We start from the raw sequence: 55,831 nt of genomic DNA, 5'->3' as shown, positions 1-55,831 counted from the left end.
GCGGCCAGTGAAGAGGTCCACCGGGCGGCCGAGGGCGCGCAGCCGGGGAGCCATCCGCTCCACGAGGGCGAGCGTGGCCGGTGAGCGGTCGCTGGTCGAGGAGCCGTGCTTGCGGTGCAGCGCCCAACGGCTGAGCCAGTCCGCCGGATCGGCGCCGTCCGCGGTGTCCTCGCCGGTCAGCAGCCGGTCGGCGCCGGTCTCCGCGAGCAGCGCCAGCCAGAACTCGTCGTCCTGCGCCGAACGGCCGAGCCCGGCGGGCATGATCTCCAGGAGCCTGACCCGTACGGCGGGGTCCCGCTCCGCCAGGACGACGAGCGTCGCCCGGTAGGTGTTCCAGAACGACGCCGGGGCCCGCACCGCGGCGGGCGAGGCGAGCAGCTCCGCGACCAGGGAGCACTCCTCGGTGACCCGGTCAAGGCCCGCCGCCTTGATCAGGGCGCGGGCGTCCTGGGGCATCGCCGCGTACGGCGCCATGCCCGCCGCGCAGCGCTCCACGGTGAGCTGCCGGTACTGCTGCCACGCCCGCGCCGGGGCGAGCCGGGCCGCGAGGGCCTTCGTGTGCTCCTTGAGCGCCTTGACCGTCAGCGCACCGGCGAAGGCGAACTCCAGGAACACGGCCCGCTGCCGCTCCTCGTCGACGGCCAGCGCGTGCACCCGCTCCGCGTCGCGGGCCTTGCCGAAGAAGGCCGCCGCGTACGTGGTGTTCTCCTGCTGGAGATAGATGCGGGCCGCCTGCTCGTAGAAGGTGGGCAGGAAGTGCGGCACGGCACGGCCGAGGCGTTCACCGAGCGCCTCGAAGCCCTCCTTGGCGGCGCCGGGCCGGGACTTGGCCTGCCGGGCGAGCCGCTCGACGTCCTGGACCAGCGCCAGCGCGTGGTGCCCGTTGGCCGGGTCGTTGACCAGCGCCCACGCCGGGAAGCCGAGGGTCTCCCGGCGCACCTGCCCGACCTCGCGGACCTCGGGTTCGCGGGCCAGCCCGAGGAAGTCCAGCGCGAGGTCCTCGGCCTCACCGAGCGTCCCCGGCACCAGCCGCACGATCCGCCGCCCGTCCAGCGCGGGGTGCGTGTACGTGCGGACGGTGAGGGCGTCGGCGTCCTCCCGCGCGGTGCTGCCCGGCGGCAGCACGGCACCGGCGTCGAGCAGGGCGCCGCAGGTGGCGTCGTCGTAGGCAAGGCCGTCGTGCACGGTGTTGTCGTAGTTGTCGTAGTTGTCGTACGTCGTCACGCCGCACGCTCCTCGTCCTCGATGTCGCGTCCGGCGTACAGCGCGGCGGCCATGCGCATACCCTCCGACCAGGCCACCGGGCCGACCTGGCCCAGCTTGAGCGCCCGGCCCTGCGGGTCGGTGAAGACCAGGGGACCGGTCTCCGTCTCCTCGTAGCCGTCGTAGTCGCCCACCCACACGCGGGCCTCGACGCCCCGGCCGTCCTCGACCACGGCGCACACGGCGTGCCCGCCGCGCACCCGGTAGCCGAGCTGCGTCGCCCGGCCGTGCAGGAACCGCAACTGCTTGAAGACGCCGCCCGCGTAGGTCTCCACGGAGGCGGCCTCGGCGTCGAGCGCGGCGGGCCGCCGCCACACCTCGCGGAAGAGCTGCTGGGCGCGCTGCTCGACGCCCAGCTCGACGGCGAACTCCCGCAGTTCCTCCAGGTCGTCCAGGAGGACGGGGTGCGGCAGCCGGACGAGGTCGACGCTGAGGCGGACGGTGTCACCGTCGACGTCGACCAGGCCAAGGCCGCGCTCGGGGTCGGCGTCCCGCAGGAACCCGGCCACCGTGCCGTCCGCCCCCGTGACGACCAGGTCGCGCAGGACGCCCTGCCAGGCCGGGTCCGGCCACACGCTGGCCAGCACGCGGAACGGCACCGGCAGCGACCGCACCATCCACCGCTCCACGTCGGCCAGGCACTGCCGTTCGTGCCGCTCCAGCCACTCGACGAGCTGACGCAGCCCCACCACCGCGGGATCGTCCGCGATCTTGGGCGGTACGGACTTCAACCGCCGCCCGGCCGCGTTGCGGCACACCACCTTGCCGTCGTCGAGGGCGACTTCATAGCCGCCAGCCGACACCCACCCCATGCCTGCCTCCAGCACCCACAGTGATCAAGTGACGGGAACTGTAGAGCAGGGCACTGACAACGGCCCCACAGGGCACTGACCAGGGGCCCCAAAGGCCGCGGCACCCCTGGGGGTTGGGTTCCGCCTCACCCGCCAGGGGGCGGCGTGGACGTCACTCCGGGCCCTCGGCGGCACGCCTGACCGGCAGCAGTTCGCGGATGTCCGCGGGCAGCGCACCGGCCACGTGGTCCATCAGTTCCGGGGCGAGCGCCGCGTCGAGGACCTCGAAGACGGCGCTCGCCTCACGCAGGGCGGTGTCCTCGTCCGTCCCGGCGCGGGCGGCGATCCGCCCGGCGAGCGTGGTGAGGCCGAACTGCTCGGCGTGCGGTTCGGTCGCCTGCCGGACGGAGACGGCGAGTCCCGATGGGAGCTGGGCGGCCATGTGGTCGGCGAGCCCGGACGGCAGCCGCTCGGCCAGCGTGGCCAGCACGGCCTCCGTCGCCCGCTCGGCCGGTCCCCGGCCCGGGAGCTGCGCGAGCGCCTGTACCTTGCCGATCATCTCGTCGTGCTGCATGAGGTGGCCGTCCTTCCTCATGGGTGGGGTCGGGCGGAGACCGCCGACGTGGGTGCGGGGGGCGAGTACCCGGTGGCGGCCACCGCACAGCATCCCCAGCGTGCCTGGTGTGCGCCGGTGGCCGCCCTCTCGCGGAGCGTCCCGGAGCCGTGACGGTCCGCGACGCGAGGGCCGCGCCCACGGCAGCGCCCGCCCCGCCGGTTCCCCCGTTCAGGGCCGCCGCGATTCCCTATCATCTGAGCAACTGCACGAGCGGGGGACGCTCCCCACGGCCTCGACGCGGAGGTTCAATGGATCCGGCCAGCGTCGGTACGACCGCGCGCATAGCCTCCTCGGTCGCGCGGCCGATCATCGCCAGGCTCTTCGTCAGGGACGGGCCGGGCGCCGGACTCGTCGACCAGCCGGTGCGGGTGTCACGGCTGGTGAGCTGGGGCGAGAAACGCACCCTCAGCCAGCTCGACATGTGGAAGATCGCCCGCGAACTGGTCAGGGTCGCCGTCGAGGCCAACCCCCACGAGCCACCGATCGCCTCCGACGAACGCGAGGCCCTGGCCGACGCCCTCGCCGCGACGCTCGGCGCCCTGGGCGACCTGGAGATGGACGATGTCCAGGCGGTCCGGCTCGGCCACGAGAAACTGGCCCGCCGACTCAAGGGGGAGCGCCCGGACGCCACCCGTGACCTCTCCGCCGACGCCACCGCGCTCTACGACAGCCTCGTCGACCTGAGCTGTCTGCACATCCTGCACTTCTTCACCCAGCGCTCGACCTTCGTCGCCCACGCGCTGGTGGCGCAGACCCGGATGCTCGACGAGGCCATGCGCGCGCTGGACGCCCTGGTGGACCGCATCCCCCGGCCCGGCAGCCCCGACGAGGAGTTCGAGACCCGCTACCTCGCCCACGTCGAACGCAAGTACGGCAAGCTCAACATCTTCGGCGTCGACCTCAGCGACCCCAACCGGGCCCGCTGGCCCCTCGACACCGCCTACCTCAACCTGGAACTCGCCTCGCAGCGCGCCGGTGGCTCACCGTCCGCGAACCGGCAGCGCGTGGAGGAGGCCCTCGCCGACTGCTCCCGGGCGATGCTGCGGGGACTGGCGGGGTCGGGCAAGACCACCCTGCTCCAGTGGATGGCCGTGTCCGCCGCCCAGGGCACCTTCCCCGACGGACTCGCCGCGCTGCGGGGCCGCGTGCCGTTCATGCTCCCGCTGCGCGCGCTGGTCCAGCAGCCGGGACTGCCCCGCCCCGAGCAGTTCCTCGGCGCCGCCAACAACATCCTGCACGGCCTCCAGCCCGAACACTGGGCCGACCGGGTCCTCGCGAGCGGCCGGGGCATGGTCCTCATCGACGGCGTGGACGAGGTCTCCGAGAGCGAACGCCCGAGCGTACGCCGCTGGTTACACGACCTCGTCGACCTCTACCCGGACACGTTCTTCCTCGTCACCTCCCGGCCCTCGGCCGTGGACACGCAGTGGCTCGCCGAACTCGACTTCGCCGAGTTCAACCTCCTCCCGATGACCCGCCACGACGTCGACCGCTTCGTCGACCGCTGGCACGAGGCCGTCCTGACCACGCTCGACGAACCCGAGGAGCGGCAGGCGGTGGTGCGCTGCCGCGACGCCCTGAGCACCACCCTGCGGCACAAGTACGACCTCTACCGGCTGGCCACCAACCCGCTGATGTGCGCGCTGATCTGCGCCCTGCACCGCGACCGGCTCACCCACCTCCCCGAACGCCGCATGGAGCTGTACGCCGCCGCGCTGACCATGCTGCTCGTGCGCCGCGACAAGGAGCGCGAGATCGCCACCCCGCAGGGGCTGGCGCCCACGGAGGAGGCCCAGGTCCAGTTGCTCCAGCGGATCGCGTACTGGCTGATCCGCAACGGCCGCTCGGAGGCGGCCCAGGCCACCGCGGTCCGCATCATCCGCGAGAAGCTGCCCGCCATGCCGCACCTGGCGCCACCCGAACGCGCCCAGGACGTCTTCGACTTCCTGCTGCTGCGCAGCGGTCTCCTGCGGGAGCCGTCGATGGGCATGGTGGACTTCATCCACCGCACGTTCCAGGACTACCTCGGGGCCAAGGCGGCCGTCGAGGCCGAGGACCTGGACCTGCTCGCCGAGTCCGGCCGCGACGACCAGTGGGACGACGTGATCCGGCTCGCGGTCGGCCACGCCCGGGACCGGGAACGCGCCTACCTGCTGCGGAAGCTGATAGAGCTGGGCGACCTCACCACCGACCCGCGGCTGCGCCGCCGCTACCACCTGCTGGCCGCCGCCGCGCTGGAGCACGCCACCACCCTCGACCCGTCCGTCCGCGCCGCGGTGAACCTGCGGGCCTCGGCCCTCATCCCCCCGGCGACCCCCGCGGACGCCGAGGAACTCGCCACCGCCGGGGACATCGTCCTGGACTTCCTGCCCGGCCCCGAGCGGCTGACCCCGGAGCAGGCCCGCGCGACGGTGATGACCATCGCCCGGATCGGCGGCGAGGCCGCGCTGGACCGGCTCTCGCACTTCAAACGGGTCGCCGCCCGCGACGTACGCCAGGAAGTCGCCCTGTCCTGGCTGTACTTCGACGCGCGGGCGTTCACCGAGGAGATCCTCGACGGGCTGCCGCTGGACGACCTCACCCTGCACCTGACCGATCCCGAACAGGTCAGGTGCCTGGACGCGCTGGACTGGATCCCGCACCTGCTGCTGCGGGGGCAGTTGCTCACGCCCGAACTCGTCAGGGCCCTCGCCCCGGACAAGGCGCGCGCGCTGACCGTCGCGCCGTCGAGCGCCGTTTCCATCACCCTGCCCTCACTGGCCCCGCTGAGCGGTCTGAGCCGACTCACGATCGAGTCGTGCGACGTCATCACCGACCTGACCGTGCTCGGCGACACCTCGGCCGTGGAACTGGCCCTGCACCGGCTGCCGGACGCCGTGGACCTCGCCTTCCTGGCGGCGGCCTCCGACCTGCGGTCCCTGACCCTGTCCTTCGAGCACGGCGTCCCCCTGCCCACGGCGCCACTCCCGCAGGTCACCTCGCTCACGGTGGACGGCGTCCTGACGGGACCGCTGGTACCGGACCTCGCCGCCGCCTTCCCCGCGCTGACCTCCCTCACCCTGCGGCTGACGTGCCAGAGCTACCAGGCGGCCGTCGACCTGTCACCGCTGCGGAACGTGCCCCGCGCGCAGATCGACGTCACCCTCGTGGACAGCGGCAAGGTGCACGGCCTGGAGACCCTGCCCGCCGGGCGCGTCACCGTCCGGCACGAGGGCCGCGGCAGGCAGGACGGCCGGATCTGGGGCGGCCGTCTGCGGCGGTTCCGCGCCTAGGACGCGCGGTCAGCCAGCCGTGGACGCGGGGACTCACCCGTGACTTCCGCGTCGGTGCCGACCGGGCCACGGGGAAGCAGCCGGTCCAGCCACTTCGGCAGCCACCAGTTGGCACGGCCGAGGAGTGTCATGGTCGCCGGGACCAGCACCATCCGTACGACCGTGGCGTCGATGAGGATCGCGGTGGCCAGGCCGAGCCCGAACATCTTGGTGGAGGGGTCGTCGGTGACGACGAAGGACAGGAAGACCGCCACCATGATGAGGGCGGCCGAGGTGATGATCCGGGCGGTGCCCGAGACGCCCTCGACGATCGCCGTGCCGTTGTCGCCGCCGCGCAGGTACTCCTCGCGTACGCGGGAGAGGAGGAATACCTCGTAGTCCATCGACAGGCCGAACAGGATGGCGAAGAGGAACATCGGGATGAACGACACGATCGGAACCGTCGCTTCCAGCCCGATGAGCGCGCCTCCCCAGCCCCACTGGAAGACCGCCACCATGACGCCGTAGGCCGCGCCGATGCTTAGCAGGTTCAGCAGGACCGCCTTGAGCGGTACGAGTACCGAGCGGAAGACCAGCATCAGCAGCAGGAAAGACATCGCGAGCACGGCGGCGACGAACACCGGCAGGCGCTGGCTGGTGCGTTGGCCCACGTCGGACAGGCTCGCGGCGGCCCCGCCGACGTGGGCCCTGGCCGGGCCGGGCCCGATCGCGGTGGGCAGCACGTCGGTGCGCAGCCGGGCGATGGTGTCGGCCGTGGCCTTGTCCTGAGGGCTGGTGGTCGGGAACACCACGAGGGTCGCGATGCCGGTGGCCCGGTCGATGTGCGTCGGCGCGACGGACGCGATGCCGGGGTCCGCCGCGACCGCCCCGGCGAGTCGGTCCAGCACTCCCGGATCACCGGTGGGGTCCGCGGCGATGACGAGGGGCCCGTTGGTGCCCGGGCCGAACCCCTCGGCGACGAGGTCGTACGCGCGGCGCTCGGTCCGGCTCGGAGGCAGCGAGCCGTCGTCGGGCAGGCCGACGCGCAGGCCGAGCACGGGCAGTGTCGCCGTCAGCAGCAGCCCCGCCGCGCCGACCGCGTACGGCACCGGGTGACGACTGACGTGCCCGATCCAGCGCCGCCACCCCGCCGCGCCCCGTCGTCGACCGAGCCGCCCGGCCCGAAGAGCCTGGCCGAGCCGACCGATCCGGCCGGTCCGGCCCAGACGCGGGCCAGCCGCGCCGAGGAAGGCGGGCAGCAGCGTGACCGACGCGAGCACCGTGGTCAGGACGACGATCGAGACGGCGAGCCCGCCGACCGTCATGAACGGCACGTTCGCGACCGCCATGCCGAGGATCGACACGACGACGGTGCCGCCCGCGAAGACCACCGGCCGCCCCGCCGTGGCCACCGCCCGTCCGGCCGCCTCGCGCGGATCGAGCCCGCGAGCGAGGTACTCCCGGTGCCGGGCGAGCACGAACAGCGCGTAGTCGATGCCCACTCCGAGCCCGACCATGCTGCCCAGGACCGGCGCGAAGGTGGGGACGTCCGTGACCCCCGCCAGTACCGTCATCGTGGCGACCCCGACGGTCAGCCCGAAGACCGCCATGCCGATCGGCAGGGCGGCGGCGACCAGCGAACCGAACGCCAGCAGCAGGATCGCCGCCGCTGCGACGAGGCCGATCAACTCGCTCACGCCGCCGTCGGGGTCGGAGAAGGCGTAGAAGAGGCTCCCGCCCATCTCGACGCGCAGGGGAAGTTCGGCGCGCAGCCGGTCGCCGAGACCGACGAGGGCGTCGAGGTCCTCGGCCGACAGCAGGCTCTGGTCGGGGTACTGCACCCGGACGACCGCGATCCGCCCGTCGGCCGAGACGAGGCCGCCGCGCACGGCGGTGTCCCCCTCCGCGTCGAGCGCCCCCGCCGGGTCGCTGGTGCCGAGCACGTGCGGCAGCCGCCCCACCTCGGTCCGCACCCGCGTGAGAGCGGTGCGCGCGCTGCCCTGGTCGAAGAACGTCGCGGCGTCGTCGAGGGGGGTGACGACCACCTGCGCGGTCATCCCCTCCTGGCCGGTGCCAGCCCGCTCGATCAGTTCCGCGGCCCGCTGGGAGTCCAGTCCCGGAGCGGTCATCGAGTCCGCGGTCCGCCCACCGAAGGCGACGGCGGCCAGGACGGCGAGCGTGGCGGCGACCAGCCATGCCGCGATCACCCGCCAGGGATGGCGGGCGGCGCTTGCGCCCAGGCGCCACAGGGCTTTCGAGAGCATCGGGTCCTCCAACCACCTCGCCGGCCGACCGTCCTCGTACGGCCGCCGCTGCGTAAGGCTCGTCTGCGTAAGGCTCGTCGCCACGGCGCCCTGCGGCATCGGCTCGCGGGCCGCGGGTCCGTCGGCCCCAAGTCGGATGGACGCCCCGTCCTTTCGGCCGATGCGCGGCCCGCCGCGGTCCCTAGGCTGGGAAGCGTGCTGCGAGACGACCTGCGGACCCTGTGGACCGAACCCCGGCCGCCCGACGCGCCCGCCCGGGTGTGGCGGGACTGGGCGCTGGTCGCCGCGAGCCTGGGCGGTGTGGTGCTGGAGGCCGCCCTGCGCGAGGACGTCGTATGGCGGCCGGTGGCGGCGGTGTTCACCGTGGGGCTGTGCCTGCTGACCCTGTGGCGCCGCACGCGCCCGCTGGCGATGGTCACGCTGGCGTTCGGGTCGACGATGCTGCTCCAGGTGGCCTGGCTCGTCGCCGCACCGCGCGAACCCGTCGGCCTGGACACCGGCGTTATCGTGCTCGTCCTGGTGTACGCGCTGCTCCGGTGGGGATCGGGACGCGAGGTCGTGCTGGGCGGCGCGGTGATCCTCACGGTCGGCGCGCTGTGTGTCGTCACGTACGAGAGTCCGGTCGTCGAGAAGGTCGTGGGCTACGTCTTCCTGCTGCTGCCCGGCGTGGTCGGGGCCGCCGTGCGGTTCTGGGGGGCAGCTCGCGAGCGGCAGTGGGAGCAGGTTCGCTCCCGCGAGCGTGAGCAGCTCGCCCGGGAACTGCACGACACGGTGGCCCACCACGTGTCGGCCATGGTGATCCGCGCCCAGGCGGGCCGGGTGCTCGCTGGCGCCGACGCGTCCGCCGCCGTAGAGGCGTTGGAGGGGGTCGAGGAGGAAGGGGCGCGCACGCTGGAGGAGATGCGCGCCATGGTCGCCGCGCTGCGCGACCGCGGGGTCGGCGCCGAGCTGGCGCCGCCTGCCGGTGTCGCGGATCTGGAGCGCCTGGCGCGCACGCCGGGTGACCGCCTCAAGGTCGACCTGGGGCTCGACGGCGAGCTGGACTCGCTGCCCCCCGCCTTGGACGCGGCCGTCTACCGCATCGTGCAGGAGTCGGTGACCAACGCGATGCGCCACGCGGTCGGCGCGACCGAGGTCGTCGTCCGGGTCACCGCGCAACGGCACACGGTACGGGTGAGCGTGCGCGACAACGGCCAACGCACCGGCCGGGGTCGCGACGGATACGGACTCGCCGGACTGCGCGAGCGCGCGGCCCTGCTCGGCGGCGCGCTACGAGCCGGTCCGGGCGCCGACCAGGGCTGGCATGTCGAGGCCGAGCTGCCGAGAGCGGGGAGCGGGAGCCGTGGCCATTCGCGTCCTCGTCGCTGACGACCAGGCGATCATCCGCACCGGGCTGCGGATCATGCTGAACGCCCAGCCCGGCATCGAGGTGGTCGGCGAGGCCGCCGACGGGCGGGAAGCGGTGCGCCTGGCCCGCGAACTGCGCCCCGACGTCTGCCTGTTCGACATCCGTATGCCCGTGCTCGACGGGCTCGAGGCCACCCGGCTGCTCGCCGGGCCGGGCGTCGCCGACCCGCTGGTCGTGGTCGTCATCACCACGTTCGACCTCGACGAGTACGTCTACGGCTCACTGCGTGCGGGTGCCCGCGGATTCCTCCTCAAGGACACGGGACCGGACCTCCTGGCGCAGGCCGTACGGTCGGCGTCCGACGGTGAGGCGCTCATCGCGCCCAGCGTCACCGTCCGTCTGCTCCAGGCGTTCGCGGACCTGCCCGCCGGTCGGCCCGCGGCCCAGCCGGTCTCCCCCGTCACCGCCCGCGAGGAGCAGGTGCTCCTCGCCGTCGCCCGCGGGCTGACCAACACCGAGATCGCCGACGCGCTGCACATCAGCCTCAGCACGGTGAAGACACACCTGGCCAGCCTGATGGCCAAACTCGGCGCCCGCAACCGGGTCGAGATCGCGATGTGGGCCTACGAGACGCGCCGTGTCCTCCCCGGAACCTGAGCGGCCCGGTCCGCGCGTCTCAGACGAGCCCCCGGACCAGGCGCGCGGTGACCGTCTTGGGGCGCTGGTACTCGTGCAGGGCCAGCGTGCTCAGGTCGGTGCCGTGGCCGGAGGCGCCGCGGCCGCCGTGCGGGAGTTCGGCCGTCTGCACGAGGTGGCAGTTGAGCCAGGCTTCCCCCGCGTCCAGCCGCCCGGCGAGGTCCAGGCCGGTGGTCAGGTCACGGGTCCACACGCTCGCCGCCAGCGCCTGCGGAACGCCGTTGGCCAGGGCCACGGCGGTGTCCAGGTCCGCCGCCCGCTGGACGGTGAGCAGCGGGCCGAAGACCTCCTCCACGACCGCGGGATCGTCGTCCGGCAGGTCGGCCAGGATCCGCGCGGGACGCCAGTAGCCGTCCTCCTCACCGGTTCCCAGGGCGAGGTCCGCCACGAGGTGCCGCCCCGCCGCCGACCGCGCGACGATGTCGTCGTAACGGGCCAGTTGGTCGGGGTTGTTGAGGGGCCCGAAGTCCCGTCCCGCCAGGCACTCCCGGGCCGCGGCGGCCAGGTGCGCCACCGTCGTCTCGTAGTTGTCGGTCAGGGTGATGACCCGGGCGGGGGCGGCGCAGCTCTGACCGGCGTTGTAGACGCAGGCGCGGACGAGCTGGGTGAAGGTGTCGTCGGGCGCGTCGGGCAGCACCAGCGCGGGGGAGTTGCCGCCGAGTTCCAGGCTGACCCGGCGCCCCGCGGCCCGTGCCGCCACGTCCGCCCCGGCCGCCGCGCTGCCGGTGAACGCGACCATGTCGACGTCGGCCCCGACCAGCAGCCGACCGGTCTCCCGGTCGCCGGGCAGGGCGGTGAGGACGTCGGAGCCGAGCGCCTCGGCGGCGTGCTCGGCGAGGAGTTGCAGGGTGTCGGGGGTGGTCTCGGCGGGCTTGGCCACCACCGTGTTCCCGGCGGCCAGCGCGGGCGCGCACCGCCACGCGGCCATCATCAGCGGGTAGTTCCACGGCACCACGACCCCGACGACACCCAACGGCTCCCACCGCACCCAGCTCTCGTGGCCGTCGACGAGCCGTCCGGCGGCCGGTGCCGACCGGGCGCGCACGGCACCGGCGTAGAACCGGAAGAGGTCCGCGACCTGCTCCACCTCGCCCGCCGTCTCACCGTCGGGCTTGCCGGTCCCGGCCGTCTCCCGCGCCCGGTAGGCGGCGGCGTGCTCCGTCACCAGCGCGGCCAGCCGCTCCAGCCGCCGCGCCCGCTCCCCGGGGGTGAGCCCGCCCCAGCCGGGCGCCGCCGCGCGGGCCGCGCCGACGGCGGCGCGCACCTCGCCCTCCCGGGCGACGGGCGCGGCGCCACGCACGGCGCCGGTACGGGGGTTGACGAGGGTGGTCTTCACGGTGCGGGTGCCTCCAGGTCGCCGTGCGGGGTCGGGTTCACAGGTCGTACGCCCTGAGCCACAGCTCCAGGGTGAGCAGCAGCCACAGCTTGCCGCCCTGCCGGGGCAGCAGTGTGCCCTCGCCGCGCATCCAGGTCCGTACGGTGTCGGGCCGGAACAGCCCGCGCTGCCGGGCGGCCCGGCCGAGCAGCAGGTCACCGGCCAGCTCGCGCAGCGGCCCGCCGAGCCACTGCTGCACCGGCACGCGCATCCCGCTCTTGGGCCGGTCCACCACGGTCGCGGGCAGCAGGTCCCGTACGGCCTCCTTCAGCACCCACTTCTCCACCGTGCCCCGCAGTTTCAGCGTCGGCGGCACCGCGAAGGCGTGGTCGACGACCCCCCGGTCGAACAGCGGGGCCCGGCCCTCCAGGCCCTGCGAGGCGGTCAGCCGCTCCACCTTGGTGAGGATGTGGTGGGCGCCCTTGGTGCGCAGGTTGCAGTGGAGGAGCTGGTTGAGGAGGTGCGGCATCCGGTCCGGGCCCGTCAGGTACGGCGCCACGAAGCGCTGCGGCGCCGGGGCGGACGCCAGCGCGTCGAGCGCGTCCGGCGTCAGTAGTCGCGGCAGGTCGGTCCAGCACTTGCGGTACGACCGCAGGTAGGCGCTGGCCCGGTCCTCGTACCAGGGCGCCCCGGCCGCGCCAGCCGACCCGGCGTGCATCTCCTGCACCAGCATGGGGAGGTTCTTCGGCCCGCCGAACACCGGGTCCCCGCCCTCGCCGTTCAGGACCGTCGTCAGCCCGTCCCCGGCGACCGCCTCCGCCAGCAGCAGGTTGGGCACCGTCAGCGGGTCGCCCACGGGGCTGTCGAGCAGGGCAGCCGTGTCGGCGAGCCGCGCCGCGACGGCCGTACCGGAGACCGTGAGCACCCGGTGCCGGGTGTGGCAGTGGGCGGCGACGAGCCCGGAGTAGCCCAGCTCGTTGGGGAGTTCGTCGCCGAAGCTGATGGAGTAGGTGTGCACGGGGTGGCCGTGCAGCTTCGCGGCGAGCGCGGTGACGAGCGAGCTGTCGATCCCGCCCGACAGCAGCACCGCGACCGCGTCGGCCTCCGGCAGCCGCCGCGCGGTGGCCTCCTCCAGCAGCGCGCGCAGCCCGAGGACGTACCCGTCGGGCTCCGCGTCGGACGCCCCGTCGAGGCGTTCGGACGGCTCCCAGTACACCGTCTCCGTCACACTGCCGTCCGCCGCCAGCCGCAGCACCCGGCCGGGCAGCACCTCACGCACGCCCTCCAGCAGCGTCTCGTCGCCCGGCAGATAGGCGAACGTGAGGAAGGAGCGTACGGCCGACAGGTTCACGCGCGTGCCGAGGGCGGGCCAGCGGCGCAGGGCGCGCAGCGACGTGGCGGCGGCCCAGGCACCGTCCGCGCGGGCGTGGAACAGGGTGCGGGCGCCGACGTGGTCGCGGATCAGCACCAGGTAGGCGCCGTCCAGGACGGCCAGCGCGAACATGCCCTCCGCCAGCGCGACGCCGTCCGTACCGAGCCGCGCCCAGCAGCGCAGCAGCAGCTCCCCGTCCCGGCAGCCGGGCGGGGCGGGCGCACCGGCGGCGGTGAGCGCGGCGCGCAGTGCGGCGCGGTTGTGCAGCGTGACCTCGCCGACGGCCCGCATCCCGGCCACCTCGAACGGGCCCTCGGCGGCGCCGGGTTCCTCCGGTACGAGGCCAAGGCCCGGTGCGACGACCCGGGCGCCCATCTGGGCCAGGTGCGCGTCGGGGGCACCCGGGTCGCCGGGTTCCGCGGCGGCGCAGACGCAGAAGCGCGCCATCACAGCGTCCTTTCCTGTAGCGGGGGGAGGGGCGACTCCGGGAGGCTCAGCCGAAGTCGTCGTCGCTCCAGCCGCCCCCGTCGTCGTTCCCCCAGTCCCCGCCGTCCCAGTCGGCGTCGGCGGAGCCGGAGTCGCCGCCCCCGGAGGACGACGTCGCCTGCGCCTGCTGCCGCAGCTCCTCTTCCTCCTCGGGGGTGAGGGAGAGCGGCGGAAGCTGGGAGGCGGTGACCGCGAGTCCCGTCACGCCGAGGCCCACGAGGATCGCGCCCATCCGGCCGCCGAACGAGGTCCGGTTGACCATCATCGTGTCGCCGTTGCCCCACAGCGTCCGTCCGTAGCCGATGTCCCGCCCGTAGGTCACGGTGCCGTCGGCGAGGACGCGTTTGATGGTGCGGGCGCCCAGCAGTTCGTCGGTGCCGGAGCCGTCCGCGTCGTCGTGCCAGCGCACCACGCCGTCCGGGTCGCGGCGGCGCCACTCCTGCCGACCGTCCTCGTAGGCGCGGTGGACGCTGCCGTCGGCGAGCAGCTCGTCCGTGTAGCCGATTTCTCGGGGGCGGATCATCCTCTTCGGTCCTTGGGTCGGCACAACTCGGATACGGGGACCGCGGGCCGCGGCCGGATCATGCGTCGGGCCAGGTCATGAAGCCCGCGGTGCGCAGCCCGCGCAGGTCGCTCCAGACCGACTGGCGGGGCGGCCGGGGGCCACGGGTGAGCCGCAGTACGGCGCGCAGCAGCCGGGCGGGCGGCAGCGCGGCCACCTCGGTGAACCGGCCCGCGGCGAGCCACTCGACCTCCGCGGGCCGCAGCCCCGGCGGCCAGGGCCCCGACGGCGGCAGCGGTCCCGGCGCGCGCCCGGACACCAGCCGCAGCGCCTGGACGTGCCGGGGCACCAGACCGAGGGAGGCCACCCGTACGCCGGGCACCGGCCCGAGTTCCTCGCGCACCCGGCCGGGCAGGGCGACCCCGGCGGGGCTGGCGTCGTGCAGGACGTGCACCGTGGTGCCCCCGGCCCGCTCCAGGGCGGCCACCGTGTCGGGCCCGAGCGGCAGGTCGTCCGCGGCGCTCAGGACGGGGCACGCCGCCTCCAGGTGGACGTGGTTGGCCAGCAGCATGTGGGCGATGGCCCGGTCCTGGCAGACCAGCAGCCGGGGCAGCCCGTAAGCGTGCAGGTCCGGCTCCCGCGGTGGCCCGCCCACCGTGGGCGCGGGGCCGGGCGGCAGGGGCAGCAGCCCGTCGGGGTCGAGGCCGCGCAGCACCTCCGTGAACCGGGACAGCCGCAGCGGTGGGGCGGGGCTGTACGCGACGCGGCGCAGCACCGGGGGCGTGGGCCGCAGGACGCGGCAGGTCTCGTAGTACAACTGCCGCTCGGTGAACCGGATTCCGCCCGGCTCGGCGGCGCGCCGCGCGGCGACGGTGATCGCGCGGGCGAGCAGCAGCCGGGTGACGGGCCGCACGGACGGCGGTCCGAGCGGGCCTGACGTGGAGGTCGGCACGTCACTCACCTCCCGTCCGCGGCCAGCTCATGAACCCGACCGCGGCGGCCTTGCGGCGCTCCGGGTCGCGCGCGGCGCGGGCCTCCGCCACGGCCCGCTCCACCGCCGACTCCAGCAGGGCCGGGGGAACGGCGGCGAGGGGACTGGTCCGCCCCTGCGTCAGCCACTCGGCCTCCGCGGGCGCGAGGACCGCCATGCGCCGCAGCCAGTCCGGCCACTCGGACGGCTCCGACCGCAGGCGCGCGGGCGGCTCCTCGTACAGCGTGACGGCGTGGGCGTTGAGCAGGGCGGCCCGCACCGGCAGCCCCGCGTCCACGACCACCTGGCCGGGCCGGTCGGCCCGGACGTCGGCGACGAGCTGGTAGCCGCGCGCGCTCGCGTCGTGGAGGACCACCACGGGCCCGTCGCCGGGCAGGTCGGACCGCTCGGCGGCGAGCCTCAGGTTCAGCCGCCGCGGCACGTCGTTGGCGGACAGGAAGACCCGCACGGCGGGGTCCGGGCAGAGCAGCGCGACCGACGCCGTGCTGCGCCGGGTCGGCCCACCGCCGTCGCGCGGCTCGCGGTACGCCAGGTCGTCGACCACGCCGGGCGGCAGGCCCTCGTACACCTGCGTCCAGCGCCCGCGCATGATCGTCCGGAAGTGCTCGGGGGACGGCACCACGTGGCCGCCCGCGCGGCGTGCGGGCTGGTAGCGCTTGCCCCTCGCCACCGCGTACCCGACGGCGGCCACGCCCGCGCCCGCCCACCAGATGAGCAGGGCGTGGGGACTGTCGCGCACCAGGACGCCCAGCACCACCAGGGCGACGACGAGGACCGCCGCCACGGAGCGTCCGATCCACGGCGGGCGCCCGCTCTCCGGGGACGCCGCCCAGGTCGGGTTGGAGGTGCGGACCAGGTAGCCGAGCTGGGTGAGGGTGATCTTTCGGCGGCCCGCGTCGGTGGCCTTCTCGGCGATGCGCCGGACGCGGGTGTCGTGCATCCCACGGCCGTGCAGCCGGGGGTCGAGGGCGAAGGGCCGCCCGCACTTGGAGCAGACGCTTCCGGTGCGTTCCCTGCGCAGCAGGGCGGCCTGGCAGTGCGGGCAGTTCACGTGGTGCCTCCGTCGGGCCAGGTCAGGAAGCCCACGGAGGCCGCCCGCCGCCGCTCCGGGTCGGTCAGGGCGCCGACCCGCTCGACGGCTCGGGTGACGGCGTCCAGCAGCTTGGCGGGCGCGACCGCGACCAGCGGGAACCCCCAGCCCTGGCGGAGCCACCTGAGCTGGTCGGCGCCGAACTCCCCGCTGCGCTCCAGCGGTTCCATGGCGCTCGCGGTCGGCGGCTCGCCGCGCACGGGCACGGCGTTGGCCTTGCCGTACACGGCGTCGAGCGGCAGCCCGAGGTCGAAGACGGGCCGCCCCGGACGCGCGGCGCGGACCCGGTGGACGAGGCCCAGGCCACGGGCGTCGGCGTCGTGCAGGACCAGCACGGGCGCCGGGGTGCGTGAGACGAGGGTGTCGGGGGCGGCGACCAGGGTGAGGCCGTACCGGGCGGGCAGGCCCATGGCGTCGAGGAAGACGGCGACGGACCGGTCCGGGCAGACGAGCAGCGGCCCGCCCGGCGTGTCGGCGCCGGCCGACTCCGGCTGGCCAGCGGGCGGGGACGGGTAGCGGCCGTCGTCGAGCACCCCGGGCGGCAGTGCGCCGTACACGTGCCGCCAGTCCGCCATCGGGCCGGTGCGGAAGGAGTCGCGGTCGAGCCGGGGGCGGCCCCGGCCCACGCCCATGACCTCGGCGGCGACGAAGCCGAGGGCCCCGGCCAGCAGCAGTCCGCCGACGACCGCGACGACCGCAGCGGTGGCCAGCCCGACGAACGTGACGATGAGCCCGGCCACCGTCAGCGCACCGGCGCAGCCCAGGTCGACCTGGGTGTCCCGGAGCGACCTGCGGGACAGGGCGTACCACAACTGGCCCACGGTGCAGGGCACCTGGCCGTCCTGGGTGACCTTGGCGGCGACCCGGCGGACCCGCAGGTCGTTGAGCTTCATCGGGTTGGTCTTCGGGTCCAGGGCGTAGCGGCGCCCGCACTTGCCGCAGACGTTGCCGGGGCGCTCCCGGCGCAGCAGGGACTGCTCGCAGTGCGGACAGATCACCGGCGGTCCTCCCATCCGTGCGCGAGCCGCCGCAGCCGGGCCGCCAGCCGCTCCCGCGCCGTGGTGACACCCGGCCCGCGCACCCGCTGGACCCGCTCGATGTCCCGCAGGGCGGCGGCGAGGGCGAGGTAGTCGGTGCGGGCGCGGGTGCCGGTGGGCGCGGTGCCACCGCCCTCGCCCGCCTCGGCGGCGGCCCTGCGGTCGGCCTCGGGGGCGGTGATGGCGTAGTCCTCGTGGTCGATGCCGTAGCCGGTGTTGGCGGCGAGGATCGTCAGCGGGGAGGTGTCCCGGTTGGCGAAGGAGTGCGGCATCATCTCCGGGATGCGGATCAGCTCACCGGGGGTGAGCGGCACCTCGGTGACCCGGCCGCGCTCGCTGTCGTACAGCCCGCAGGAGGCGTACCCGAGGCTGAGGACGAAGTGCTCGCCGCCGTGCGCGTGCGGGGTGAAGGCGCTGCGCGGGCCGACGATGCCGAGTTTCACGGTGGCGTTGGAGGGCCGCTCCGGGGACGTGGCCGCGTCGCCGACGAGGTAGTGGGCGAACTGCCCGTCGTCGATGAACCGCAGGAGGTCCCGCTCGGGCCCGAGGTCGCGGGCGCCGTCACGGTCGGCGAGGACGACGGAGCCGTCCGGGCGCAGCCGGTACAGCCGGACACCGCCCGGCAGCCCGCCCAGCCGCGACTGGCCGCCCCCGGTGGCCGACATCGCGGACACACCCCTGCGGACACTGCTGAACAAACGTTCCTCCCCCGACCTGCCACTCGCGCTCGAAAGCGCATAGTAGCCGTCGTTCCCGAACACGAGGAGGCATCGCGCCGACCAGGTGAGGACACCTCTACCGGGTCCGCTGGGCGACCGCCCGCTCCCGCCCCCAGTCCGCCAGCGGCCCCAGCGCCGCGTTGAGGCGTACGCCCTGCTCGGTCAGCGCGTACTCGACCCGTGGCGGCACCTCGTCGTAGGAGTCGCGGCGTACGACACCGTCCGCCTCCAGCTCCCGCAGGTGCGAGGCGAGCACCTTCTCGGTGATCCCCGGCACCAGTCGGCGCAGCTCACCGAAGCGGCGGCTGGGGTGCTCGTGCAGCGCCCACAGGATCAGCACCTTCCACTTGCCGCCGATCACCTCCATCGCGACGTCGATCCCGCACATGTGCCCGTCCGGCGCCCCCGGCCGGTTCAGTGTCGTCATGACCCGCCTCCCTGACCTGCTCGCTCACCCCGGGGTAAGCACCCACTCCGAAGTGCGTACTTGATCACCTCCGGGCTGGTGACCAGCCTAATCGGCATGGCAGACACCGCAGTTGAGACACCGCACACCGGCACGAAGACCCCCGTCACCCTGCTCGGCCTCGGCTCGATGGGCGGCGCGCTGGCCCGCGCCTGGCTCGCCGCCGGGCACCCGCTCACCGTGTGGAACCGCACCCCGGCCCGCACCACGCCCCTTCTCGCCGAGGGCGCCCGGGCCGCGGACAGCGCCGCCGCGGCGGTCGCCGCGAACCCGCTGGTCGTCCTGTGCCTGCTGGACGACGACTCCGTGGCCGAGGCGCTTGACGGCGCCGACCTGACGGGCCGGGACCTGGTCAACCTGACGACCAGCACCCCCGCACAGGCCCGCGCCCGCGCGGAGTGGGCCCGCGAGCGCGGCGCCCGCTACCTGGACGGCGGGATCATGGCCGTACCACCCATGGTCGGGGACCCGGGCTCCGGCGCCTATGTGTTCTACAGCGGCTCGGACGACGTGTTCCAGCGGCACCGCGAGACGCTGGCCGTGCCCGCCGCCACCACCTACGTCGGCACGGACCCGGGCTTCGCCGCCCTGCACGACGTGGCCCTGCTCAGCGCCATGTACGGCATGTTCGCCGGAGCCGCGCACGCCTTCGCCCTGATCCGCCGCGAGGACATCGACCCCGTCGCGTTCGCGCCGCTGCTCGCCGACTGGCTGGTGGCGATGGCACCGGCGGTCCACCAGACGGCGCGGCAGCTCAGCAGCGGCGACTACACCCAGGGCGTGGTCTCCCCGCTCGCCATGCAGGTGGCGGGCACCCCGACCTTCCTGAGCACCGCGGAGCAGCAGGGGGTCAGCCCCGAACTGCTCGCGCCGTACTTCGCGTTGATGCGCCGCCGACTGGCGGAGGGCGGCGGCGCGGAGGACCTGACCGGAGTGGTCGACCTCCTGGTGCGCTGAGGGGGTGTGCGGGGAGACCGCCTCGGGTCACCCGTCGGTGCCGGTCTCCTCCGCCGCCGGGGTGGCGGCTTCGTCCTCCGTGACGGCGGTGTAGAACACGGACCGGCCCTGGGTGCTGCGCTGGGCCTGGCTCTTGGCGACGAGGGTCTCCAGGGTGCCGCGCACGACGGTGGTCTTGAGCTTCCGCTCGGGCTGCGCCTCGCGGAGCGCGGCGGTGACCTCCGCGGCCGAGCGCGGTTCGGTCTGCTGGGTGAGGTGGTCGCGGACGAGGTCGATCAGGGTGGGCTGCTTGGCCTGCTCGGTCACCTCGGCCGGGGCGGCGGCTGCCTTGGCACGGCGCTTGGACGCACCGCTGGCCTTCGCCGTCCGCGCCTTGCCCTTGCCGGACGCGGCGGACTTCCGGCGCCGGGGCGCGGGCACGGCGGGCGTGGCTTCCGTGGCTTCCGTGGGCGCTGCCTCCGCGGGCGCTGCCTCCGCGGGCGCGGGCTGCGCGGACGTGGGTTCGGCGGCCGTCCGGGGGATGCCGAGCGCCTGCTGCATGTTCACCAGGACCGCGTGGTCCTGCTGGAGGCCGAGCAACTGCTCCTGGAGAGCGGCGATCTCCGCGCTGATACGTTCCTGTTCCTTGATGTTGCGTTCGAGGTCGCCGGTCACCTGAGCGGCGTACTGCGATGCCAGGTCACTGTTGGCTGTGGTGCTGTCGGACATGTGGCTGTCCTTCCCGGCCGACTGCCGTTGGTGCGCGCGTGCTGCGAGGGGGTGCCGCAGTGTAGCGATAGTACGGACAAACGGAACAGCTGACTCGTACCTGGTGAACACACGTCAGCACATGACCCGAGGGCTCGCTACAGTCCGCGGCATGAGCAGCTTCGCGGCACAGGCCATCGCCCACCAGCGGCTGACCGCGGGCTCCCCGGACCCGGACGTCTCCTGGCTGAACTGGGTGGTCCGGTCGCGGGCGGAGGCCAGGCTGACGGGCACGGTCCAGGCGACGGTCAGCTCACCCGGCGGCGGTGCCGGTGCCGTCGCCGAGGCCGCCTGGGTGGTCGGCACCCCCTGGCAGGGCAGGGGGGAGCGGCGGGGGAGAGGACCCTACGGCCTGATGTCGTAGAGGACGTTGAAGGGGTCGTCCGCCGTGGAGCGGACCACCTCGCGGAAACCGGCCTCCGCCGTCAGGTCGCGTACGACCGCCTCGGGCATCCCGCAGGTGCCGAGGGCGGCGCCGCCGTTGGCGAGGGACGTGGTCATGCAGTAGAAGACGCTGAACCCGTAGAGCATCGACGCGACGGGGCCCACGTTGTCCTGCGGGCGGTCCTGGCAGTTGATCTCCAGCATCAGGTAGTCGCCGTCGTCCTTGACCGCGGCCCTGATGGCGGCCAACAGCCCCTTGGGGTCGGCCGCGTCGTGGATGACGTCGAACGTGGTGATCAGGTCGTAGCGGCCGGGCAGGCCCCGCACGGCGTCCACCGTGGCGAAGGTGACGCGGTCGGCGACACCGGACCGCTCCGCGTGCGCGCGGGCCCGCTCCACCTGGGCGGGGAAGTTGTCGAAGCCGGTGAAGCGGGAGCGGGGGAAGGCCTTGGCCAGCACGGTCAGGGCCCGGCCCGCGCCGCAGCCGACGTCCGCGACGTCGACACCCCGCTCCAGCTTCTCGACGACGTGCGGGAAGGTGCTCAGCCAGTCCTCCACCATCACGCTCTCGAACCAGGCGCCGGTGAACCGGCTCATGCCGTCCCACAGCAGGTCCGGGTAGTCGCCCTGCCGCACCCCGCCACCGCTGCGGAACGCCTCGACCAGCCGCTCGTACGGCGCCAGGGCCGCGGGCAGCATCTGGTACACGCCGCCGAGGAACATCGGCCCCGACTCCTCGGCCAGCGCGGGCGCGTGCTCGGGCGGCAGGGCGAACCGTCCGGGCTCCGGTTCCTCCAGGTAGCCCGCGGCGGTGAGGCCGCGCAGCCACTCGCGGACGTAGCGCTCGTTCAGGTCCAGCCGGTCCGCCAGGTCCGCGCTGCCCGCGGGGCCGTGCTCGGCGAGGTCGCGGAACAGGCCGAGCCGGTCGCCCACGTGGCACAGGCCGACGGCCATCGTGCCGCTGACGTCCCCGAGCGCCTTCTCCATGAAGGCCTCGACCTTCGACTCGTCCAGTTGGTGCTGCGTCGCCATGGTGTCCCGTGTCCCTTCCGGCCGTCCGTCCCGGTCGCGGAGCGCGACCGCACCGGACAGCAGAACACCGGAGCCGCGCCGGTCAGGTGCCGCCACGACGGGCCGGGGCGGCGGGCCCGGACAGCCTCACCCGATCCGCGTAGCCGTGCCGTGGTTCAGCCGGTGGTGGCCCAGTCGCGCAGTTGGCGGGCGATCCGGGCGACGCCGAGCGCGCCGGAGGCCGCGTCGCGGACGAGGGCGACGGCCGCCTTGGGCGGGTAGTCGAGCCGGTGCCCGTTGAGGACGAGGTAGCCCTCGGTGGCGTGCCAGGCGAACGCCTCGTTGGAGTGCTCCAGGCACGGCAGCCGCACCAGCGTCTGGAGCAGCGCGGCGGCCCTGAGGTACGGGGAGCCGTAGATGTCACGCTCCAGCGCGCGGGCGTTGACCCGGGCGACGGCGGCGTACAGCGGGCCGTAGTCGTCGACCTGGGGGTCGCCGTCGAGCAGTTCGGCGGCGTGCAGCAGGAACGTGACGTCGAGCGGGTGCGGTGGTTCCGGCTGGGTCACGCGGCGTGCCCTCGCTCCCGCCGCTCCAGCTCCCGCCGCGCCTCCTGCTCGGCCGCCCGCTGCTCGGCGCCCGGGTCGACGGCGCTGGGCTCCGCCGCGAAGGCCGCGCCGCTGCGGTCCATGGACGCCCGGAAGCCCTCCAGGAACCGCCGCTCCACCGCGGTGGCGCGGTCGTAGGCGGCGGACAGGATGTACTCCTGCATACTCACCCCCGCCTGCTTCGCGGCCGCCGCGATGGCCGCCCGCTGCGCGGGGTCGGGGAAGCGCAGATTCATCGCCTTGGGGTCGGACATGCCCCCACGGTACCAGTGGTACCACGCGGGGGTCATCCGCCCGGCGTCCGCTCCGGACGCCGACTTCGTTGCCGACCGCGGACCGGTCCCCCGTGACCCCCCGTCCGGGCCGCGGTCGGCGCGCGCGGCGGCGCGGGACGTCGGTCCGGCCGCCGTGGTGCTGCCTGACAGACGTTACGGAGGACCCGGACGGGTGTCGTCCGGTGTGGGGATGACCTTGGCGCACAACCAGCGTGGTAGCGGGGCACGGGCTACGACTTCCGCGGTACGTGATCGCCTACCGCACCCGTTTGACGACGACCGTCCGACCCGGGGATACGCTGCGCCGGTGCGGATCCCCCCGTTCGCCGTCGACGTCCTGATCGCTGTGGCGCAGACCGGTGTCGCCGTGCTCCTCGGGATGGAGGCCGAGCAGCAGGGACACCGGGAACTGGGCCTGTTCGCCTACGTGTTGGTCGTACTGGCCAACTCGGCCGTGGCGTTCCGCGGCAGGGCCCCGGTCGCCGTCTGCCTCTTCGTCCACGGAGTCTGGGTCGTCTACGTCACGGCGGGCTACTGGCCCGTGGTGAACTCCCTCGGCCCCATGCTCGCCGTCTACACGGTGGCCTCCCTGCGCGCCACCCGCGTCTCCGTCGCCTGCGCCGTCCTGCTGGGCGCGACCTGGGTGTACGCCGGGGTGCTGTCCGGGGCCGACACGCTCCCCTCCGTCATCGGGCAGGCGATCGTCTGGCCCGCCGTGCTGTGGCGGTTCGGCTTCACCGCCCGCCGCGCCGCCGACCTCACCCGGCGGCTGCGCGAGGAACAGGCCGACCGCGCGCGGCGCGAGGTGGCCGAGGAGCGCGGCCGGATCGCCCGCGAACTGCACGACGTGGTCGCCCACCACATGTCGGTGATCTCCGTGCAGACGGGCCTCGCCCGGTTCGTCTTCGCCACCGACCCGCCCACGGCGCGCGGCGCCCTCGACACGATCGCGGCCACCAGCGGCGAGGCCCTCGAGGAACTCCGCCGGATGCTCCAGGTGCTGCGCGCCGACGACACCGACGGCGAACCCTCCGCCCCGATGCCCGGCCTCGACCGGCTGGCCGAGATGGTCGAACGCGTCCGGGCCGGGGGAGCGCGGGTCCACCTCACCGTGCGGGGCACCCCGCGACCGCTCCCGCCCGGCGTCGAACTGTGCGCCTACCGCGTGGTGCAGGAGGCCCTGACCAACGTACTGAAACACGCCCGGCACGCGGACACGACCGTCGAACTCCACTACACGGCCCGGGAGCTGACCGTCACCGTCACCGATGACGGAGAGGGGGTGATTCCGGACAACGTGCGCCCCGCCGGGGGCCATGGCTTGATTGGGATGCGTGAGCGGGCCAAGCTCTACGGTGGCACGATCAGCATCGGCCCGCGGAGCGAAGGGGGATTCGCGGTGCGCCTCACACTGCCCACCTCGGCGCAGTCGACGCGGCAGCGGGGGGAAGACACCTGACGATGATCAGGGTGCTCGTCGTCGACGACCAGTTCCTCATCCGCGCCGGTCTCGTCGCGCTGCTGCGCGCCGCGCCCGGCTTCGAGGTGGTCGCGGAGGCGGGCGACGGCGAGGAGGCCATCGCCCGCGCCGCCGAGACCCGGCCCGACGTGATCCTCATGGACATCCGGATGCCCGGCATGACCGGCGTCACCGCCATCGAACGGATCATGGCCGAGGCACCGGCACCCGCGCCCCGCATCCTCGTGCTGACCACCTTCGACCTCGACGAGTACGTCTACGGGTCGCTGCGCGCCGGGGCGTCGGGGTTCCTCCTCAAGGACGCGGGCCCCGAACGGCTGCTCGCCGCCGTCACCGCCGTCGCGGGCGGCGACACGCTCTTCGCGCCCAGCGTCACGCGCCGCCTGATCGAGACGTTCGCCCGGCGGGCCGAGCCACGCTCGCACCGGCCCGCCAGCCTGGACGCCCTGACCAGCCGCGAGGTCGAGGTGCTGAAGCTGACGGCCCGCGGCATGTCCAACCCGGAGATCGCCGACCAGCTCTTCATCAGCGAGGCGACCGTCAAGACGCACCTCAACCGCACCATGACCAAGCTGGACCTGGGCAGCAGGGCACAGGCCGTCGTGGTGGCGTACGAGACCGGCCTCGTCACCCCGGGCACCGGCGACGGCTGACGTACCGCCGTGGTTGACCCCCGTACCACGGTGGTCGTCGTGCGATCTCCACCGAGCAGGGGACGACCCGCCGCCCGCCCGGTCCGTAACGTCGCCCCGGCACGGCTGGAAATGGTCGATGAGGTCGGGGGACCCGAGCATGGAACGCAGCATCCCCCGGTACACCCTCGCGGGTGTGCCGGACGCCGATGTCACGTCGCACCCGTTCACCACCGAGGACGGACTCGGCCTGAACCTGACCCGGTTCAGACGGCACGACTGCGACGACGTCGTCGTCCTGCTGCACGGCCTGACGGCCTCCAGCGACCTGTTCATCATGCCCGAGCACCGCAACCTGGCGACCTGCCTGCTGGACCACGGCTTCGGTGACGTGTGGACCCTCGACACGCGGATGAGCAACCGCTTCCCCTACAACACGGAACCGCACGCCCACACCCTGGACGACGTGGCGCTGTACGACTACCCGGCCGCCCTGGCCGAACTGCGCCGCCACGTCGGTGACCGGCGGGTGCACGTCGTCGCGCACTGCCTGGGCTCCATGACCCTGCTGATGAGCGTCTTCGGCGGCGTCGTACGGGATGTCACGAGCGTCGTCGCCAACGCCGTCGGACTGACCATGCGGGTACCGGCCTGGTCCCGCCTCAAGGCCCGGTACGCCCCGCACCTGGCCGAGCACCTGCTCGGGGTGTCGGCCATCGACCCACGCGCCAGCCGCCAGTCCCGGTTCACCCGCGGCTGGTTGCTCAGCCGCCTGGTGTCGCTGGCGCACCAGGAGTGCGACAACCCCGCCTGCCACATGGTGAGCTTCATGTGGGGCACCGGCTGGCCCGCGCTCTACAGCCACGACAAGCTCGACCCGGTCACCCACGACCGCATCGCCGACCTCCTCGGCCCCTGCGGCCTCGACTACTTCCGGCACATCCGCGCGATCGTCCGGGCGGGCCACGCGGTGAAGTACGACCCCACCGAGCCCCGGCACGCCCGCCTCCCCGACGACTACCTGGCGGACGCCGCCGAACGGGCCGACACGGCGGTGCTGTTCATGACCGGCGACCGCAACCACGTCTTCGGCGACTCCGCCGTGCACTGCCACCGGGAACTCACCCGCCGCGCCCAGGACCCCACCCGGTACGAGCTGTTCGTCGCCCCCGGCTACGGCTACCTGGACGCCCTCATCGGCAAGGACGCCCACCGGGAGGTCTTCCCGACCGTCCTCGACTTCCTGAAGCGACGGGCGGTGTGACATGGCGGAGCACCCGGGCCCCGCCCTGCCCGCCGAGCACCCCGAGCCCGCCGAGCACGTCGACGTCGTCATCGTCGGCTCCGGATTCGGCGGCTCCGTCACCGCCTACCGGCTGGCCGAGGCGGGCCTGTCGGTGGTCCTGCTGGAACGCGGCCGGGCCTACCCGCCCGGCACCTTCCCCCGCACCCCGGCCGAACTGGGCCGCGCCTTCTGGGACCCGCGGGCGGGCCTGCGCGGACTGTTCGACGTGCGCAGCTTCCGCCGCTTCGACTCCGTGGTCGCCAGCGGCCTCGGCGGCGGCTCCCTCGTCTACGCCAACGTGCTGCTGCGCAAGGACGAGCGCTGGTTCGTCGAGGCGCAGCCGCTGCCCGGCGGCGGCCACGAGTCCTGGCCCCTGACCCGCGCCGACCTCGACCCCCACTACGACGAGGTCGAGCGGATGCTCGCCGCCACGCCCTACCCGCTCGACCACGCCCCCTACACCGACACCCCCAAGACCCACGCGCTGCGCGAGGCGGCCACCGCGCTCGGCCTCGACGTCCAGCTCCCGCCCCTCGCCGTCAGCTTCGCGCCGCGGCCGGGCGCCGCACCGGAACCCGGCGTGCCGCTCGCCGACCCCGCCTACGGCAACCTGCACGGCGTCCGCCGCACCACCTGCCGCCTGTGCGGGGAGTGCAACCTCGGCTGCAACGAGGGCGCCAAGAACAGCCTCGACCACACCTACCTGTCCGCCGCCCGCCACCACGGCGCCGACCTGCGCACCCACCACGAGGTGCGGGCCGTACGCCCCCTCCCGCGCGGCGGCTACGCCGTGGACTACGTGAGCCACCGCGCGCCGGGCCACAAGGTGCGCTCCCTCGGCTGCGACCGGCTGGTGCTCGCGGCGGGCACCTACGGCACCACGTACCTGCTGCTGCGCTCCCGCGACCACCTGCCCGGCCTCAGCCCGGCCCTCGGCACCCGGTTCGCCAGCAACGGCGACCTGCTCGCCATCCTGGTCCGCGCCGGACACGGCGACCGCCCACGGCCCCTGGAGCCCAGCCGCGGACCGGTGATCACGGCCTCGGTCCGGCTGCCCGACGCGCTCGACGGCCCCGAACACACCGGCCGCGGCGGGTACGTCCAGGACGGCGGCTACCCCGGCTTCATCAGCTGGCTCGCCGAGGGCGCCGACGTCCCGCGGCAGCTCTCCCGGAGCGCCCGCTTCGCGCTCGGCCGGATCGTCGCCCGCGCGAGCGGCACCCCGGACCCGCACCTGTCCCGCCCGCTGTCCGAACTGCTCGGCGCGGGCGTCCTCTCCAGCACCTCCGTCCCCCTGCTCGGGATGGGCCGGGACATCCCCGACGGCGTGCTCCGGCTGCGTGACGGCCGACTCGACGCCGACTGGTCCACGGCCACCAGCGCCGCCTACTTCGAGCGGCTGCGCGCCACCATGCGGCGCCTGGCGGACGAACTCGGGGCGGCCTACGTCGACAACCCCCTCTGGTACGGCAAGCGGGTCGTGTCCGTCCACCCGGTCGGCGGCGCGCCCATGGCCGCGCGCCCCGAGGACGGCGTCTGCGACCCGTACGGCGAGGTGTACGGCCACCCCGGGCTGTACGTCGCGGACGGCGCGGCGATGCCGGGCCCGGTCGGCACCAACCCGTCGCTGACGATCGCCGCGCTCGCCGACCGGCTGTCCACCCGGCTGCTGGAGAACCGCTCCGCGCGGCGCCCGACCCGCGTCCCGCGCCCCGCCCCCGCCTACCCGGACCGCACGTCGCTGGTCTTCACGGAGCGGATGCGGGGCTTCCTCGTCCCCGGGGCGCGTGATCCACGGGCGGTCGGCGCGCCGCGCGAGCCGTTCTCGGTGCGGCTGACGGTCACGCTCGACGACATCGACGCCTTCCTGGACGCGCCCGAGCACCAGGCCCGCGTCGACGGCTGGCTCGACGCGCCGAGCTGCGGCGGACGGCGGCCGGTGCTGCACGGCCTGCTCCGGATGTTCCCGGCGGACGACGACACGCAGGACGGCCGGACGCTGACGTACCTCCTGCGCTTCACGGACGCCGAGGACCGCCCGCGCGTCCTCACCGGCAGCAAGGACCTCACGGGCGGCACACCGCTGCGGCTCTGGTCGGAGACGACGACCCTGCCGTTCCGGCTGCTGGACGGCGCCTGCGCGGAAGACGGCCCGGAGGCCGTCGTCGGCGCGGGCCGCCTGGGCATCCGTCCCCTCGACTTCCTCCACCAGCTCACGACGTTCCGCACCACCGGACCACGCGCCAGGGCGGCACTGGACCGCTTCGGCCGGTTCTTCGCGGGCAGGCTGTGGACGGTCTACGGGAGGCCGTGAACTGTCCGTGACGGTCCGCTAGTTCCCCACCCCGAGCTGGGACATGAACGCCGACGGGTAGCGGTCGCCGCGCGCCGCGCCCGGCGGGACCGCCTTCTCGATCTCCACGAGGTCGTCCGCGCCGAGGTCCAGCTCCAGCGCGGGCAGCGCCTCCGCCAGCCGCTCCCGGGTCCGGGCGCCGACCAGCGGCACGACGTCCTCGCCCCGCCCGGCGACCCAGGCGATGGCGAGCTGGGCGACGGTGCACCCCTTGGCGTCGGCGACCCGGCGCAGCGCCTCCACCAGGCCGAGGTTGTGCTCCACGTTCCCGGCGGTGAACCGTGGGCTCATCGCGCGGGCGTCACCCGCGCCGGCGCCGCGCCCGGCCGACCAGTGCCCGGAGATCAGACCCCGGCTCAGGACGCCGTACGCGGTCAGGCCGATGCCCAGCTCGCGGAGCGTGGGCAGCACCTCCGCCTCCACGGCGCGGGAGATCAGCGAGTACTCGATCTGGAGGTCCGCCACCGGATGCACGGCGTGCGCCCGGCGGACCGTCGCCGCGTCGACCTCGGAGAGCCCGAGGTGGCGCACGTACCCGGCGTCGATCATCTCCTTGACCGCGCCGACCGTCTCCTCGATCGGCACCGCGGGGTCGAGCCGCGCGGGCCGGTAGACGTCGACGTGGTCGGTGCCGAGCCGGGTCAGTGAGTAGGCCAGGAAGTTCTTCACCGCCTCGGGACGGCCGTCCACCCCGCCGAACTGGGGGCCGGGCCCGCGCAACATGCCGAACTTGACGCTGAGCTGGTAGCTGTCGCGGTCCCGGCCGCGCAGCGCCTCCGCGAGCAGCAGCTCGTTGTGGCCCATGCCGTAGAAGTCGCCGGTGTCGAACAGCGTGACCCCGGCGTCCAGCGCGGCGTGCACGGTGGCGACGCTCTCGGCGCGGTCGGCCGCCCCGTACGCGCCCGACATGCCCATGGCGCCCAGGCCGAGGGCGGAGACGGCGGGGCCGTGGCCGCCCAGTGAACGCATCCGCATCAGGTTCTCCTCTTTCGCTGACTCGTGGGTTCGCCACCCACGATGGGCGCGCGCCACGGCTCGCGGGAGAGGAGGGTTTGTCCAGGGAGCGCCGCTCCCTGGATGGCCCCGCCGCGGCGGGGGACGATGGGGTATGCAGCGTGACCAGCTCGCCGACTTCCTGCGCCGCCGCCGCGAGGCGATCCGCCCGGCCGAGGTCGGCATCGTCGACGGCCCGCGCCGCCGCACCAGCGGACTGCGCCGCGAGGAGGTGGCGATGCTCGCCGGGGTGTCGGTGGACTACGTCGTACGCCTGGAGCAGGGCCGCAGCAGCCAGCCCTCACCGCAGTTGCTCGGCTCGCTGGCGAGGGCGCTGCGGCTGTCCGACGACGAGCGGGACCACCTGTTCCACCTGGCCGGTCACCGACCCCCGCCCGCCGACGGGGTGGCGAGCCTCGCCCGTGCCGGGCTGATCCGCATGTTGGACCTGCTCGGGGACGTCCCGGCCCTGGTCCTGTCCGACCTGGGCGAGGTCCTCGCGCAGAACCGGGCGGCGCTGCTGCTGAGCGGTGACCTCACCCGCTTCACCGGCGACCGGCGCTACATCGTCTACCGCTGGTTCACCGACCCTCAGGCCCGTGCCGTCGCCCCGCCCGAGGAGCACGAACACCGCGCCCGCCAGTTCGTGGCCGACCTGCGCGCCACGGCCGGACGCCGCTCCGGCGACCCCACGGTCACCCGGCTCGTCGAACGGCTGAACGCCGCGAGCGCCGACTTCCGGCGGCTGTGGGCCGAGCACGAGGTGGCGGTCCGCCGCGCCGACCGCAAGACCATGCTGCACCCCCAGGTCGGCCCGCTCCTCATGGACTGCGAAACCCTCGTCACCCCCGACCAGCGCCAGCAGCTCCTGGTCCTCACCCCCGCCGACACCGAGACCCGCGAGCGCCTGGACCTGCTGCGCGTCGTCGGCGTGCAGGAGTTCCCCACCGCGGGCCCGCCGTGACCGGCACGAGGGAGGCGGCTCACTCAGCCGGACGCCAGTACACGCCCTCCCGGCGGTGGAGATGGTGCAGGTCGACCAGGTAACGGCGCAGGGTGACGTGGTCGAGCGTGCCGCCCTCACACCAGGCGCGCAGCCTGTCGTTGACGGCGGCCTCCGGATAGTCGACCCCCGGCTCGAACGCGCGCTCCGCGACGTACCGGAGGACCAGCTTCTTCCGCGTCCACTGGGCGGGGAGCCCGACCAGCCGCCCGTCCCGCACGAACGTGCGCAGTACGGCGTCGACCTGCGCGTCACCGGACCCGAACTCCTCGCCGGGCGCGGACGCGGCGCCCTCCCGGGCCCGCTGCCGCAGGTACCGGTAGGCGACCGTGAGCCCGGCACCGTCGCGCGTGACGACCTGCCGCTCCTGGAGCCGCAGCAGCGCCACCGCCGCGTCCTTGGCCGACAACTCGGCCCGGCTCGCGACCGCGGCGGGCGTCGTCGCCCCCAACGCCACCGCCGCGAACGCCCGCACCCGCTTCTCGTCAGCGAACAGCCCCGCCAGATCGTCGGCCGTCATGAGCGGTACTCCCTGTCTGTGTGCGTCGGCCGGTGCCGATACCGGGCACGATGATGCCGGGTGGGGGCGGCGAGCGCCCGGCATTATTCGCCGGGGGCCGGGTGTTAGCCTCCCCGTACATGGACGAACGTGTGTACGTGGGCAAGGCCGGTGCGGACGCGGCGCTGGACCGGGGGTGGCTGCTCGGGCACTTCAAGGATGCGGGCGATCCCCGGCACAGTGACGCCGTGGAGATCAAGTGGGGCACGCATCCCAAGGGCGACACCCGCGCCGAGTGGGTGCGCGGGGAGTGCCGTACCGCCCTGCTCGTGCTCATCAGCGGACGGTTCCGCGTCGAACTGCCCCACCGCAGCGTCCTCCTGGCCGAGCAGGGCGACTACGTCGTCTGGGGCGAGGGCGTCGACCACTCCTGGTTCGCCGAGGAGGAGTCGGTGGTCCTGACGGTGCGTTGGCCCTCGGTTCCCGGCTATGCGGTGAGCGACGGGGTCGGCACGGGCGTCGCCGCCGCGCCGTCGGCCACTGAACGGCCGTAATGCACGCCAGGCTCCCTGCTCACCACCCGCCTCCGTGATCAACTATGTCTGTTTCATTGACATTTCATTCAGACGACCTACCGTTGGGAGCGCTCCCAAAACCTGTGACACTGGAAGGAGTTCCCCCCACATGCGCAACCAGAGTCCGTTAACCGGGCGGTCGCGGTCGTCCCTCCGCAGGCCTCTCCAGGTGCTCGTCATGCTGTTCGCCGCGGTGGTCGGCGCGCTGGCCTGGTCCACCCCCGCCCAGGCTCACGGCACCATCGTCAACCCGGCCACCCGCGCGTACCAGTGCTGGAAGACCTGGGGCAACGACCACATGAACCCGGCCATGCAGACCCAGGACCCCATGTGCTGGCAGGCGTGGCAGGCCAACCCCGACACCATGTGGAACTGGATGAGCGCGCTGCGCGACGGCCTCGGCGGCCAGTTCCAGGCCCGGACGCCCGACGGCACGCTCTGCAGCAACAACCTGTCCAGGAACGCCAGCCTGAACAAGCCCGGACCGTGGAAGACCACCAACGTCAGCAACAACTTCACGGTCCAGCTGTACGACCAGGCGTCCCACGGCGCCGACTACTTCCGGGTCTACGTGAGCAAGCAGGGCTTCAACCCCCAGACGCAGACCCTGGGCTGGGGCAACCTCGACTTCATCACGCAGACCGGCCGGTACGCCCCGGCGCAGAACATCAGCTTCAACGTCAACACCTCCGGCTACACCGGACACCACATCCTGTTCGTGATCTGGCAGGCCTCACACCTCGACCAGGCGTACATGTGGTGCAGCGACGTGAACTTCGGCTGAGCCGGAGAGCGCCGCACACGGCACTGCCCGCGGCCGGGCAGCGGTAACCCGCCCGGCCGTCCAGGCCCCGTCGGGGCAGGGGACCCACGTGGTCACCCTGTCCCGCCGGGGCCTCCCCAGCTCCGCTGACGGGGGTTGCGCGGTGCTGTGCCTGGGATCACAGGCACACCCGGCCCGCCGCGGACAGAACAGTGCATGACGCACACCACCTCCCGCGCCGCCCTCGGCAGTCCTCCGCCGCGTTCAAGGGCAGTCGGTCCGAACACCGCGACGGCTCCGGCGAAGTCGGGGTTCAGGCCGGACATCCAGGGGCTGCGCGGGCTGGCCGTGTCGCTCGTCGTCCTGGCCCACGTGGGCGTGCCCGGGGTCACCGGCGGATACGTCGGGGTCGACGTGTTCTTCGTCATCTCCGGGTTCCTCATCACCACCGGCCTGCTCCACGAGGCCGACCGGACGGGCACCCTGTCCCTGCGCCGCTTCTACGCGCGACGCGCCCTGCGCATCCTGCCGTTGGCCACGCTGGTCCTGCTGGCCACCCTCGGCGGCTGCGTGCTGTTCGCCTCGAAGATCCGCCACGCGGAGCTGACCGGGGACGCCCTGTCCAGCGCCGCGTACGTGATGAACCTCGACCTGGCGGTCACCGGCACGGACTACCTGCGCGAGGGGCAGGCGCCGAGCCCCTTCCAGCACTACTGGTCCCTGTCCGTGGAGGAGCAGTTCTACCTGCTGTGGCCCCTCCTGCTGCTGAGCGCGGTCAGGATCGCCCGGCGGCGCCCCCTGGTACGCGCCCTGCCGCTCCTGACGCTGTGCGCGGTCTCCTTCCTCCTGGCCGTGCACACGACCGCCGCCTCCCCGTCCTGGGGCTACTTCGGGCCGCACACCCGCCTGTGGGAACTGGGCTGCGGAGGGCTCCTCGCCTGCTGCGCCGGGGCCCTGACCCGTCTGCCGCGCTCCGTCGCCGCCGCGTGCGCCTGGCTCGGACTCGCCGCGATCGTCGCCTCGGCCGTGCTGTACGACGACCAGACACCCTTCCCCGGACACCACGCCCTCCTGCCCGTCCTGGGAGCGGCCCTGGTGATCGGCGGCGGCTGCCACCCCTCGCCGCCCGCCGCGTCCCGGCTGCTCGGCCTGCGCCCGGCCACCTGGCTGGGGGACGTCTCCTACGGCTGGTACCTCTGGCACTGGCCCCTGCTCATGCTCGCCCCCGACGCCCTGGGCCAGGAGGCCAGCCTGCTGCTCGGCGTCGAACTGAGCGTCGTAGCGCTGCTGCTGGCCTGGCTGAGCCTGCACCTCGTGGAGCGACCGCTGCGCGGCCTCGCCCCGCTGCGCCGCCGCCCCCGCGCGGCCGTCGCCTTCGGCGTGGGCCTGTCGGCGACCGCCGCCTGCGCGGCCCTGGTCGCGTCCTGCCTCCCCCCGGCCATCAGCACCGGCGTCGACGCCCCCGAACTGCGGCGGGCGCTGGCCACGGCCCAGGACCCGCGGGCCCGGCTGACCGGCCTGCTGGCCGCGCCGCCGAGCGGGCTGCCGGGCAACCTGTCGCCCGCGCTGCCGGACGTCAAGCACCAGGAGTCCGCCGTCTACCGGGACGGCTGCCACGTCGACTACGCCGCCGTCCGCTCGCCGGAGTGCCGCTACGGCGACCCCGTTGCCGAGCGGGTCGTCGTGCTGTACGGCGACTCCCACGCCGCCCAGTGGTTCCCCGCGCTGGACGCGCTCAGCCGACGCCACGGGTGGCGGCTGGTCTCCCTGACGAAGGCGTCCTGCAAGACCGCCGACGTCACCACCGTCCACCGGGGCCAGCCCTACACGGCGTGCGACACCTGGCGGGCCCACGCCCTGCGCCGGATCGCGCACCTGCGGCCCGCGCTGGTCGTCACCTCCTCCTCCGAAGCGGGCACCCCGGCCCACCGGCTGGACGATCCGCCGCGGGAGTGGACCGCAGGCTACGAGCGGGTCTTCCGGCGCCTGACCGCCGCCGCGGACCGGGTGGTCGTCCTCCTGGACAACCCGTGGCCCAAGGGCGACCCCGTCGAGTGCGCGGCGCGTCACCCGCTGCGGCTGCGGTCGTGCGAGCACCCCGCGCGTGAGGCGGTCCGGGACCCGGTGCGCCGTGAGGCGACCCGACGGGCGGGCCGTCACGCGGGCGCCGTGGTGGTGGACCCCCTGCGCTGGCTCTGCTCCGGGGGCGGGCGGTGCCCGGTGGTGGTGGGCGAGACGTTCGTCTACCGCGACGCCAGCCATGTCGCGGAGTCCTACGCCGCGGCACTGGCGCCGGTCTGGGAGAGGGAGCTGAACCCTTTCTTGAACGAGTGATCCAGATGCGATGCGGTCGGTTCGTGGCGAGAACCCGGGAGTTCGACAAAGCTGGACATCCCCGTTCTGGCGCTCGGCGGCTCCGCCTTCATCGGTGAACGCAACGCGTCCCAGGCGCGGCTCCTCGCCGACGACGTCACCGGTCACGTCTTCGACGCGGGCCACGACCTCGCGGAGGAGGTGCCCGACGAGATGGCCGCCGTGGTCCTGCCGTTCCTGGCGGCGCACCGGTAGCCGACGCCCGTCCAGCGGAATGGCCCAGCGGAGTGGGAGGCAAGTGGCCCAGGCGGCTGGGCCGCGTGCCTCCTACGGTGGACGGGCGACCCCCCGAACGCACCTCGGCACCATCCGAGGAAGCCCCATGCGCGCCATCACCGTCACCGACCGCGACGCCGGAGTCAGCGGCCTGACCCTCTCCGAGCTGCCCCACCCGCACGCCGCCGAGAACGACGTGATCGTGGCGGTCCACGCCGCCGGGTTCACCCCGGGCGAGCTGACCTGGCCAGCCACCTGGACCGACCGGGCCGGTCGTCACCGCACCCCGAGCGTGCCCGGCCACGAGCTGTCCGGCGTGGTCACCGAGCTGGGCTACGGCACCACCGGTCTGACGGTCGGGCAGCGCGTGTTCGGGCTGGCCGACTGGGCCCGCGACGGCTCGCTGGCCGAGTACGTCGCCGTCGAGGCCCGCAACCTCGCCCCGCTCCCGGCCGACGTCGACCACGTCACGGCCGCCGCGCTGCCGATCTCCGGGCTCACCGCCCATCAGGCGCTGTTCGACCACGCCCGCCTGGACACCGGCCAGAGCGTCCTCGTCCACGGCGCCGCGGGCGGGGTCGGCTCCCTCGCCGTGCAACTGGCCCGCGAGGCCGGTGCCCGGGTGATCGGCACCGGCCGGTCCGGCGACCGGGACACCGCCCTCGGCCTGGGCGCGGACGTCTTCGTCGACCTCCAGGCCGAGCGGCTGGAGGACGTCGGTGAGGTCGACGTCGTCTTCGACGTGATCGGCGGGGAGATCCTCGAACGGTCCGCCGCGCTGGTCCGGCCGGGCGGCACCCTGGTCACCATCGCCGAGCCGGTCACCGTCCGGCCCCGCGACGGGCGCGCCGTCTTCTTCGTCGTCGAACCGGACCGGGTCCGGCTGGCCGACCTCGCCCAGCGGGTGCGGGACGGCCGCCTCAAGCCGATCGTCAGCGATGTCGTGCCGCTCGCCGAGGCGGCCTCCGCGTTCACCCCGGACAAGCGCGCCCCCGGCAAGAGGATCATCCGCGTCACCGGGGAGTGAGGGGACGGGAGACGGCGCGGCGGTCAGGCGGCCGGGCGGTGAGGCCGCCGAGTGGTCCGGCCGACCCGCATATGATCATCCGCATGGCACTGCGACCCGTTCAGGTGAACATCAAGGCCCGCGACGCCGCGGCCATCGGCCGGTTCTGGGCGGAGGCGCTCGGCTGGAGCGCGTACAGCCCCGGCATGACCACGTACGTGGGGCCCGCCGGTGGTCTGGTCTGGCCGGACCCGGTCGCCCTCGGCATCGACGTCGTGCCCGTCCCGGACGGCAAGACGGCGACGAAGAACCGTACGCACCTCGACCTCGCCACCACCTCCGCCGCCCACCAGGCGGAACTGGTCGCGCGGTTGGAGGCGCTCGGCGCGGCACGCGTCCACGTGGGGCAGGGCGGCGACGTGCCGTGGACGGTGCTCGCCGATCCGGAGGGCAACGAGTTCTGTGTGCTGGAGCCCCGGGAGGCGCACCAGGACACCGGGCCGATCGCCGTCGTGGTCGTCGACTGCGTGGACCCGCGGGCCATGGCCCGGTTCTGGGGCGAGGCGATCGACTGGGAGCTGTGCGAGGTGACCGACGACCACGCGCTGCTGCGCTCGGCCGAGGGCGGCGGCCCCTACCTCGAGTTCCTCCGCACGCCCGACGTGAAGACGGTGCCGGACCGCATCCACCTCGACCTGCTGCCGTACCCCGGTGACGACCAGGCGGCCGAGGTGGCCCGGCTGCGGGCCCTCGGCGCCACCGACGTCGACCTCGGACAGGGCGAGGTGTCCTGGGCGGTGCTCGCCGACCCGGAGGGGCACGAGTTCTGCGTCCTCGCCGTGCCGTCCTGAGGCCGTGCGCCGGGCGGTGTCACGGGCGCGGCCACGGCAGCAGTCCCGCCGCCGTCTCGACGATCCGGTCCGGGCTCGCTGTGGCGTCCACCTCCGCGCCCCGCTCGTCCGGCCCGAGGGCGTCGAGGGCGGCGAGCTGGGAGTCGAGGAGGGCGGCAGGCATGAAGTGGCCGGGGCGGTCGCGGAGCCGTTCGGTGAGGGTGGCGCGGTCGGCGCTCAGCTGGAGGAAGAAGGCGGGCGGGCAGGCCGCGCGCAGCGTGTCCCGGTAGCGCCGCCGCAGCGCCGAGCAGGTGACCACGCCGCCGGTGCCCGCCGCGGCGCGCTCCCGCAGCCAGCGGCCGATGGCCGCCAGCCAGGGCGCACGGTCCGCGTCGGTCAGCGGTGTGGCGGCGGCCATCTTGGCGATGCTGGCGGGGGAGTGGAAGTCGTCGCCCTCCGCGAACGGCAGCGCCAGCCGGTCCGCGAGCAGTCGCGCCACCGTCGACTTCCCGCTGCCGGTCACGCCCGCGACCACCACACAGGGCGGCGCGGGAGGGTGCGAACTCATGCGCCAGCGCTCCCGACGGGTCCCTGGGAACCCGCCGGGTACTCCTCCAGCGGGACGAGATCACGCTCCCACGCCTCCAGGACGGGCGTGACGACCCGCCAGGACTCCTCGGCCTCGTCACCGCGCAGGGACAGGGCGGGGTCCCCGGCGAGGACGTCCTTCAGGAGACGGCGGTACGCGGGCAGGTGGGGCGGCTCCATCCGTGCCGTCAGGGACAGCGGGGCGAGCACCTCGGGGCGGGAGCCGATCGCCGTCAGGTCGAGGGTGAGGCCCTCGGGTTCCAGGCCGAAGCGGAGCACGTTGGGCCGGGCCTCGCCCCGGTGGCCGAACGGCAGGTGCGGCACGGAACGGAACCGCACCGCGACCTCCTTGCGGTCCGCGCCGAGGGCCTTGCCGCTGCGCAGCCGGAACGTCGTCCCCGACCAGCGCCAGTTGTCCACCTCCAGCACCACCTCGGCGTACGTCTCCACACGGCGCCGCGCGTCGACGCCCTCCTCGTCGGCGTAGGCGGGGACGTCCCGGTCCCCGATCCGGCCGGTGAGGTAGCGGGCGCGACGGGTGCGGCGTACCACGTCGTAGCATCGCGTCCGTGTCGAAGCGGTGGTGGCGGTGGAAGCGCCCCCAGGACAGCGAGAGGTCGAGGCGTTCGCCCTGCCGCAGGTCGTGGGTGGTGCGCAGGCCCGGCAGGGGGCGGTTGGAGCGCAGGTGCAGCCGCAGCTCAGGGCGGCGGGACGGCCGTATCTCCAGGCCGCTGAAGAGCGACCGGGTCTGGCCGCCGCCCCGGGGTTCCAGGTCCACGCGCAGGCGTACGGTGCCGTCCAGGACCCGGGCGCCGCGCACCAGTTCGGCCCGGTCGGCGGGGACGTCGTCGGTGAGGTCAGCGCCGGAGCGCAGGGCCAGCGCGTCGGTGACGCGGACCAGACCGGTGGGGCAGCGCAGGTCGGTCACCAGGACGCCGGTGTCGGGCTCGTACCGCTGCCGCGCCTCGACCAGGTCCTCCGGCGCGAGCGTGAAGTGCCCGCCGCGCGCGTGGTCGAGGAGGGCGCAGAAGACCGGCTCGGCGTCGAAGCGGGGCAGGCACAGCCACGGGATGGAGCCGTCCAGGCCGACCAGCGCGGTCGTCGCGCCGTCCCCGATGAGGCCGAGGCCCTCCAGCGGCAGGTAGCCCTTGCGCCGACGCGGGGGCCGGAACGGGGGATCGGGGTCGTGCATGGCGTCTCGCTTCCGGTCGGAGACGTTGAGCGCCGCTCCCAGGCTCAGCCGCTCACCTCACCCCGTCCACGCTCGCAGAGGCGGTGCGCACGCGCGACCGGAAGGTGCCGGAAGGTGTCATGCCCTCCCCGGTCACGCGACCGGAGGGTGTCACCGCCCTCCCCGGTCACGACCGGGGGCGTCATCGCCGTCCCCCGTCACGCCTCCCCGCGCACGACCACCACGGAACTGTGCGCGTGGTGCAGCAGCGCCTGGCTCACCGAGCCGAGCAGGAGACCGGTGAAGCCGCCGCGCCCCCTGGCCCCGACGACCACGAGCTGGGCGTTCCGGCTCGCCTCGATGAGCACCTCGCGGGTCTCCCCGCTGGCGACCTCGCGCCGGACCGGGACGTCCGGGTGCCGCTCCGCGTGTCCGGCGAGCGCCTCGGCCAGCAGCCGCTCCGGGCCCTCGACACCGGTACCGGCCGGGGCGTAGTCCGGCAGCCAGGCGTGGACGGCGACCAGCTCGGCGCCGCGCAGCGCCGCCTCGGCGAACGCGAACGCCACCGCCTTCTCACCGGCCGGGGAGCCGTCGACGCACAGCACGACGGACCGGCGTCGGCGGACTCCTCGCGGGCCACCATCAGGGGGCACCGGCAGTGCGCGGCCAGCGCCGCCGCCGTGGAGCCCAGCAGCACGCCCATGACGCCGCCCATCCCGCGCGCCCCGACGACCAGCAGCTCCGCCGCCCGCGACTCCGCCTCCAGCACGGACACCGTGTCGCCGGGCACCATGGCCTCGGTGACCTCCACGTCCGCGGCCACGCCGCGGGCACGCTCCGCGGCCTCGCTGACCAGGCGGTTCAGCGGCGTGGTGTCCAGCGGCGCGTACCGGGGCCGGACCGGCCAGTTCAGGGCGTACACCACCCGCAACTCCGCGCGCCGCCGCCGGGCCTCCCCGGCGGCCGTCTCCACCGCGGCGTGACTCGACGACGAGCCGTCCGTTCCCACCACGACCAGGTTGCCCATCACTCCTCCAGGGCTCGGTTCGGCCCGCCCGTGACGTCAGTACCGCTGCGCCTGGGCGAGCCGGGGCGTCAGCCGCGCGTCCGCGGGCTGTCGGCTGAAGGCGATGGGTTGCTCCTTCTCGCCCGGTTCGAGGTCCTCCGCGCCGACGAACCTCGTCTCGACGACCTTCCCGGAGGTGTCCTCGAAGTCGACGCGCACCGCGTACGACGCGGTGTCGTCGGTCTTGTTGGTGATCGTGACCAGGGCGGCGAGCAGCCCACTGGTCTCCTCCCTCGGCAGGCCCTTCATGCCGACCTCGGAGAGGGCGTTGCCGCGCCCCTTGACGTCCTTCAGCGCGTCCTCGGCGGCGGCGCTGGAGCGGGCGGCCTCGGCCTCGACGGACGCCTCGAACTCGGAGGCGCGCGCGGACGCCGAGGAGGCCGCCGCCGACGCCGAGGCCCGTGCGGAGGCGATCGCGGACGCCGCCTTGGAGGCCAGCGCGGAGGGCGGTGTCCCGGACAACGACGCCGTGTCGGGGGCGCTGGTCGTCGGCGGGGGAGTGGAGCCGGAGTCACCGTCGCCGCCACCGCACCCGGTGAGGGCGGCGACGGTCAGGGCGCAGCCGAGCGCCGCCATGACGACGGCTCGGCGGCCGGTCCCGTTCCGGGGGCCTGGGTGGGGTCGCGCCATCCTGTTCGTCCTTCGCGCCGGGCCGGATCGATCCCGTTCATCGTCGGCGCGGCGCGGGCGGGGCGCGATTCGGCGTGGGCCGTTCGTAGCGCGCGCCCGAGAAGGTGGCGCTACCCGGGAGGGGCGGGCAGCCTGCGCGGCTCGACGCGTTCCTCCACCGCCCGGTCGCCCTCGCGCCGGACGATGTAGGCGCCCTTGCCCGGCACCTCCGCCACCGCCTCCACCAGCTCCGTTCCCCGGTACACGAGGCCGACGCCGTCGTCCGTGCAGTGCGCCGTGGGCAGCGTGCCGTCCGCGACGAGCCGGTGGATCAGGGGCCGACGGCCCGCGTCGACGTCGTAGTGGACGCCGTTGCCGTACGGCAGGAAGCCCAGCGCGTCGGTGACCGGCCGCAGTTCGGGGCCGTACGAGTCCGTGGTGCCGCCCTGGAACCAGCAGATGGAGCCCGCGCTGACGCCGCTCAGCACCACCCCGGCCTGCCAGGCGCGGCGCATGACGGCGTCCAGGCCGTGCACCCGCCACACCGCCAGCAGGTTGGCGACCGAGCCGCCCATGACCCAGACGACGTCGTGGTCGAGGACCGTGCCCTCGACGTCGTCCAGGTTGGGCATGGGGAACAGGTGCAGCGGGGTGAGGTCGAAGCCCGCGGTCCGCGCCGCCTCGGTCATCCGGGTCGTGAAGTGCTCGGCGTCCCCGATCGCCGTGCCGACGTACAGGATGCGGGGGCGGCGGCCGTGGACGCCGGACAGGTCGACCGCGTGGTACACCAGCGCGTCGAACATCACCCGGGCGCGCGTTCCGACGCGGTGCCCGCCGGAAGTGGCGACGATGGTCGGTTCCGATGCCGTCATGGCCATGATCGTATCGGCGGTGTGCGGTGGCGCAGGCAGGAGGTCACCACCACGAAGGGCCACAGGGACTGGGCCGACGTCACGAACCGCTCCGCGACGCCCGCCGCGCCCTGCTGGTGGGCCTCGACCAGGAACCACAGCGCACCGGCGCCCATCAGCGCCGTCGCCGCGAGGGCGGGGGCCGGGCGCAGCGCCCAGGGCGCGGTCGCGGCACGGTGGGCGGCCAGCACCGGCCAGACGGCGAGCAGCAGGAAGCCGACCGCGGCGACCGAACCGTGCCGCAGGGAGCCCCCGCTGCTCGGCGTCGGCAGCAGGGCCACCACCAGCGCCGCCACCCCGCCGCCGCCCAGCGCCACCCGTCCGGCGGGCGCGGCGGCACGCAGTCCCCACGCGGTGAGCAGGTGGCAGACGCCCAGCGCGAACAGCGCCCCGGTCATCACCCAGAACCCGGCGGAGCCGTAGGCGGCCAGGACGCTGATGGTCTGGGAGACGGGATCGTAGGCGGGCCCTTCGAGCCGTCCCGCGATCGCCCAGCCCGCGATGAGCAGGACAGGCGCGCAACCTGAGGTGAGCAGGGCCCATCTGGGGACAACTGGCATCAAGTCACCATAAAGGACGCGCCTGCCGGTTCGTGCTCCGGACGCCCGTCAGCCGGTGCCGCGGCCGGTCCAGGGGGCGGTCGGCTGGAGCACCGCCTCGGTGAGGGCGCGCGTGCGCAGCGCGGTGATCTTCTGGTACTCCGGGTCGGCCACCATGCGGCTGAACGCCTCCCGGCTCGGATAGCGGACCAGCAGGACCGCGTCCCAGTCCTGCCCAGGCTCGGCGACCAGCGCCGGGCAGCCGTCCCCGGCGTAGAGCAGCTCACCGCCGTACCGCTTCAGGAACACGGCGGCCTGCCGTGAGTACTCCGCGTACAGGGCGCGCCCCTCGGGGGCGAACCGGAGCAGGTTGAGCATGACGACGGGCTCTCCCGGGTCCGTCGCGGCCAGGTGCGCGAGAGCCGCTCCGGTGGGGTCGACGGCCATGGTGGTCTCCTCGTCGGCATCGTGAAAGGCGTCATCGTGAAAGTCGGCATCGTGAAAGGGGCGGGTGCGGCAGCAGGCTAGAGGGTCACCGCCCGCCGTGCATACCACCCGGTCGGTCTGGGATTCCGGTGCGGTCACACGACCACGCCCGCGCATCCGCAGGGCAGGCGGTACGGTGGCTGTCCGGACGTGCGGCGAAGGGGGCCGGGGGAGTGGAAGCGGAGTTACTGGCACTGGCCGCCACGGGCGCCACGACCGTCGTCCAGCAGATGGCGACGGACTCCTGGACGCGGGTACGTGACCGCGTCGCCGCGTTCCTCGCCCGCCGGGGCGGCGAGGAGGACGCGCTGGCGGGGGAGTTGGAGACCTCGCGCCGTGAACTGACGGCGGCGCTGGCCTCCGGCGAGGAACAGACCGCCGCGGACGTCGAGGCCGAGTGGCGCGTCCGGCTGCGGCGCGTGCTGCTGGCCGACCCGCGCGCCGCCGCCGAACTGCGCGCCCTGCTCGACGAGCTGACGCCCCAGGGGAACGTCCAGCGGGCCGGGGACGTCCGCAACACGATCACCGGCGGTGTGCAGCACGGCCCGGTGATCCAGGCGGGCAACGTCGGACCGGTCACCCTCGGCACGCCCATCGCCCCCGAACCGCCGCACCAGGAGCCCGGAACCTGACACCGCGGGCTCCGGGACACCGTGACCACCCCGCCGACCGCGTTACTGTCGACTCCATGAGCGAGAACTCCGAGCGTTCCGTCGTCGTCGAGCGCACCAGCACCGGCCACTACGTGGCGACCAACGTCCGCGGCGGCACGATCCGCTTCGGTACGGCCTCCGACGCCGGGCCGGACGCCGAGTTCACCCCCGTCGAACTGCTGCTCGCCGCGATCGGCGGCTGCACCGCCGCGGACGTGGACGTCGCCACCACCCGGCACGCCGAGCCCACGGAGTTCTCCGTGGCGGTGGCCGGGGACAAGGTCAGCGACGACCTCGGCAACCGCATGACCAACCTCAAGGTGACCTTCACCGTCACCTTCCCGGAGGGCGACGAGGGCGCCGACCGGGCCCGCGCCATCCTGCCCCGCGCGGTGCGGACGTCCCACGAGCGACTGTGCACCGTCAGCCGCACCGTGGAGACCGGCACGCCCGTCACCACGACCGTCAAGGACGCCTGACGAGCCCCGCCGCGCGCCCACGCACCATCACGGCGGACGACCGGACGGCCATCGCACGCGTGCTGCGCTCGCGGTGGCTGCGTCCGCTGGCGTGGGCCGTGGCGGTCCTGAGCCTGACCACCCTCGCCGTGTCGGCCGTCGCCCGCGGCACCGTCCTCAACCCCGGCTTCTACGGCGCCGCCCTCGCCGACGAGCACGCGTACCAGCGGTTCTACGACGAGGTGCTGGTCGACCCGCGCCACGCCCGCCTCACCAGCGACCTGCTGGGCCGCCTGCCCGTGGCGCGGTCCCCGCTGACCGCGAACGTCAAGGTCGTCATCCCGCCCGAGACGCTGCGGGCGATGACCGAGCGGCAGATCACGGAGGTGGTCCGCTACCTGGAGGGCGACCGGGACAGGCTGCGCCTCACGGTCGACCTGGCGCCGCTCGTCGAGAACGTCGAGACGCTCAGCCAGACCTACTTCGCCGACGCCGTCGCCGCCGCGCAGCAGCGGCCCGAACCCGACTTCGCGGCGTTCGTCGACCGCCTGGCCCGGACCGCGGAGGAACTGGTCGCGGGCCGGGCCCCGGCCACGGGACTCCCGGCGCTCGCGCTCTCCGACGAGCAGGCGGAGTCGGCCACCAGGACGCTGCTGGGACTCGTACCGCGGGACGAACGGGCGCGGCTGCGCCCCGAGGTGGCGGCGGCCCTGCGCGGCGGGGACGTGGACTCCGCCCTGGCGGCGATCGCCCCCGCCGCCCTCTCCGACCGCAACCGCGCCGCCGCGGCGGACCTCTTCCGGGAGGCGGGCGGACGCACCTGGGTCATCACCACCGACCTCGACCCGCCCGGCGACGTCCTCGCCCCGGTGCAACGGGCGCGCTCCGTCACCCGGCTGGTCCAGCACGTGGTGGAACCGCTCGCCGCCGTGCTGGCCGCCCTGTGGTGCGCGGCCCCGCGCTCCACCCGGCTCTCCCCGCCGCGGCCCCTCGCACGGCGGCTGACCCCGCTGGGCTGGGCGCTGGCGGCGGCGGGCGCGCTGACGGCGCTGGGCGCGCTGCTCCTCCGGCTGGCGACCGGAGGCGGACCGCTCGTCACCGCGCCGTCGTCATGGTCGCCGTCGGTGGCCCGCCTCGTCGAGGACGTCGAGATCACCGCCGTGGACCGCCTCCTGACCACCGCCACCGTGATCGCCCTGTGCCTGCTCGGCGCGGGCGCCCTGCTCGTCAGCGTGGCCTGGGCGTGGCAGACCAGGCCCCGGCTGGCCACGCTGTCCGCCCGCACCGAGCACCGGCGCGGCCTCACCCTCACCACCGTCGCCTCCGCGCTGGCCCTCGCCGGAATCAACCTGGCCCCGGTGACGTTCGCCGGGTCGGCCCCTGACGTCTGCCAGGGCAGCTCCCGGCTGTGCGACCTCCGCTACGACGACACCGCCCACCTCGCCTCGCACAACGCGATGGCCAGCACGGCGGACCGGTTCATCGGCCCGCTCCAGGACCCGGACGTCATCGGCCAGCTCAACGCCGGGGTGCGCGCCCTGCTGCTCGACACCCACCGCTGGGAGCGCCCCGAGGAACTGGCGGACCGGCTCAGCCGCTCCGACTTCTCCCCGGCCCTGCGCGCCCAGCTCACCCAGGCGCTGGCCCGCGCCAACCCGCCCCGTCCGGGGCTGTGGCTGTGCCACTCGGCCTGCGGGGCGGGCGCCACCGAACTGGTGCCCACGCTGCGCCGGATCGGGGACTGGCTGCGGGACCACCCCACGGACGTCGTCACCCTGATCGTCCAGGACGGCATCAGCGCCCGCGACACCGCCCGCGCCTTCACCGAGGCGGGCCTGACGGACCTGCTGTACGCACCGGCGGCGGACCCCTCCCAACCCTGGCCCACCCTGGGGGACATGGTCGACAGTGGCCGCCGACTGGTGGTCTTCGCGGAGCAGGCCGACGGCCCCGCGCCCTGGTACCGGAACTTCTACCGCTACGGCATGGAGACGCCGTTCGCCGTACGCAGCCCCGACTCCTTCACCTGCGAGCCGAACCGGGGCGGCACGGACAAGCGCCTGTTCCTGCTCAACCACTTCGTCACCGCGGGCGGCGGCCGACGCCTGGAGGCCGGTGTCGTCAACTCCCGCCAACGGGTCCTGGACCGGGCCCACGCGTGCGAGCGCCAGCGCGGGCGCCCCGTCACCTTCGTCGCCGTGGACTACGTGACCGTGGGCGACGCCCGCGCGGCGGTGGACGCCCTCAACCTGGAGCGGGCCGAGGGCGGCTGACAACCGCGGCGGGCGTTCAGGCGCGGGGCTCCAGCACCTCCAGGGCGCCGGTCTCGGTGTCGTAGCTGCGCAGGGTGGTGAGCTGGAGCGACAGCGGCGGCGTGGGCAGCAGTCCGGGGATGCGCCGGTCGGTGAAGGCGCCGGTGCGCCGGGTGCGGCCGAGGGTGACGTGCGGGTTCCAGCGGTCGGGCGCGTGCAGGGGGTTGAGGGTTCCGAACGGACTGTCGCTGACCACCGCGTCCCACACCCGGCGGTGCAGCCCGGTCAGCTCGGGGTCCGGGTCCAGCGCCCAGGCCAGCACCGAGGTGGGCCGCTCGAAGCGGATCAGGCCCGTGCAGCGCACCGGCAGCGGCAGCGCGGCGGCCACCTCCGCGAGTGCCCAGCGGATCGGACCCGTCAGCTCCGGGCAGGCGGCCAGGGTGAGGTGCGGGCGGTTGGTCGGTGAACGGTGCCGCGCCTGACTGGGCAGCCCCGCGTCCGCCAGCCGCCGCCAGGCCTCCCGGACCGCCAGCTCCGCCGCCTCGTCCAACAAGACCTCGACCGTACGCACCGCCGCAGCCTACCGGCCACTTCCCGTGGCCCTGCTCGCCCCTCGCCCACCGGACGGCCGTGCACCCGGCGTCGGATGGGCCGGGCCCGACAACAGCTCCACCAGCGCGGCCCCCCGAGCGGTCAGCCGCTGGCGCACCTCACGGCCGTAGCGCTCCCGCTGGAGCAGACCGGCCGCCTTCAACTGCTCGCAGTGTTAGGTGATGGTGCTGGCCCCGGTCTGGAGGACGCGGGCCAGCTCGCTGACGGTCGCGGGCGGTTGCACGGAGCGGAGCACCGCCGCGCGCACGCCGCCCAGGAGCTGGGTGAGGCCGTCCTCGCGCGGGGCGGGCGGGCGCCCCGGTGAGCCGAGGCGCCCCAGCCCGGGCAACGGGTAGCTGAACCAGACCACGTCGTCGCGGTCGACGTTGTGCATGGCGGGCGTGGTCCCGGAGGCGACGGGGACCAGGACCAGACGGCGACCGGCGAGTTCGAGGACGTCCCGCTCGCACGGCAACTCCAACGCCCCCTCCACGAAACGCACCCTGGAGCTGAGGCCGGTCAACACCGCGTCGAGGTTCCGGCTGACCACCGCGGAGCCCACCCGCTCGGTCTCCTTGCCCAACAGGGTGTCCGCCCGCTCCCATAAGGGCTCAAGGCGCCGCCACGCCGCGCTGGCCACCTCGTGGTAGGCGGCGAGGAAGCGCCCGGGGTCGTCCAGCACGCGCTGCCAGACCCGGGGCGGCGCGTCGCCGTAGTGGCGGAGCACCTCGTCCGTGAGGTGCTCGGGGTTGGTGTCCCGCAGTTCGGACAGCACGGTCTCCATGTGGGTGGCGCGGACGTCGCAGGCGAGCGCCAGCCCGTCGGGGAGCCAGCCGTACCCGGGCCCGAACACCGGGCGCACCACGTCCGCCGAGGCGGGCAGGACCGAGGCCACCGCCTCCCGCCACCGCCGGGGCACCCCGTGCCGGGCGCCGCCCAGCACCTCGTGCAGCACGGGGAACAGGGTGGCGCCCGGGCTGCGGGCGACCTCGACGTGCACCTCGTCCAGCGGACCCAGTAAGAGACGACTCAACGACAGCCCCCGTGATGAGTGGAACCCCTGCTGCGGCGTGCTGTGGCAGCTCAACACGATCCAGGCGCGCGTCATTCCCCCGAGCGTCGCCTCACGCGGCTCGTGGGGTGTCCTCGGCGCCCCCCACGACGTCGTTCACCGCGTCCGGTACGGGCTGGCCCGTCAGGGCGAGGCGTACCGACTCGGCGGCGGCGACGCCCGCCTTCTCCTGGGCCTCCGTGGTGGCGGCGCCGAGGTGGGGGGTGACCACCACCTGGTCCAGGGTGAACAGGGGGGAGTCGGTGCACGGTTCGGTCGTGAAGACGTCCAGGCCCGCGCCCGCGACCCGGCCCTCGGTCAGCGCCGCGTACAGCGCCCGCTCGTCCACCACGCCGCCGCGCGCCGCGTTGATGACCCGCACGCCGGGCTTGACCCCGCGCAGGGCCTCCTCCCCGATCAGTCCGACCGTCTCGGCGGTCCTGGGCAGGTGCACGGTGAGGAAGTCGGAGACCTCCAGGAGCTTGTCCAGCGGCAGGGGCTGTGCCCCCGCCCGCGCGGCCCGGGCGGGGTCCACGTACGGGTCGTGGGCCACGATCTCCATGCCGAAGGCGGACATCCGCTGGGCGACCAGCGTGCCGATGCGGCCGAGGCCGACGATGCCGAGGGTCTTCCCGGCGAGTTCGACGCCGGTGTACCTGCTGCGCTTCCACTCGCCGTTCCTCAGCGCGGCGTTGGCCTGCGGGATGGTGCGGGCGGTGGCGAGGATCAGGCCGCAGGTCAGCTCGGCGGCGCTCACGATGTTCGCGGTGGGGGCGTTGACGACCAGGACGCCCGCCTCGGTGGCGGCGGGCACTTCCACGTTGTCGAGGCCGACCCCGGCGCGGGCGACGACCCGCAGTCTCCGGGCGGCGGTCAGGACCTCGGCGTCCACCCGTGTCGCGGAGCGGATCAGCAGCGCGTCCGCCTCCGCGACGGCGGACAGCAGCGCGGCGCGGTCCGTGCCGTCGCAGTGCCGGACGCGGAAGGCCGGGCCGAGCGCCTCCACGGTGGCGGGGGACGTCTCTTCGGTGATCAGGACTAACGGTGCGGTGGTCATGAGGGGTTCGTGCCTTCTCTGGGTGCGTGGGTGTGGTGGATCGGGGTCAGCCGCCCAGCGGGTGCTGGGCGCCCGCGTACAGGACCGTCGGGGGCTGGTCGTCGGAGTGGGTCCAGGTGACCGTGCCCGCGACCAGGACGTGGTCGTACATCGGCACGCAGTCGCTGACCTCGCACACCGCGCTGACCGACGCCGCCGTCAGCACCGGCACCCCGTGCTGCGACCGCCAGGCCACCCCGGCGAACCGCTGCGCCGCCGTGCCGGTGGCGAACTGCCGGACCAGGTGCCGGGCGGACCAGGGCAGGACGTTGACCGCGAAGGCGCCGCGCTCCAGGACCTGGTCCAGGGTGCGGCCGCGCCCGGCGAGGGAGACCAGCAGCGAAGGGGGGTCCAGGGACAGCGACATGACCGCGTTGACGGTGCAGCCGACGGGGCCGTCCGCGCCCTGGGTGGTGACGACGGCGACGCCCGTGGGCAGCCGGGCCATCGTGTGGCGGAAGACGTCGCCCGGCACCGTGGTCGGGGCGGGCAGGAGGCTTTCGGTGGTCATCGGGTCTCTCCTGGTTGGTTCGACCAGTCCTTCGGTGACAGGTCCGCGGCCAGGGCGGCCTGCGCCGTCAGGAGCTGGTCGATCGAGCGGTCCACCACGCCGGGGCGCGGACGGCCCCGCGCCGCCGAGCGTTCCGCGAACCGCAGCGTCTTGGGCAGTTCGCCCCACGCCACGGACGCCGCCGCGGCCCGCTCCGGGCTGAGCGCGCCCTCCGTGACCGCGTAGGCCAGCCGGTAGGTGTGGTGGCGGGCCGCGGCCCACAGGTCGTCGGCGTGCCGGGCGAGGGCGGCGGGTTCGGCGCGGAACGTCGCGGAGATCCGGGCCAGGGAGGGTTCCAGGTCCAGGCTCCAGACGCCGGGGCCCGGCGCGGAGGGACCGGTGGTGGCCGTCTGCCAGGCCAGCCACCTGTGGTGGTCCGCGGGCGGTACGGCGATCGTGCGGCCGAGGGCCAGTTCGTCGCGGCGGGTCACCTCGCGCGGGGGGCGGGGCGGCAGCGTCAGTGCGGTCCTGAGCTGGGCGTCGTCGACCCAGCCCAGCCACGGTTCCTGGTCGCCCAGCGGGGTCAGCGCCGTGAAGTGGTCGGCGAGCAGCCAGCGGCCGTCGCGGTGGTCGCCGACCAGCAGCCAGTGCGGGGCGTCCGACCGCCCGTGCCCCGGCGCCCACGGCAGGTGACGGGTGTTGCCCACGACCAGTACCCGCCCGTCGCGGCCCAGTTGGTCGAGGAGCGCCGCGCGGGCGGTCGGCCAGTCGGCCGCCGAACGGTAGGCCAGCTCCCGGCCGTCGTCGGTGGTGTCCACCCTGGGGTGGTGCGAGAAGGCGAGTTCGCCGGGGGGCAGGTCCAGGCGTACGGCGAGCCGGACGCCCCGGGCGAGGCGGAGCCGGACGTCGGGGACCTCCGGCATCAGGTACGCCAGCAGGTTGGTGGTGTAGCAGCTCAGCTCGGGCATCGCGGCCAGTTCGCCGTCGGTCAGGAACACGGTGTCTCCCAGGTGGCGTCGGAAGCGTCCTCGGGGGCGGAGAAGGCGCAGCTCAGGGGTGTGCGGGAAAGGGTGCGCAGGCTGGTCCACGCGTAGTCACGCCACCGTCCGCGCCGGGCGCCGGGCGGGACGTCGATCGTCCACGGGCGGTCGGACAGCCCGGTCCCGGCGGCCTTGACGCAGGACTCCTGCGCCGTCCAGACCCAGGCAAGTTCGGCCGCCCGGCGCGCCTCAGGGAGCGTCAGCACGGCGTCGGCGTGGGCGCCCAGGCAGCGGCGCAGCAGGGCGTCCGAGGGCCGTGCGGGCGGCAGTTGGACGTCGACGCCGACGCGGCGGCGCGGGGCGACGGCGGCGGCCACGGCGTCCCCGTCGTGGGAGACGCTGACGCCGGTCCCCGGGGCGCCCGCGAGCAGCGGCCTGCCGCGCTCCCCGGCGACCACCGGCTCCCCGGCCAGCTCGGGCACGGTGGCCCGCAGCAGGTGGCGCAGCAGGGCGCGCCCGGCGAGGAACTCCGCCGCCCGCCACTGCGGCAGGGCGGCGGCACGGGCGAGGTCGTCCGGGTGCGGCTCGGCACGCCGCCAGCGGTCGCGTGAGCCCTGGGCCACCCAGACGCCCGGCGCCACCTCCACGATCAGGGCGTCCCCCGCCACCCCGCCGCCCGCGTCCAGGGCGCCCCCGCTCCTTCGGGCGTTCCCGGCCAGGGCGCCGCCGGTCGTTCGGGCGCTCTCCGCCAGGGTGCCGCCGGTCCTCCGGGCGCTGCCCGGTCCCCTCGTCACGGTGTCCACGAGCCCAGCTCCGTCAGTAGCGCGTCCGCGTCGCCCGCGACCGCGTCCAGGACCAGTTCGGTGACGCCGCCGCCGATGCCGAACACCGCGGCCTCCGCGCGGGCGCGCTGCGCGCCGCCCCGGGCGAAGCCGTCCGCGCCCTGCAACTGGGCGCAGGTGGCCAGCACCGGGTCGGTGACCAGCCCGGCGGCGGACTTCAGCAGCGCCGCCGCGCCCAGGTCCCGCCCCACGGCGACCCGGGAGCCGAGGCTGTCGCACAGGGCGCGCAGCTCCCGCACCCGCACCAGGGCGGCGGCGTACCGCTGGCGCACGGCGGGGTGCTGCCACAGCGGTCGCCCGTCGACGGACCGGCGCTCCAGCCGCGCCTTGGTGTCGGCGAGGACCCGCGTCGTCAGCGCCACCGCCCACAGGGCGCCCGCGAGGCGCTCGGTGCCCATGTGCCGGGCGAAAGCCGCCATCCCGCGCCCGGCACGCCCGACGACGTGGTCGGGGGTCAGCCGTACGTCGGTGAGGTCGACGTGCCCGGTGGCGGCGCCGGTGAGCAGGTCGGTGTCGGCGGCGTGGACCCGTACGCCGGGAGCCGTGGCGGGCACCAGGACCCAGGTGAAGCTGGTGAAGTGGCGGCCGGGCCGGTGCCGGGCCAGGACCAGCAGCCAGTCCGCGGTGAGCGCGCTGGTGATCCACCGCTTGCCGCCGCTGACCCGCACCTCGTCCGGGCCGAGCGTCACCTCGGTGCCGAGCCCGGCGAGGTCGGAGCCCGCGGCGGCCCCGTCGGTGGCGGCCAGCGCCACCGTGGCCGCGCCGGAGCTGACCCGCTCCAGGGCCCGGCGTACGACACCGGAGGGCGGAGCCCCGTCCGCCAGCACCGGCAGGGCGCTGGCGGCCTGCACCAGCACGCTGAGCGTGACGCCGTTGTCGCCGCGGGCGTCCACGGCGCCGAGCAGCGCGGCGAGCCGGTCCGGCACCGGGACGAGCCCGTCGGGCCGCCGCTCGTAGAGGTGGTCCAGCACCCCGGAGGCGCCGAGGGCCGCCCACACCCGCGCCGCCGGGGCGTCCACCGGCACGTCGGCCAGGACGTCGGCCGCGGCGGGGGCCAGACGGAGGTCAGACAAGGCGCACCTCCGGGTCGAGCAGGGCCAGCTTGCCGTCGGCGAGGTGGAGCCGGTCGTTGCTGTAGTTCAGGGCCGCCGAACGCAGGTCGCGCAGGGCGTGTTCGAGGCGGGTGGGGGAGTCCTTGAGGTAGCCGTGCCGCATCCCCAGGGCGTCCACCAGGTCCTCGACGGCCCGCAGGCACTCCTCCGCCGCGGTGATCTTCAGCGCGTTCAGCAGGAGCTGCACCCGGGGCACACTGAGGTCGGGGGCACTCTCCACGGCCCGCAGGGTGTGGCGGAGCAGCGCGTGCACGGTGTCGATCCGCTGCCGGGCCCGGGACAGCCGGGTGAGCAGCAGCTCCGAGCCGAGGTCGACGCGGCCCCGGCCCTCCGGGCCGCGCAGCAGCCGCAGCACGCGGGAGAGCGCGCCCGCGGCGGTGCCGAGCCAGCTCGCCGACCAGCCCAGGTGCGCCATCGGCGCGAACACCGACGTCACGATGGACCGGAAGTCGCCGTGCGCGCCCACCACCTGGTGGGCCGGGACGGACCCGGTCAGCCGCAGCGCCACGCTGTGGCTGGCCCGCATCCCCAGCGGCTGCCAGTCGCCCGACCGCTCCACGGTGAGCTGGTCGCGGTGGGCGTAGACCAGGGAGACCGCGTTCGGGGAGTCGGCGTCCGGGCTGCGCATGGTGAGCAGGAAGCCGTCCGCGTACGCGCCGCCCGTGACGATCGGCGCGAACCGGTCGATGACCAACTCCCCGTCGCCCGTGGTGGCCAGCGCGGACCCGGCGGTCAGCAGGTGGCCGCCCTTGCCCGCCTCGGTGGTGACCGAGGCGAGGTAGATCCGGCCCGCCGCGACCTCGGGCAGCAGCTCGTCCCGCAGGCGCGGGCTGGCGTGCCGTACCAGCGCCGCGACCTGCTGGCAGTGCATGGCGAAGATCATCGCCACGGACATGTCGACCCGGCCGAGGGCGGTGCTCACCTCCACCATCGAGGCGGTGGTGCCGCCGAGGCCGCCGTACTCCACGGGCACCAGCAGGCCGAGCAGCCCGGTGCGGCGCAGCTCCGTCAGCGCCGCCACGGGGAACGCGGCGTCCCGGTCCGTGCGGGCCAGGTGCTCGGCGGCCACGGCGGCGACCCGCTCGGTGAGCCGGGCCAGTTCCACGCCGGTCGGCGGCGCGGTGACCGGTGCGGCGGTGAGGACGGGCGCGGTCATGCCGCCGTCACCCCCTGCGCGTCGAGCGCCGCGCTGACCACGGCCCACAGGCTGGCGGCGGTGGCGAAGGTGGCGTCGTTCATGTCGTCGTCGGGCAGCGTGACGCCGTAGGTGTCCTCGATCTCGAAGAGCAGCTCGATGGCCTGCATGGAGTCCAGGCCGAGCGCCCGCAGGGACGCGTCCGGGGTGATCTCGCGGTCGCCGAGGAACTTCAGGAACGGGGCGAGCAGTTCGAGGAAACGGGGGTCCATCACTTCACTCCAGGGTGGGAACCGGCCGGGTTCGCGGCCGGGACGGGGTTGCGGGTCAGGTCGAGCCGGGTGACGTCGAGGACCGCGCCGGGGCGGTCGCCGTCGATGACGGCCTCCGCGGGCAGCGGATGGCCGAGGAACGCGACGAGGCTGGCGGTGAGCCCGTAGGCGCCCACGTTGGGCACGGCCACCAGGTCGCCGGGGCGCAGCGCGGGCAGTTCGGCCGCCCGCGCCCAGGTGTCGAGCGGTGTGCACAGCGGGCCCGCGACCAGCGCGGTCAGCTCCGGCTCCGCATCGATCTGACGGTCAGGCGTCGGTACGAGACGGGGCGTCAGGGTCGGCAGCCGCCGCAGCCCGGACATGCCGCCGAGGTGGTTGATCCCGGACTCCAGCACGACGACGTCCCTGCCGTGCGACCGCTTCACGTCGAGTACGGCGGTCAGCAGCACGCCCGCGGCGCCCACCAGGTAGCGCCCGGACTCGAACACGACCTCGGTGCCGTCGGCGTGCCGGTGCGGCAGCGCCCGGTCGAGCAGCGCGGTGAGCCGGGGCCGCAGCCCGTCGAGGTCGACGCGCTCGCCCTCGGTGGCGAAGGGGGCGCCGAAGCCGCCGCCGAGGTCCAGCACCCGCACCCGCACGCCGTGCTCGGCGAGGGCCGCGGTCACCTTCCCCGCGGTCTCCAGGGAGCGGGCGAACTGCCCGGTCAGCGCCTCGACGTCGGTCAGGTTGGTGCCCATGTACAGGTGCAGGCCGACGACGTGCGCGTGCGGGCCGCCCGCGAACCGCTCCGGCTCGGCCAGTACCCATCCGGTGTCGGCGCCGAACTGCGAGGGCACCCCGGTCATCGCCAGCCCCTGACCGGGCACGGGCTGGTCGTCGTTGATCCGCAGCAGGCACCGCGCGACCACCCCCGACTCGGCGGCGACGCGCCCCAGTTGGCCGATGGCGTGCGGGGAGTCCACGGAGAACAGCCGCACCCCGAGCCGCAGCGCGTACCGCACCTCGGCGTCCCGCTTGCCGGGGCCGGTGTAGAGCACGTCGGCGGCGGGCCAGCCCGCGGCGAGCGCCGCGTCCAGCTCACCGGTGGAGCACACCTCCGGACGGGCCCCGCGTTCGCGCGACTCCTTCAGGACCAGCGGGTGCGCGTTGGCCTTGAGGGAGTAGTACAGCCCCGCGCCCGTGGGCAGCGCGGCGCGCAGCGCGTCGTGTCCGCGCCGCACCTCGGCCAGGTCGTACACGTACGCCGGGGTCGGCAGGTGCGGGAGCACGGCGGGCGGCACCAGCGGCGCCGGACGGACGCTACCGGGCACGGACACGGCTCTCCTCCTCACTGACGGGCCGCTCGGCCAGCGCGGCCAGCGCGGCGCGGTCGACCTTGCCGTTGCCGGTCAGCGGCAGCGCCTCGACGGCCAGGCAGCGGCGCGGGATCTTGAACTCCTCGATCTGCTCGCGCATCCCGCGCAGCACCTCGGCCGGGGACGCCGTACCGACGACGAACAGCCGGGCGGGCGTGGACCCCTGGGGCGGCAGTACCGCGGCGGCGCTGACGCCGGTCACCCGCCGGGCGGCGGCCTCGACCTCGGTGGCGCTGACCCGGAAGCCGTTCTCCTTGTAGATGTCGTCGCGGCGGCCGTCGAAGTAGAGGTAGCCGTCCTCGTCGACCCAGCCGTAGTCACCGGTGCGCAACCGCGGCAGCAGGCCCTCCTCCCGGGGGAAGCGCTGGGCGGTCAGCTCGGGACGCCGCCAGTAGCCCGCCATGACGTTCGGGCCGCGGACGACGATCTCCCCGATCTCGCCCGGGGGCAGCCGCCGTCCCTCCCCGTCCACCACGAACACCTCGGTGCCGGGCAGCGCCCGCCCGCTGGAACCGGGCCGCTCCAGGTCCCCGTCCGGCGGCATGATCGTGGCGCGCTTGCACTCGGTCAGCCCGAACATGAGCTGCACCCGCAGCCCCGGCAGCGCCGCGCGCAGTTCCCGCAGCGTCTCCGCGGGCATCGCCGCGCCGGTGCTGGTGAGCAGCCGCAGCGGTGGCCGCTGCCCGCCCGCCCGGCGCAGCAGCCGGGCCAGCGCCCCGGCGACCGAGGGCACGGCGGCCAGGACGGTGGCGCGGGCCCGCACCAGGTTGCCCAGCAGGGCCGGGCCGACCTCGGCGGGACGGCCGACCACCGCGTGCGCCCCGGCCAGCGCGGAGAGGAACAACTGGTAGAGGCCGTAGTCGAAGGAGAGCGGCAGCGGGCTGTAGACGACGTCGTCGGGGCGGTAGCCGAGCATCGACTGGATCGCCCCGGCGGCGAACATGAGCTGCTGGTGCGTGCTGACGACGGCCTTGGGCAGGGCGGTGGTGCCGGAGGTGTAGATCAGGCACACCGGGTCCACCGGCAGCGGGCCGGACGGCATGGTGGTGGGCGGGGGAGTGTCGGCGAAGGCGACCCCGGCCACCTCCGCGCTGTCGGCGGTCCGTATCCCGCGGCGGGCCGCGGCCTCCCGTGCGGCGGGCTCGTCGCTGACCAGCAGCGCGGGCTCGCAGTCGTCGAGGACGTGGTCGAGCTGGATGCCGTGCACCTGCTCGTGCAGCAGGGAGAAGGCGACCCCGGCCCGGGAGGCGGCGTACAGCAGGGCGGGCTGGGCGGTGGAACCGGGCGCGCAGATCACGAGCCGGTCACCGCGCCGCAGGCCCCGGGCCGCGAGCCAGGCGGTCAGGCGCCGGGAGGCGGCGTCGAGTTCGCGGTAGCTGAGCGTGTGCTCCGCGCTGGTCACGGCGGGCCGGTCGGGCCAGTGCGCGGCGGCCCGGTCGAGCAGGTGGTGCAGCAGACCGGTGTGGGCGGACATCAGATCTCTCCGGAACGAGGACGGGGGATGAGGGGACGGGGGTGGTCGGTGGGGCGGGCGCGCAGGGCCCGCCGGGCGATGCGGCAGATGCCGTCGACGTGGTGCAGGTTCTCCGGGACCAGGTCGTCCGCCGCGAACTCCAGCGCCAGCACGCCTTCGAGGCGCTCGACGATCTCCACCACGCGGAACGACGAGAACCCGGGTACGTCGGCCAGGGGCCGCCCGTCCGCCAGCACCGAGGGCTCGACCTGGAGCACCTCGGCGGCGGTCGCCACCACCTGGGCGCGCAGCGCGTCCGACGCGGCGACGGGACGCGGCTCGGTCGGCTGCGGTTCCGTCGGGGCGGGAGCGGTGCCGAACACCTCGTGGTCCCGGCGCAGCAGTTCCGTCAGCCGCGCGTACACCTCCGCCGCCTCGGCACGGCCCCGCCGCACCCGGCGGAACCCGAGGTAGACGGCCTCGGCCAGCGACTCCCACGCCCGTACGTGCGCCACGGCGCCGGTGTC

Annotated in this window: 52 protein-coding genes and 5 pseudogenes (2 of these 57 cut by a window edge); 19 read left to right on the top strand and 38 right to left on the bottom strand. The window is 74.6% G+C overall.

Annotation, left to right across the window (positions count from 1 at the left end; genetic code table 11):
- The 3 genes from ACFQZ6_RS00805 to ACFQZ6_RS00795 all read right to left on the bottom strand — a co-directional run.
- A protein-coding gene (locus tag ACFQZ6_RS00805; RefSeq protein WP_381604378.1) for a hypothetical protein crosses the window boundary here: on the bottom strand, positions 1-1,224 show its beginning. The gene continues 3,876 nt to the left of window position 1, outside the view; the window shows 1,224 of its 5,100 coding nt (coding positions 1-1,224); the start codon lies at positions 1,222-1,224; its stop codon lies beyond the left edge, outside the window.
- A complete protein-coding gene (locus tag ACFQZ6_RS00800; protein ID WP_381604377.1) occupies positions 1,221-2,075 on the bottom strand; it encodes a DUF4132 domain-containing protein in 855 nt (284 codons plus the stop codon). The genes ACFQZ6_RS00805 and ACFQZ6_RS00800 overlap by 4 nt, the downstream gene beginning before the upstream one ends.
- A 151-nt stretch (positions 2,076-2,226) precedes the next feature.
- The gene (locus tag ACFQZ6_RS00795) at positions 2,227-2,628 is read right to left on the bottom strand and encodes a DUF2267 domain-containing protein (protein ID WP_381604376.1); all 402 of its coding nucleotides are present in this window, start codon (positions 2,626-2,628) and stop codon (positions 2,227-2,229) included.
- Positions 2,629-2,918: 290 nt separating this feature from the next.
- Between ACFQZ6_RS00795 and ACFQZ6_RS00790 the strand changes: the two genes are divergently transcribed.
- A complete protein-coding gene (locus ACFQZ6_RS00790; RefSeq protein WP_381604375.1) occupies positions 2,919-5,942 on the top strand; it encodes an NACHT domain-containing protein in 3,024 nt (1,007 codons plus the stop codon).
- Here the strand turns inward: ACFQZ6_RS00790 and ACFQZ6_RS00785 are convergent.
- Positions 5,939-8,185: an MMPL family transporter gene (locus ACFQZ6_RS00785; protein WP_381604374.1), complete on the bottom strand. Its 2,247-nt coding sequence runs from the start codon at positions 8,183-8,185 to the stop codon at positions 5,939-5,941. The two genes, ACFQZ6_RS00790 and ACFQZ6_RS00785, sit on opposite strands and share 4 nt — an antisense overlap.
- A gap of 195 nt (positions 8,186-8,380) precedes the next feature.
- Here ACFQZ6_RS00785 and ACFQZ6_RS00780 point away from each other — a divergent pair, with 195 nt between their 5' ends.
- On the top strand, positions 8,381-9,553 hold the full coding sequence (locus tag ACFQZ6_RS00780; protein WP_381604373.1) for a sensor histidine kinase: 1,173 nt from the start codon (positions 8,381-8,383) through the stop codon (positions 9,551-9,553).
- Entirely contained in the window at positions 9,528-10,190 is a 663-nt protein-coding gene (locus ACFQZ6_RS00775) for a response regulator (RefSeq protein WP_381604372.1), read from the top strand. The genes ACFQZ6_RS00780 and ACFQZ6_RS00775 overlap by 26 nt, the downstream gene beginning before the upstream one ends.
- Positions 10,191-10,209: 19 nt before the next feature.
- Here ACFQZ6_RS00775 and ACFQZ6_RS00770 read toward each other — a convergent pair whose 3' ends face one another.
- The 8 genes from ACFQZ6_RS00770 to ACFQZ6_RS00735 form a co-directional block, all read right to left on the bottom strand.
- Entirely contained in the window at positions 10,210-11,565 is a 1,356-nt protein-coding gene (locus tag ACFQZ6_RS00770) for an aldehyde dehydrogenase family protein (protein WP_381604371.1), read from the bottom strand.
- 37 nt (positions 11,566-11,602) lie between these two features.
- Complete coding sequence (locus ACFQZ6_RS00765) at positions 11,603-13,363, bottom strand: asparagine synthetase B family protein (RefSeq protein WP_381604370.1); 1,761 nt, start codon at positions 13,361-13,363, stop codon at positions 11,603-11,605.
- Positions 13,364-13,409: 46 nt separating this feature from the next.
- Positions 13,410-13,925, bottom strand: a complete 516-nt coding sequence (locus ACFQZ6_RS00760; RefSeq protein ID WP_381604369.1) for a hypothetical protein — start codon at positions 13,923-13,925, stop codon at positions 13,410-13,412.
- Between the two features lie 58 nt (positions 13,926-13,983).
- A complete protein-coding gene (locus ACFQZ6_RS00755) occupies positions 13,984-14,856 on the bottom strand; it encodes a hypothetical protein (RefSeq protein WP_381604368.1) in 873 nt (290 codons plus the stop codon).
- A gap of 1 nt (position 14,857) precedes the next feature.
- Positions 14,858-15,946 (bottom strand): hypothetical protein, encoded by a 1,089-nt coding sequence (locus tag ACFQZ6_RS00750; protein ID WP_381604367.1) that lies wholly within the window; start codon positions 15,944-15,946, stop codon positions 14,858-14,860.
- A complete protein-coding gene (locus ACFQZ6_RS00745; RefSeq protein WP_381604366.1) occupies positions 15,943-16,983 on the bottom strand; it encodes a hypothetical protein in 1,041 nt (346 codons plus the stop codon). The genes ACFQZ6_RS00750 and ACFQZ6_RS00745 overlap by 4 nt, the downstream gene beginning before the upstream one ends.
- Positions 16,980-17,687, bottom strand: coding sequence for a cupin domain-containing protein (locus ACFQZ6_RS00740; protein WP_381604365.1), 708 nt, complete (start codon positions 17,685-17,687; stop codon positions 16,980-16,982). Before ACFQZ6_RS00740 ends, ACFQZ6_RS00745 begins: the two co-directional genes overlap by 4 nt.
- 130 nt (positions 17,688-17,817) lie before the next feature.
- A complete protein-coding gene (locus ACFQZ6_RS00735) occupies positions 17,818-18,168 on the bottom strand; it encodes a winged helix-turn-helix transcriptional regulator (RefSeq protein ID WP_381604364.1) in 351 nt (116 codons plus the stop codon).
- Positions 18,169-18,264: 96 nt separating this feature from the next.
- Between ACFQZ6_RS00735 and ACFQZ6_RS00730 the strand changes: the two genes are divergently transcribed.
- The gene (locus ACFQZ6_RS00730) at positions 18,265-19,164 is read left to right on the top strand and encodes an NAD(P)-dependent oxidoreductase (RefSeq protein ID WP_381604363.1); all 900 of its coding nucleotides are present in this window, start codon (positions 18,265-18,267) and stop codon (positions 19,162-19,164) included.
- A gap of 27 nt (positions 19,165-19,191) precedes the next feature.
- Here the strand turns inward: ACFQZ6_RS00730 and ACFQZ6_RS00725 are convergent, their stop codons facing one another.
- Positions 19,192-19,872, bottom strand: a complete 681-nt coding sequence (locus ACFQZ6_RS00725; protein WP_381604362.1) for a hypothetical protein — start codon at positions 19,870-19,872, stop codon at positions 19,192-19,194.
- Between the two features lie 181 nt (positions 19,873-20,053).
- On the opposite strand from ACFQZ6_RS00725, the pseudogene ACFQZ6_RS00720 reads away from it, so the two are divergent.
- Positions 20,054-20,236 (top strand): annotated as a pseudogene (locus tag ACFQZ6_RS00720) (GNAT family N-acetyltransferase); the annotation flags it as partial.
- 20 nt (positions 20,237-20,256) lie between these two features.
- Here ACFQZ6_RS00720 and ACFQZ6_RS00715 read toward each other — a convergent pair.
- The 3 genes from ACFQZ6_RS00715 to ACFQZ6_RS00705 form a co-directional block, all read right to left on the bottom strand.
- The gene (locus ACFQZ6_RS00715; protein WP_381604361.1) at positions 20,257-21,327 is read right to left on the bottom strand and encodes a methyltransferase; all 1,071 of its coding nucleotides are present in this window, start codon (positions 21,325-21,327) and stop codon (positions 20,257-20,259) included.
- Positions 21,328-21,482: 155 nt separating this feature from the next.
- Positions 21,483-21,872: a fic family toxin-antitoxin system, toxin component gene (locus tag ACFQZ6_RS00710; RefSeq protein ID WP_381604360.1), complete on the bottom strand. Its 390-nt coding sequence runs from the start codon at positions 21,870-21,872 to the stop codon at positions 21,483-21,485.
- The gene (locus ACFQZ6_RS00705) at positions 21,869-22,165 is read right to left on the bottom strand and encodes a type II toxin -antitoxin system TacA 1-like antitoxin (RefSeq protein WP_381604359.1); all 297 of its coding nucleotides are present in this window, start codon (positions 22,163-22,165) and stop codon (positions 21,869-21,871) included. The genes ACFQZ6_RS00710 and ACFQZ6_RS00705 overlap by 4 nt, the downstream gene beginning before the upstream one ends.
- 328 nt (positions 22,166-22,493) lie before the next feature.
- Here ACFQZ6_RS00705 and ACFQZ6_RS00700 point away from each other — a divergent pair, with 328 nt between their 5' ends.
- From ACFQZ6_RS00700 to ACFQZ6_RS00685, 4 genes are all read left to right on the top strand, one after another.
- Entirely contained in the window at positions 22,494-23,645 is a 1,152-nt protein-coding gene (locus ACFQZ6_RS00700) for a sensor histidine kinase (RefSeq protein WP_381604358.1), read from the top strand.
- Positions 23,646-23,647: 2 nt separating this feature from the next.
- Complete coding sequence (locus ACFQZ6_RS00695; protein ID WP_381604357.1) at positions 23,648-24,319, top strand: response regulator; 672 nt, start codon at positions 23,648-23,650, stop codon at positions 24,317-24,319.
- A gap of 139 nt (positions 24,320-24,458) precedes the next feature.
- A complete protein-coding gene (locus ACFQZ6_RS00690) occupies positions 24,459-25,562 on the top strand; it encodes an alpha/beta fold hydrolase (protein ID WP_381604356.1) in 1,104 nt (367 codons plus the stop codon).
- 1 nt (position 25,563) lies between these two features.
- Positions 25,564-27,897 (top strand): FAD-dependent oxidoreductase, encoded by a 2,334-nt coding sequence (locus ACFQZ6_RS00685; protein WP_381604355.1) that lies wholly within the window; start codon positions 25,564-25,566, stop codon positions 27,895-27,897.
- 18 nt (positions 27,898-27,915) lie between these two features.
- On the opposite strand, the gene ACFQZ6_RS00680 is transcribed toward ACFQZ6_RS00685, so the two are convergent.
- Complete coding sequence (locus tag ACFQZ6_RS00680; RefSeq protein WP_381604354.1) at positions 27,916-28,911, bottom strand: aldo/keto reductase; 996 nt, start codon at positions 28,909-28,911, stop codon at positions 27,916-27,918.
- Positions 28,912-29,044: 133 nt separating this feature from the next.
- Here ACFQZ6_RS00680 and ACFQZ6_RS00675 point away from each other — a divergent pair, with 133 nt between their 5' ends.
- Positions 29,045-29,893 (top strand): helix-turn-helix transcriptional regulator, encoded by an 849-nt coding sequence (locus ACFQZ6_RS00675; protein WP_381604353.1) that lies wholly within the window; start codon positions 29,045-29,047, stop codon positions 29,891-29,893.
- A 19-nt stretch (positions 29,894-29,912) separates the two neighbouring features.
- Here the strand turns inward: ACFQZ6_RS00675 and ACFQZ6_RS00670 are convergent, their stop codons facing one another.
- Complete coding sequence (locus tag ACFQZ6_RS00670; RefSeq protein WP_381604352.1) at positions 29,913-30,452, bottom strand: DUF2087 domain-containing protein; 540 nt, start codon at positions 30,450-30,452, stop codon at positions 29,913-29,915.
- A 119-nt stretch (positions 30,453-30,571) separates the two neighbouring features.
- Here ACFQZ6_RS00670 and ACFQZ6_RS00665 point away from each other — a divergent pair, with 119 nt between their 5' ends.
- The 6 genes and pseudogenes from ACFQZ6_RS00665 (at position 30,572) to ACFQZ6_RS00640 (ending at position 36,215) form a co-directional block, all read left to right on the top strand.
- On the top strand, positions 30,572-30,985 hold the full coding sequence (locus ACFQZ6_RS00665; protein WP_381604351.1) for a signal peptidase I: 414 nt from the start codon (positions 30,572-30,574) through the stop codon (positions 30,983-30,985).
- A 199-nt stretch (positions 30,986-31,184) separates the two neighbouring features.
- The gene (locus ACFQZ6_RS00660; protein WP_381604350.1) at positions 31,185-31,790 is read left to right on the top strand and encodes a lytic polysaccharide monooxygenase auxiliary activity family 9 protein; all 606 of its coding nucleotides are present in this window, start codon (positions 31,185-31,187) and stop codon (positions 31,788-31,790) included.
- Positions 31,791-31,985: 195 nt separating this feature from the next.
- Positions 31,986-34,103 (top strand): acyltransferase family protein, encoded by a 2,118-nt coding sequence (locus ACFQZ6_RS00655; protein ID WP_381604349.1) that lies wholly within the window; start codon positions 31,986-31,988, stop codon positions 34,101-34,103.
- 48 nt (positions 34,104-34,151) lie between these two features.
- A pseudogene (locus tag ACFQZ6_RS00650) lies at positions 34,152-34,337 on the top strand (alpha/beta fold hydrolase); the annotation flags it as partial.
- A 127-nt stretch (positions 34,338-34,464) separates the two neighbouring features.
- Positions 34,465-35,385 carry an NADP-dependent oxidoreductase gene (locus ACFQZ6_RS00645; RefSeq protein ID WP_381604348.1) on the top strand — a complete coding sequence of 307 codons (921 nt, stop codon included), beginning with the start codon at positions 34,465-34,467 and terminating at the stop codon, positions 35,383-35,385.
- 83 nt (positions 35,386-35,468) lie between these two features.
- Positions 35,469-36,215, top strand: a complete 747-nt coding sequence (locus ACFQZ6_RS00640; RefSeq protein WP_381604347.1) for a VOC family protein — start codon at positions 35,469-35,471, stop codon at positions 36,213-36,215.
- A 19-nt stretch (positions 36,216-36,234) separates the two neighbouring features.
- Here the strand turns inward: ACFQZ6_RS00640 and ACFQZ6_RS00635 are convergent, their stop codons facing one another.
- From ACFQZ6_RS00635 to ACFQZ6_RS00600, 8 genes and pseudogenes are all read right to left on the bottom strand, one after another.
- A complete protein-coding gene (locus ACFQZ6_RS00635; protein ID WP_381604346.1) occupies positions 36,235-36,762 on the bottom strand; it encodes a gluconokinase in 528 nt (175 codons plus the stop codon).
- The gene (locus tag ACFQZ6_RS00630; protein ID WP_381604345.1) at positions 36,759-37,334 is read right to left on the bottom strand and encodes a hypothetical protein; all 576 of its coding nucleotides are present in this window, start codon (positions 37,332-37,334) and stop codon (positions 36,759-36,761) included. Before ACFQZ6_RS00630 ends, ACFQZ6_RS00635 begins: the two co-directional genes overlap by 4 nt.
- Before the next feature lie 268 nt (positions 37,335-37,602).
- Positions 37,603-37,974, bottom strand: a pseudogene (locus ACFQZ6_RS00625) (trehalase-like domain-containing protein); the annotation flags it as partial.
- A 197-nt stretch (positions 37,975-38,171) separates the two neighbouring features.
- Positions 38,172-38,980: pseudogene (locus ACFQZ6_RS00620) on the bottom strand (universal stress protein).
- Between the two features lie 36 nt (positions 38,981-39,016).
- Positions 39,017-39,649: a hypothetical protein gene (locus ACFQZ6_RS00615; protein ID WP_381604344.1), complete on the bottom strand. Its 633-nt coding sequence runs from the start codon at positions 39,647-39,649 to the stop codon at positions 39,017-39,019.
- Positions 39,650-39,759: 110 nt separating this feature from the next.
- Positions 39,760-40,500, bottom strand: a complete 741-nt coding sequence (locus ACFQZ6_RS00610) for a Type 1 glutamine amidotransferase-like domain-containing protein (protein WP_381604343.1) — start codon at positions 40,498-40,500, stop codon at positions 39,760-39,762.
- Positions 40,497-41,099 (bottom strand): DUF998 domain-containing protein, encoded by a 603-nt coding sequence (locus ACFQZ6_RS00605; protein WP_381604342.1) that lies wholly within the window; start codon positions 41,097-41,099, stop codon positions 40,497-40,499. The genes ACFQZ6_RS00610 and ACFQZ6_RS00605 overlap by 4 nt, the downstream gene beginning before the upstream one ends.
- A gap of 48 nt (positions 41,100-41,147) precedes the next feature.
- On the bottom strand, positions 41,148-41,525 hold the full coding sequence (locus ACFQZ6_RS00600) for a DUF1330 domain-containing protein (protein WP_381604341.1): 378 nt from the start codon (positions 41,523-41,525) through the stop codon (positions 41,148-41,150).
- 212 nt (positions 41,526-41,737) lie between these two features.
- Between ACFQZ6_RS00600 and ACFQZ6_RS00595 the strand changes: the two genes are divergently transcribed.
- Genes ACFQZ6_RS00595 through ACFQZ6_RS00585 form a run of 3 tightly spaced genes read left to right on the top strand, consistent with a single transcriptional unit; the run spans position 41,738 to position 44,948 of the window.
- Positions 41,738-42,196, top strand: a complete 459-nt coding sequence (locus ACFQZ6_RS00595) for a hypothetical protein (protein ID WP_381604340.1) — start codon at positions 41,738-41,740, stop codon at positions 42,194-42,196.
- Between the two features lie 56 nt (positions 42,197-42,252).
- On the top strand, positions 42,253-42,696 hold the full coding sequence (locus tag ACFQZ6_RS00590) for an OsmC family protein (RefSeq protein ID WP_381604339.1): 444 nt from the start codon (positions 42,253-42,255) through the stop codon (positions 42,694-42,696).
- 59 nt (positions 42,697-42,755) lie between these two features.
- Positions 42,756-44,948 carry a hypothetical protein gene (locus ACFQZ6_RS00585; RefSeq protein ID WP_381604338.1) on the top strand — a complete coding sequence of 731 codons (2,193 nt, stop codon included), beginning with the start codon at positions 42,756-42,758 and terminating at the stop codon, positions 44,946-44,948.
- Positions 44,949-44,964: 16 nt separating this feature from the next.
- Here the strand turns inward: ACFQZ6_RS00585 and ACFQZ6_RS00580 are convergent, their stop codons facing one another.
- From ACFQZ6_RS00580 to ACFQZ6_RS00525, 12 genes and pseudogenes are all read right to left on the bottom strand, one after another.
- Positions 44,965-45,498 carry a 2'-5' RNA ligase family protein gene (locus tag ACFQZ6_RS00580; protein ID WP_381604337.1) on the bottom strand — a complete coding sequence of 178 codons (534 nt, stop codon included), beginning with the start codon at positions 45,496-45,498 and terminating at the stop codon, positions 44,965-44,967.
- A 195-nt stretch (positions 45,499-45,693) separates the two neighbouring features.
- Entirely contained in the window at positions 45,694-46,551 is an 858-nt protein-coding gene (locus tag ACFQZ6_RS00575) for a hypothetical protein (RefSeq protein WP_381604336.1), read from the bottom strand.
- Positions 46,552-46,660: 109 nt separating this feature from the next.
- Positions 46,661-47,626 (bottom strand): annotated as a pseudogene (locus ACFQZ6_RS00570) (hydroxyacid dehydrogenase); the annotation flags it as partial.
- 46 nt (positions 47,627-47,672) lie between these two features.
- Positions 47,673-48,176 carry a flavin reductase family protein gene (locus ACFQZ6_RS00565; RefSeq protein WP_381604335.1) on the bottom strand — a complete coding sequence of 168 codons (504 nt, stop codon included), beginning with the start codon at positions 48,174-48,176 and terminating at the stop codon, positions 47,673-47,675.
- On the bottom strand, positions 48,173-49,153 hold the full coding sequence (locus ACFQZ6_RS00560; RefSeq protein WP_381604334.1) for a hypothetical protein: 981 nt from the start codon (positions 49,151-49,153) through the stop codon (positions 48,173-48,175). Before ACFQZ6_RS00560 ends, ACFQZ6_RS00565 begins: the two co-directional genes overlap by 4 nt.
- Positions 49,144-49,938, bottom strand: coding sequence for a 4'-phosphopantetheinyl transferase family protein (locus tag ACFQZ6_RS00555; protein ID WP_381604333.1), 795 nt, complete (start codon positions 49,936-49,938; stop codon positions 49,144-49,146). Before ACFQZ6_RS00555 ends, ACFQZ6_RS00560 begins: the two co-directional genes overlap by 10 nt.
- Positions 49,926-51,050 carry an acyl-CoA dehydrogenase family protein gene (locus ACFQZ6_RS00550; RefSeq protein WP_381604332.1) on the bottom strand — a complete coding sequence of 375 codons (1,125 nt, stop codon included), beginning with the start codon at positions 51,048-51,050 and terminating at the stop codon, positions 49,926-49,928. The genes ACFQZ6_RS00555 and ACFQZ6_RS00550 overlap by 13 nt, the downstream gene beginning before the upstream one ends.
- On the bottom strand, positions 51,043-52,245 hold the full coding sequence (locus tag ACFQZ6_RS00545) for an acyl-CoA dehydrogenase family protein (RefSeq protein ID WP_381604331.1): 1,203 nt from the start codon (positions 52,243-52,245) through the stop codon (positions 51,043-51,045). Before ACFQZ6_RS00545 ends, ACFQZ6_RS00550 begins: the two co-directional genes overlap by 8 nt.
- Complete coding sequence (locus ACFQZ6_RS00540) at positions 52,242-52,496, bottom strand: acyl carrier protein (RefSeq protein ID WP_381604330.1); 255 nt, start codon at positions 52,494-52,496, stop codon at positions 52,242-52,244. Before ACFQZ6_RS00540 ends, ACFQZ6_RS00545 begins: the two co-directional genes overlap by 4 nt.
- The gene (locus ACFQZ6_RS00535; RefSeq protein ID WP_381604329.1) at positions 52,496-53,806 is read right to left on the bottom strand and encodes a type III PLP-dependent enzyme; all 1,311 of its coding nucleotides are present in this window, start codon (positions 53,804-53,806) and stop codon (positions 52,496-52,498) included. The genes ACFQZ6_RS00540 and ACFQZ6_RS00535 overlap by 1 nt, the downstream gene beginning before the upstream one ends.
- A complete protein-coding gene (locus ACFQZ6_RS00530; protein ID WP_381604328.1) occupies positions 53,796-55,325 on the bottom strand; it encodes a class I adenylate-forming enzyme family protein in 1,530 nt (509 codons plus the stop codon). Before ACFQZ6_RS00530 ends, ACFQZ6_RS00535 begins: the two co-directional genes overlap by 11 nt.
- Positions 55,325-55,831, bottom strand: the end of a protein-coding gene (locus ACFQZ6_RS00525) for an acyl carrier protein (protein WP_381604327.1). 711 nt of this gene lie beyond the right edge of the window; 507 of the gene's 1,218 nt are visible here — the last part of the coding sequence; the start codon falls outside the window, past its right edge — the gene reads right to left on this strand; its stop codon occupies positions 55,325-55,327. Before ACFQZ6_RS00525 ends, ACFQZ6_RS00530 begins: the two co-directional genes overlap by 1 nt.

Source organism: Streptomyces flavalbus (genome assembly GCF_042674625.1).
Lineage (GTDB): Bacteria > Actinomycetota > Actinomycetes > Streptomycetales > Streptomycetaceae > Streptomyces > Streptomyces flavalbus.
This window is presented reverse-complemented; position numbering and strand designations above follow the sequence as displayed.

Coding starts and splice junctions, on each gene's coding strand:
- ACFQZ6_RS00800 (WP_381604377.1), bottom strand. CDS start 2,075: ATGGGGTGGGTGTCGGCTGGCGGCTATGAAGTCGCCCTCGACGACGGC.
- ACFQZ6_RS00795 (WP_381604376.1), bottom strand. CDS start 2,628: ATGCAGCACGACGAGATGATCGGCAAGGTACAGGCGCTCGCGCAGCTC.
- ACFQZ6_RS00790 (WP_381604375.1), top strand. CDS start 2,919: ATGGATCCGGCCAGCGTCGGTACGACCGCGCGCATAGCCTCCTCGGTC.
- ACFQZ6_RS00785 (WP_381604374.1), bottom strand. CDS start 8,185: ATGCTCTCGAAAGCCCTGTGGCGCCTGGGCGCAAGCGCCGCCCGCCAT.
- ACFQZ6_RS00765 (WP_381604370.1), bottom strand. CDS start 13,363: ATGGCGCGCTTCTGCGTCTGCGCCGCCGCGGAACCCGGCGACCCGGGT.
- ACFQZ6_RS00760 (WP_381604369.1), bottom strand. CDS start 13,925: ATGATCCGCCCCCGAGAAATCGGCTACACGGACGAGCTGCTCGCCGAC.
- ACFQZ6_RS00740 (WP_381604365.1), bottom strand. CDS start 17,687: ATGTCGGCCACCGGGGGCGGCCAGTCGCGGCTGGGCGGGCTGCCGGGC.
- ACFQZ6_RS00735 (WP_381604364.1), bottom strand. CDS start 18,168: ATGACGACACTGAACCGGCCGGGGGCGCCGGACGGGCACATGTGCGGG.
- ACFQZ6_RS00730 (WP_381604363.1), top strand. CDS start 18,265: ATGGCAGACACCGCAGTTGAGACACCGCACACCGGCACGAAGACCCCC.
- ACFQZ6_RS00725 (WP_381604362.1), bottom strand. CDS start 19,872: ATGTCCGACAGCACCACAGCCAACAGTGACCTGGCATCGCAGTACGCC.
- ACFQZ6_RS00715 (WP_381604361.1), bottom strand. CDS start 21,327: ATGGCGACGCAGCACCAACTGGACGAGTCGAAGGTCGAGGCCTTCATG.
- ACFQZ6_RS00705 (WP_381604359.1), bottom strand. CDS start 22,165: ATGTCCGACCCCAAGGCGATGAATCTGCGCTTCCCCGACCCCGCGCAG.
- ACFQZ6_RS00695 (WP_381604357.1), top strand. CDS start 23,648: ATGATCAGGGTGCTCGTCGTCGACGACCAGTTCCTCATCCGCGCCGGT.
- ACFQZ6_RS00690 (WP_381604356.1), top strand. CDS start 24,459: ATGGAACGCAGCATCCCCCGGTACACCCTCGCGGGTGTGCCGGACGCC.
- ACFQZ6_RS00685 (WP_381604355.1), top strand. CDS start 25,564: ATGGCGGAGCACCCGGGCCCCGCCCTGCCCGCCGAGCACCCCGAGCCC.
- ACFQZ6_RS00680 (WP_381604354.1), bottom strand. CDS start 28,911: ATGCGGATGCGTTCACTGGGCGGCCACGGCCCCGCCGTCTCCGCCCTC.
- ACFQZ6_RS00675 (WP_381604353.1), top strand. CDS start 29,045: ATGCAGCGTGACCAGCTCGCCGACTTCCTGCGCCGCCGCCGCGAGGCG.
- ACFQZ6_RS00670 (WP_381604352.1), bottom strand. CDS start 30,452: ATGACGGCCGACGATCTGGCGGGGCTGTTCGCTGACGAGAAGCGGGTG.
- ACFQZ6_RS00665 (WP_381604351.1), top strand. CDS start 30,572: ATGGACGAACGTGTGTACGTGGGCAAGGCCGGTGCGGACGCGGCGCTG.
- ACFQZ6_RS00660 (WP_381604350.1), top strand. CDS start 31,185: ATGCTGTTCGCCGCGGTGGTCGGCGCGCTGGCCTGGTCCACCCCCGCC.
- ACFQZ6_RS00655 (WP_381604349.1), top strand. CDS start 31,986: ATGACGCACACCACCTCCCGCGCCGCCCTCGGCAGTCCTCCGCCGCGT.
- ACFQZ6_RS00645 (WP_381604348.1), top strand. CDS start 34,465: ATGCGCGCCATCACCGTCACCGACCGCGACGCCGGAGTCAGCGGCCTG.
- ACFQZ6_RS00640 (WP_381604347.1), top strand. CDS start 35,469: ATGGCACTGCGACCCGTTCAGGTGAACATCAAGGCCCGCGACGCCGCG.
- ACFQZ6_RS00635 (WP_381604346.1), bottom strand. CDS start 36,762: ATGAGTTCGCACCCTCCCGCGCCGCCCTGTGTGGTGGTCGCGGGCGTG.
- ACFQZ6_RS00615 (WP_381604344.1), bottom strand. CDS start 39,649: ATGGCGCGACCCCACCCAGGCCCCCGGAACGGGACCGGCCGCCGAGCC.
- ACFQZ6_RS00610 (WP_381604343.1), bottom strand. CDS start 40,500: ATGACGGCATCGGAACCGACCATCGTCGCCACTTCCGGCGGGCACCGC.
- ACFQZ6_RS00605 (WP_381604342.1), bottom strand. CDS start 41,099: ATGCCAGTTGTCCCCAGATGGGCCCTGCTCACCTCAGGTTGCGCGCCT.
- ACFQZ6_RS00600 (WP_381604341.1), bottom strand. CDS start 41,525: ATGGCCGTCGACCCCACCGGAGCGGCTCTCGCGCACCTGGCCGCGACG.
- ACFQZ6_RS00590 (WP_381604339.1), top strand. CDS start 42,253: ATGAGCGAGAACTCCGAGCGTTCCGTCGTCGTCGAGCGCACCAGCACC.
- ACFQZ6_RS00565 (WP_381604335.1), bottom strand. CDS start 48,176: ATGACCACCGAAAGCCTCCTGCCCGCCCCGACCACGGTGCCGGGCGAC.
- ACFQZ6_RS00545 (WP_381604331.1), bottom strand. CDS start 52,245: ATGACCGCGCCCGTCCTCACCGCCGCACCGGTCACCGCGCCGCCGACC.
- ACFQZ6_RS00540 (WP_381604330.1), bottom strand. CDS start 52,496: ATGGACCCCCGTTTCCTCGAACTGCTCGCCCCGTTCCTGAAGTTCCTC.
- ACFQZ6_RS00530 (WP_381604328.1), bottom strand. CDS start 55,325: ATGTCCGCCCACACCGGTCTGCTGCACCACCTGCTCGACCGGGCCGCC.